At 65.3% G+C, this 57,671-nt stretch carries 49 protein-coding genes and 1 tRNA gene (2 of these 50 running past the window's edge); 34 read left to right on the top strand and 16 right to left on the bottom strand.

The window, feature by feature from the left end; genetic code table 11:
* Window positions 1-430, top strand: the 3' end of a protein-coding gene (locus AC07NK_RS04195; RefSeq protein WP_495169300.1) for a NupC/NupG family nucleoside CNT transporter. Its footprint begins 839 nt before the window's first position; only the last 430 of its 1,269 coding nucleotides appear in the window; the start codon falls outside the window, past its left edge; its stop codon occupies window positions 428-430.
* Window positions 427-975 carry an STM3941 family protein gene (locus AC07NK_RS04200; protein ID WP_495169301.1) on the top strand — a complete coding sequence of 183 codons (549 nt, stop codon included), beginning with the start codon at window positions 427-429 and terminating at the stop codon, window positions 973-975. Before AC07NK_RS04195 ends, AC07NK_RS04200 begins: the two co-directional genes overlap by 4 nt.
* On the opposite strand, the gene AC07NK_RS04205 is transcribed toward AC07NK_RS04200, so the two are convergent.
* Window positions 942-1,811, bottom strand: coding sequence for a 3-hydroxybutyryl-CoA dehydrogenase (locus AC07NK_RS04205; RefSeq protein ID WP_495169302.1), 870 nt, complete (start codon window positions 1,809-1,811; stop codon window positions 942-944). The genes AC07NK_RS04200 and AC07NK_RS04205 overlap by 34 nt on opposite strands.
* Window positions 1,812-1,882: 71 nt before the next feature.
* On the opposite strand from AC07NK_RS04205, the gene AC07NK_RS04210 reads away from it, so the two are divergent.
* Entirely contained in the window at window positions 1,883-2,929 is a 1,047-nt protein-coding gene (locus AC07NK_RS04210; RefSeq protein WP_495169303.1) for a DUF1176 domain-containing protein, read from the top strand.
* 3 nt (window positions 2,930-2,932) lie between these two features.
* On the opposite strand, the gene AC07NK_RS04215 is transcribed toward AC07NK_RS04210, so the two are convergent.
* Together AC07NK_RS04215 and AC07NK_RS04220 are read right to left on the bottom strand one after the other, a co-directional pair.
* On the bottom strand, window positions 2,933-3,763 hold the full coding sequence (locus AC07NK_RS04215) for a glutaminyl-peptide cyclotransferase (protein ID WP_495169304.1): 831 nt from the start codon (window positions 3,761-3,763) through the stop codon (window positions 2,933-2,935).
* Between the two features lie 13 nt (window positions 3,764-3,776).
* A complete protein-coding gene (locus AC07NK_RS04220; protein ID WP_495169305.1) occupies window positions 3,777-4,607 on the bottom strand; it encodes a cold-shock protein in 831 nt (276 codons plus the stop codon).
* 207 nt (window positions 4,608-4,814) lie between these two features.
* On the opposite strand from AC07NK_RS04220, the gene AC07NK_RS04225 reads away from it, so the two are divergent.
* The 6 genes from AC07NK_RS04225 to rpoN all read left to right on the top strand — a co-directional run bounded on the left by AC07NK_RS04225 (window position 4,815) and on the right by rpoN (window position 9,910).
* The gene (locus AC07NK_RS04225; protein WP_495169306.1) at window positions 4,815-5,609 is read left to right on the top strand and encodes a TerC family protein; all 795 of its coding nucleotides are present in this window, start codon (window positions 4,815-4,817) and stop codon (window positions 5,607-5,609) included.
* A 42-nt stretch (window positions 5,610-5,651) separates the two neighbouring features.
* A complete protein-coding gene (locus tag AC07NK_RS04230; protein WP_495169307.1) occupies window positions 5,652-6,272 on the top strand; it encodes a ribonuclease D in 621 nt (206 codons plus the stop codon).
* 8 nt (window positions 6,273-6,280) lie between these two features.
* Complete coding sequence (gene lptC / locus AC07NK_RS04235; protein ID WP_495169308.1) at window positions 6,281-6,922, top strand: LPS export ABC transporter periplasmic protein LptC; 642 nt, start codon at window positions 6,281-6,283, stop codon at window positions 6,920-6,922.
* A gap of 2 nt (window positions 6,923-6,924) precedes the next feature.
* On the top strand, window positions 6,925-7,470 hold the full coding sequence (locus AC07NK_RS04240) for an LptA/OstA family protein (RefSeq protein ID WP_495169309.1): 546 nt from the start codon (window positions 6,925-6,927) through the stop codon (window positions 7,468-7,470).
* Window positions 7,471-7,597: 127 nt separating this feature from the next.
* Window positions 7,598-8,374 (top strand): LPS export ABC transporter ATP-binding protein, encoded by a 777-nt coding sequence (gene lptB / locus AC07NK_RS04245; RefSeq protein WP_495169310.1) that lies wholly within the window; start codon window positions 7,598-7,600, stop codon window positions 8,372-8,374.
* A 27-nt stretch (window positions 8,375-8,401) separates the two neighbouring features.
* Window positions 8,402-9,910: an RNA polymerase factor sigma-54 gene (gene rpoN, locus AC07NK_RS04250; RefSeq protein ID WP_495169311.1), complete on the top strand. Its 1,509-nt coding sequence runs from the start codon at window positions 8,402-8,404 to the stop codon at window positions 9,908-9,910.
* 18 nt (window positions 9,911-9,928) lie between these two features.
* Here rpoN and AC07NK_RS04255 read toward each other — a convergent pair whose 3' ends face one another.
* Window positions 9,929-10,855, bottom strand: a complete 927-nt coding sequence (locus AC07NK_RS04255; RefSeq protein WP_495169312.1) for a M28 family peptidase — start codon at window positions 10,853-10,855, stop codon at window positions 9,929-9,931.
* 112 nt (window positions 10,856-10,967) lie between these two features.
* Here AC07NK_RS04255 and dapB point away from each other — a divergent pair, with 112 nt between their 5' ends.
* The 3 genes from dapB (at window position 10,968) to AC07NK_RS04270 (ending at window position 12,475) form a co-directional block, all read left to right on the top strand.
* The gene (gene dapB, locus AC07NK_RS04260; RefSeq protein ID WP_495169313.1) at window positions 10,968-11,696 is read left to right on the top strand and encodes a 4-hydroxy-tetrahydrodipicolinate reductase; all 729 of its coding nucleotides are present in this window, start codon (window positions 10,968-10,970) and stop codon (window positions 11,694-11,696) included.
* Window positions 11,693-12,355, top strand: a complete 663-nt coding sequence (gene nth, locus AC07NK_RS04265) for an endonuclease III (RefSeq protein WP_495169314.1) — start codon at window positions 11,693-11,695, stop codon at window positions 12,353-12,355. The genes dapB and nth overlap by 4 nt, the downstream gene beginning before the upstream one ends.
* A gap of 43 nt (window positions 12,356-12,398) precedes the next feature.
* Window positions 12,399-12,475 (top strand) — tRNA-Arg (locus AC07NK_RS04270).
* Window positions 12,476-12,914: 439 nt separating this feature from the next.
* Here the strand turns inward: AC07NK_RS04270 and AC07NK_RS04275 are convergent.
* Genes AC07NK_RS04275 through AC07NK_RS04285 form a run of 3 tightly spaced genes read right to left on the bottom strand, consistent with a single transcriptional unit; the run spans window position 12,915 to window position 15,556 of the window.
* Complete coding sequence (locus AC07NK_RS04275; RefSeq protein WP_495169315.1) at window positions 12,915-13,586, bottom strand: HAD-IA family hydrolase; 672 nt, start codon at window positions 13,584-13,586, stop codon at window positions 12,915-12,917.
* 9 nt (window positions 13,587-13,595) lie between these two features.
* A complete protein-coding gene (locus AC07NK_RS04280; protein ID WP_495169316.1) occupies window positions 13,596-14,762 on the bottom strand; it encodes an MFS transporter in 1,167 nt (388 codons plus the stop codon).
* The gene (locus tag AC07NK_RS04285) at window positions 14,759-15,556 is read right to left on the bottom strand and encodes a DeoR/GlpR family DNA-binding transcription regulator (RefSeq protein ID WP_495169317.1); all 798 of its coding nucleotides are present in this window, start codon (window positions 15,554-15,556) and stop codon (window positions 14,759-14,761) included. The genes AC07NK_RS04280 and AC07NK_RS04285 overlap by 4 nt, the downstream gene beginning before the upstream one ends.
* Window positions 15,557-16,213: 657 nt before the next feature.
* On the opposite strand from AC07NK_RS04285, the gene AC07NK_RS04290 reads away from it, so the two are divergent.
* The 3 genes from AC07NK_RS04290 to tdh all read left to right on the top strand — a co-directional run bounded on the left by AC07NK_RS04290 (window position 16,214) and on the right by tdh (window position 19,129).
* Window positions 16,214-16,777, top strand: coding sequence for a helix-turn-helix domain-containing protein (locus tag AC07NK_RS04290; protein WP_495169318.1), 564 nt, complete (start codon window positions 16,214-16,216; stop codon window positions 16,775-16,777).
* Between the two features lie 70 nt (window positions 16,778-16,847).
* Window positions 16,848-18,053 (top strand): glycine C-acetyltransferase, encoded by a 1,206-nt coding sequence (kbl, locus tag AC07NK_RS04295; RefSeq protein WP_495169319.1) that lies wholly within the window; start codon window positions 16,848-16,850, stop codon window positions 18,051-18,053.
* The gene (tdh, locus tag AC07NK_RS04300) at window positions 18,050-19,129 is read left to right on the top strand and encodes an L-threonine 3-dehydrogenase (RefSeq protein ID WP_495169320.1); all 1,080 of its coding nucleotides are present in this window, start codon (window positions 18,050-18,052) and stop codon (window positions 19,127-19,129) included. Before kbl ends, tdh begins: the two co-directional genes overlap by 4 nt.
* Before the next feature lie 115 nt (window positions 19,130-19,244).
* On the opposite strand, the gene AC07NK_RS04305 is transcribed toward tdh, so the two are convergent.
* Both AC07NK_RS04305 and AC07NK_RS04310 read right to left on the bottom strand, forming a co-directional pair.
* Window positions 19,245-20,261: a heme-binding protein gene (locus AC07NK_RS04305; protein ID WP_495169321.1), complete on the bottom strand. Its 1,017-nt coding sequence runs from the start codon at window positions 20,259-20,261 to the stop codon at window positions 19,245-19,247.
* 38 nt (window positions 20,262-20,299) lie between these two features.
* On the bottom strand, window positions 20,300-22,216 hold the full coding sequence (locus AC07NK_RS04310; protein ID WP_495169322.1) for a flavin monoamine oxidase family protein: 1,917 nt from the start codon (window positions 22,214-22,216) through the stop codon (window positions 20,300-20,302).
* Between the two features lie 807 nt (window positions 22,217-23,023).
* Here AC07NK_RS04310 and AC07NK_RS04315 point away from each other — a divergent pair.
* The 5 genes from AC07NK_RS04315 to aspA all read left to right on the top strand — a co-directional run bounded on the left by AC07NK_RS04315 (window position 23,024) and on the right by aspA (window position 31,630).
* Window positions 23,024-23,560, top strand: a complete 537-nt coding sequence (locus AC07NK_RS04315) for an RNA polymerase sigma factor (protein WP_495169323.1) — start codon at window positions 23,024-23,026, stop codon at window positions 23,558-23,560.
* Between the two features lie 5 nt (window positions 23,561-23,565).
* Entirely contained in the window at window positions 23,566-24,498 is a 933-nt protein-coding gene (locus AC07NK_RS04320) for a FecR family protein (protein WP_495169633.1), read from the top strand.
* 100 nt (window positions 24,499-24,598) lie between these two features.
* Window positions 24,599-28,000, top strand: coding sequence for a TonB-dependent receptor domain-containing protein (locus AC07NK_RS04325; protein ID WP_495169324.1), 3,402 nt, complete (start codon window positions 24,599-24,601; stop codon window positions 27,998-28,000).
* A gap of 148 nt (window positions 28,001-28,148) precedes the next feature.
* Window positions 28,149-30,200: a S9 family peptidase gene (locus AC07NK_RS04330; protein WP_495169325.1), complete on the top strand. Its 2,052-nt coding sequence runs from the start codon at window positions 28,149-28,151 to the stop codon at window positions 30,198-30,200.
* An 11-nt stretch (window positions 30,201-30,211) separates the two neighbouring features.
* Window positions 30,212-31,630: an aspartate ammonia-lyase gene (gene aspA / locus AC07NK_RS04335; RefSeq protein ID WP_495169326.1), complete on the top strand. Its 1,419-nt coding sequence runs from the start codon at window positions 30,212-30,214 to the stop codon at window positions 31,628-31,630.
* Window positions 31,631-31,639: 9 nt separating this feature from the next.
* Here the strand turns inward: aspA and AC07NK_RS04340 are convergent, their stop codons facing one another.
* Window positions 31,640-32,095 (bottom strand): DUF2721 domain-containing protein, encoded by a 456-nt coding sequence (locus tag AC07NK_RS04340; RefSeq protein WP_495169327.1) that lies wholly within the window; start codon window positions 32,093-32,095, stop codon window positions 31,640-31,642.
* Window positions 32,096-32,176: 81 nt separating this feature from the next.
* Here AC07NK_RS04340 and AC07NK_RS04345 point away from each other — a divergent pair, with 81 nt between their 5' ends.
* Window positions 32,177-33,268 carry a GNAT family N-acetyltransferase gene (locus tag AC07NK_RS04345; protein WP_495169328.1) on the top strand — a complete coding sequence of 364 codons (1,092 nt, stop codon included), beginning with the start codon at window positions 32,177-32,179 and terminating at the stop codon, window positions 33,266-33,268.
* Window positions 33,269-33,468: 200 nt separating this feature from the next.
* Here the strand turns inward: AC07NK_RS04345 and AC07NK_RS04350 are convergent, their stop codons facing one another.
* The 6 genes from AC07NK_RS04350 to AC07NK_RS04375 form a co-directional block, all read right to left on the bottom strand.
* Complete coding sequence (locus tag AC07NK_RS04350; RefSeq protein WP_495169329.1) at window positions 33,469-35,043, bottom strand: DUF5060 domain-containing protein; 1,575 nt, start codon at window positions 35,041-35,043, stop codon at window positions 33,469-33,471.
* The gene (locus tag AC07NK_RS04355) at window positions 35,040-36,290 is read right to left on the bottom strand and encodes an MFS transporter (protein WP_495169330.1); all 1,251 of its coding nucleotides are present in this window, start codon (window positions 36,288-36,290) and stop codon (window positions 35,040-35,042) included. The genes AC07NK_RS04350 and AC07NK_RS04355 overlap by 4 nt, the downstream gene beginning before the upstream one ends.
* A gap of 118 nt (window positions 36,291-36,408) precedes the next feature.
* A complete protein-coding gene (locus AC07NK_RS04360) occupies window positions 36,409-39,447 on the bottom strand; it encodes a TonB-dependent receptor plug domain-containing protein (protein ID WP_495169331.1) in 3,039 nt (1,012 codons plus the stop codon).
* Between the two features lie 93 nt (window positions 39,448-39,540).
* Entirely contained in the window at window positions 39,541-41,031 is a 1,491-nt protein-coding gene (locus tag AC07NK_RS04365; RefSeq protein ID WP_495169332.1) for an FGGY-family carbohydrate kinase, read from the bottom strand.
* Complete coding sequence (locus AC07NK_RS04370) at window positions 41,031-41,990, bottom strand: transketolase family protein (protein ID WP_495169333.1); 960 nt, start codon at window positions 41,988-41,990, stop codon at window positions 41,031-41,033. The genes AC07NK_RS04365 and AC07NK_RS04370 overlap by 1 nt, the downstream gene beginning before the upstream one ends.
* On the bottom strand, window positions 41,990-42,862 hold the full coding sequence (locus AC07NK_RS04375) for a transketolase (RefSeq protein ID WP_495169334.1): 873 nt from the start codon (window positions 42,860-42,862) through the stop codon (window positions 41,990-41,992). The genes AC07NK_RS04370 and AC07NK_RS04375 overlap by 1 nt, the downstream gene beginning before the upstream one ends.
* Before the next feature lie 271 nt (window positions 42,863-43,133).
* Here AC07NK_RS04375 and AC07NK_RS04380 point away from each other — a divergent pair, with 271 nt between their 5' ends.
* The 13 genes from AC07NK_RS04380 to AC07NK_RS04440 all read left to right on the top strand — a co-directional run.
* Entirely contained in the window at window positions 43,134-43,919 is a 786-nt protein-coding gene (locus AC07NK_RS04380) for a DeoR/GlpR family DNA-binding transcription regulator (protein WP_495169335.1), read from the top strand.
* Window positions 43,920-43,968: 49 nt separating this feature from the next.
* Window positions 43,969-44,949: a sugar phosphate isomerase/epimerase family protein gene (locus AC07NK_RS04385; RefSeq protein ID WP_495169336.1), complete on the top strand. Its 981-nt coding sequence runs from the start codon at window positions 43,969-43,971 to the stop codon at window positions 44,947-44,949.
* A gap of 43 nt (window positions 44,950-44,992) precedes the next feature.
* Window positions 44,993-46,132 carry an FMN-dependent L-lactate dehydrogenase LldD gene (gene lldD, locus AC07NK_RS04390; RefSeq protein WP_495169337.1) on the top strand — a complete coding sequence of 380 codons (1,140 nt, stop codon included), beginning with the start codon at window positions 44,993-44,995 and terminating at the stop codon, window positions 46,130-46,132.
* The gene (gene lra1, locus AC07NK_RS04395; protein ID WP_495169338.1) at window positions 46,129-46,893 is read left to right on the top strand and encodes an L-rhamnose 1-dehydrogenase Lra1; all 765 of its coding nucleotides are present in this window, start codon (window positions 46,129-46,131) and stop codon (window positions 46,891-46,893) included. Before lldD ends, lra1 begins: the two co-directional genes overlap by 4 nt.
* 19 nt (window positions 46,894-46,912) lie before the next feature.
* Complete coding sequence (locus tag AC07NK_RS04400; protein WP_495169339.1) at window positions 46,913-48,394, top strand: FAD-linked oxidase C-terminal domain-containing protein; 1,482 nt, start codon at window positions 46,913-46,915, stop codon at window positions 48,392-48,394.
* A 148-nt stretch (window positions 48,395-48,542) separates the two neighbouring features.
* A complete protein-coding gene (gene glcE, locus AC07NK_RS04405) occupies window positions 48,543-49,652 on the top strand; it encodes a glycolate oxidase subunit GlcE (RefSeq protein ID WP_495169340.1) in 1,110 nt (369 codons plus the stop codon).
* A 2-nt stretch (window positions 49,653-49,654) separates the two neighbouring features.
* On the top strand, window positions 49,655-50,944 hold the full coding sequence (gene glcF, locus AC07NK_RS04410; protein WP_495169341.1) for a glycolate oxidase subunit GlcF: 1,290 nt from the start codon (window positions 49,655-49,657) through the stop codon (window positions 50,942-50,944).
* A 96-nt stretch (window positions 50,945-51,040) separates the two neighbouring features.
* A complete protein-coding gene (locus AC07NK_RS04415) occupies window positions 51,041-52,420 on the top strand; it encodes a glycoside hydrolase family 140 protein (protein ID WP_495169342.1) in 1,380 nt (459 codons plus the stop codon).
* Window positions 52,417-53,625 carry an L-rhamnonate dehydratase gene (rhmD, locus tag AC07NK_RS04420; protein ID WP_495169343.1) on the top strand — a complete coding sequence of 403 codons (1,209 nt, stop codon included), beginning with the start codon at window positions 52,417-52,419 and terminating at the stop codon, window positions 53,623-53,625. Before AC07NK_RS04415 ends, rhmD begins: the two co-directional genes overlap by 4 nt.
* Window positions 53,626-53,648: 23 nt before the next feature.
* Window positions 53,649-54,503 (top strand): fumarylacetoacetate hydrolase family protein, encoded by an 855-nt coding sequence (locus AC07NK_RS04425; protein WP_495169344.1) that lies wholly within the window; start codon window positions 53,649-53,651, stop codon window positions 54,501-54,503.
* Entirely contained in the window at window positions 54,488-55,231 is a 744-nt protein-coding gene (locus tag AC07NK_RS04430) for an SDR family NAD(P)-dependent oxidoreductase (protein ID WP_495169345.1), read from the top strand. The genes AC07NK_RS04425 and AC07NK_RS04430 overlap by 16 nt, the downstream gene beginning before the upstream one ends.
* Window position 55,232: 1 nt before the next feature.
* A complete protein-coding gene (locus tag AC07NK_RS04435; RefSeq protein ID WP_495169346.1) occupies window positions 55,233-56,144 on the top strand; it encodes an amidohydrolase family protein in 912 nt (303 codons plus the stop codon).
* Window positions 56,144-57,671 carry the start of an alpha-L-rhamnosidase gene (locus tag AC07NK_RS04440; RefSeq protein ID WP_495169347.1) on the top strand. The gene runs 1,538 nt beyond the window's last position, so the window shows 1,528 of its 3,066 coding nt (coding positions 1-1,528); it begins with the start codon at window positions 56,144-56,146; its stop codon lies beyond the right edge, outside the window. Before AC07NK_RS04435 ends, AC07NK_RS04440 begins: the two co-directional genes overlap by 1 nt.

A 57,671-nucleotide genomic window follows, 5' to 3' on the forward strand; every position in this document is an offset into this window, starting at 1 on the left:
CTTCGTCGCGCTGGTCGCACTCGCCAACGGCCTGCTCGGCGTGGTCGGCGGGTGGTTCGGCTATGGCGACCTCACCTTCCAGGGCGCGATCGGTACCGTCTTCGCGCCGGTGATGTTCCTGATCGGCATCCCCTGGGCCGAGAGCGGCGCGGCGGGCAGCCTGTTCGGCACCAAGATGGTGCTCAACGAATTCGTCGCCTTCCTGAACCTCGGCTCGACTCAGGGGCTGAGCCCGCGCAGCGTCGCGATCATTACCTTTGCGCTGTGCGGTTTCGCCAATTTCAGCTCGATCGCGATCCAGATGGCGGCGGCGGGGAGTCTTGCGCCCAATCAGCGGCCGGTGATCGCCAAGCTCGGCATCAAGGCGCTGATCGCGGGCAGCCTGGCCAACCTGATGTCTGCGGCATTGGCGGGTCTGCTGCTGCCGTGAACGAGCGGCTCGTCGCTCATGTATCGAAGGTCAGGATTTTCGGCCTGATCCTGGGCATGATTGCGATTGTGGTGGTGGGGTTTTGGGTCATCGCCAATGCCGAGGAGTTAGCGCATCGGAAGGGGCTCGACAGCCCCGCGCTGTCCTTTCTGATGGGCGGCGGCGCTATTCTGGTGTTCGGTGCATTCACCGTTGTGGGTGTGCGACAGCTATTCCGGGCCGGACCTGTGATCGAAGTGGATTCGCGGGGAATTCTCTGGCGGCGCTGGTCGGATCAGGTGATCCCGTGGAGCGCGATCGTCCGGGTCGAGCAGCAGGCGATCCAGTACAATAAATTTCTTTGCCTGTGGCTCGATGCGCCGGAGCGCTATCGGGGGCGGTCGACGCTCGGCAAGCTGGCGAGCCTGAGCAAATTCTTGGGAGCCGGCGACATCACGCTCAACATGGCGGGCACCGACCAGAGCTTCGACCGGCTGGTCGAAGTGGTCGATGCCCATATGCGTGCCCGCGATCAGCGCGTCGGGACCGGCTCCGTGCCCGAATAGTCGTAGAAGCCGCGCCCGGTTTTGCGGCCGTACCAGCCGGCTTCGACATATTTGACGAGCAGCGGGGCAGGGCGGAACTTGGGATCGCCGGTGCCCTCGAACAGCACCCGCGTGATCTCGAGGCAGGTATCGAGGCCGATGAAGTCGGCGAGCGTGAATGGTCCCATCGGGTGGTTGAGGCCGAGCTGGATCGCGGCGTCGATATCGGGGATCGTCGCCACGCCCTCGCCCAGCGCGAAGCACGCTTCGTTGAGGAACGGCATCAGCACGCGATTGACGATGAAGCCGGGCGCGTCGTTGGCGTGGACGATGCGCTTGTTGAGCGTCTTGCCGTACGCTTCGACCGCGGCCACCGTCGCATCCGAGGTGGCGAGGCCGCGGATCAGCTCGATCAGGCCCATCACCGGCACCGGGTTGAAGAAGTGAACGCCCATGAAGCGCGCGGGATCGGGCGATGCCTGCGCCAGTCGCGTGATCGGGATCGACGAGGTGTTACTGGCGAGGATCGCGGTGTCGGACAGCACCTTGCCGACATTGGCGAAGATCGTGCGCTTGATTTCCTCGCGCTCGGTCGCTGCTTCGATGACGAGATCGCACGGCGCGAACGCATCGGTCCCGCCGACGCATTCGATGTTCGCCAGCGCGGCTTCGGCGGCTTGCGCGGTGATCTTTTCCTTCTCGACCGCCCGCGCGAGCTGCTTGGCGATTCCCGCCTTGCCCTTCTCGGCACGCGCGACGTCCATGTCGGACAGCAGCACGCGATAGCCTGCCTGTGCCGAAACCTGGGCGATGCCCGCCCCCATCTGCCCCGCGCCGATCACGCCAACCGTCTTCATGCAAGTCCTCCGGAATCTGATATGCTGGCGTCCTACCGACTCGTTCGCGAAACGGCTAGAAGGGGGAATCCATGCTGACGATCGCGTTGCTCGCTCTGGCGCAGGCCGCCGCCCCGCAACCCGCCCAGAAACAGGGGCCGATCAAGAGTTTCGGCGCATGGGTCGTCGCGTGCGACAATGCCAGGCGCTGCGAGATGACCTCGATCTGGCCCGATGACAACCAGCCCGAGGAAGGTTCGCCCTACGACCAGATCTCGGTCTCGATCGAGCGCGCGGCGGGGCCGGCGGGCGGCTGGTCGGTCGAGATCCAGCTGCCGGGCAAATCGGGCAGCGATCCGGTGCAGGTCAGCACCGCCGAGGGATTGAGCATCCGGGCGGTGCCAAAGAACGATCTGCTTCGCTTCACCGGGGCGCAGGCCGCGCAGATCGTCGCGGCGATGGTCAACGGCAGCGACCTGCGCGTGGGTTCGGAAGTCGATGTCACTGGCATGGCTTCGCTCAAGGGATCGTCGGCGGCGCTGCGCTTCATCGACGCCGAACAGGGCCGCACAGGTACCGTGACCGCGGCGGTGGCCAGGGGCGCGAAGCCCGCCAGCGCCGTTCCGCTACCGCCAGCGCTCCCGAAGATCGGTTTCGTCCGCCCGGCGGGTGCCGCCGCGGCCTTCACCCCCGCGATGCGCAAGGCGCTCGACAAATCGAGCGAGTGCGGCGCGGTCTATGAGGGCGGTACGGGCGAGTTGCCCGCGGTCGAGATCCACGCGCTTGGCGGCGGCAAGACACTGGCGCTGCTTCCCTGCGGGAGTGGCGCGTATAATTTCTCGACCGAGCCTTATCTCCTCGCTCCGGGTGCGCAGCCGGTGCTCGCGAAGTTCGATTCGCCGCCGGGCATCAGCGAGGCGCAGGACGGTCGTCCGACGCTGGTCAATGCCAGCTTCGACGCGAAGACCGGGCGGCTCGAAAGCTACAACAAGGCGCGCGGGATCGGCGACTGCGGCAGCGCGGAGGCCTATGTCTGGGACGGGTCGATGTTCCGGCTGGTCGAGTCGCGATCGATGCCCGAATGCCGCGGGTCGGTGAACTGGCTCACCACCTGGCGCGCCGAGCCGGTGGCGAAATAGCGGTCAGCTGCCGCCCGGCAGCGCGATCTCGAACAATTTGGGCCACAGCTTGCCGGTGACGTAGAGCTTTCCGGCTTTGGCATCCCAGGCGATGCCGTTGAGCACGGCTTCGCTGTCGCGGACCCCGACCGAGGCGGTCACTTCACGCAGGTCGATCGCGCCCTTGATCACCCCGCTCGCCGGATCGATCCGCACGATCACATTCTGATGCCAGATATTGGCGAGCACCTCACCGCGCACATATTCGAGCTCGTTGAGCTGGCGCACCGGGCGGCCGCGCCAGGTGACGCGGATCCGCCGCTGTTCGGCAAAGGTCCTGGGATCGAGGAAGCGCAACTCGCTGGTGCCGTCGGAGAGGATCAGACTCTTGCCGTCCTGCGTCAGCCCCCAGCCTTCGCCGGCATAGCTGAATTCGCCGAGCTTGCGGAGGGTGTCGCGATCCCAGCGAAATCCCTTGCCGTGCTTCCAGGTGAGGCTGACGATTGTCTTGCCCCAGCCGGTGCTGCCCTCGCCGAAATATTCGGCAGGCAACGGCGCCTCGCGCTTCGCCTTGCCGGTGGCGAGATCGACTTCCCGCACCACCGATTCGCCCTGTTGACCGGTGCTCTCGAACAGCCGGCCGTCGCTGAAGAACAACCCCTGAGTGAACGCCTTGGCGTCGTGCGGATAGGTCGCGATCACCCTCGCCATCTCGATCGGCGGCGCCGGTGTTTCACTCGCCTGCGATGGCGCGGAGGACGCAATCGGCGCAGAAACAAACAGGGCCGCCCCGGCCAGCATGGCCAGGGCGACCCCGATTGTCGCTTCGCGTCCGGCCGCGATCAGCCGGACCATCGCGCGCGTCCGGTTACTGCGACGACGTCAGGTTCACCGCGGCGTACTTGCCGCGGCGATCGACCTCGAGCTCGAACTCGAGCCGGTCGCCCTCGTTGAGCGTCGGCATGCCGGCGCGCTCGACGGCCGAGATGTGCACGAACGCGTCGGGCTGTCCGTCATCGCGCTGAATGAAGCCGAAGCCCTTCATCGCGTTGAAGAACTTGACCACGCCGGTCGCCTTCTCACCCGTGAGCTGACGCTGCGGGCCGCCGGCGCCACCAGCACCGCCGCGCGGGCCATCACGCGGACCGTCACGGTCCCGCGGAGGACCGCGGTCCTCGACCGGGAGCGGTTCGCCCTCGATCTTGAGCTCGGTCGCGCTGATGCGGCCGCCACGGTCGACCAGCGTGAAGCCCAGCGGCTGGCCCTCGGCGAGGCCGGTAAGGCCCGCCTGCTCGACCGCGCTGATGTGCACGAACACGTCTTCACCGCCATCGTCGCGAACGACGAAGCCGAAGCCCTTCTGGCCGTTGAAGAACTTGACCACGCCGGTGCCTTCGCCAACGACCTGCGGGGGCATGCCGCCACCGCCGCCGCCACGACCGCCGAAGCCGCCGCCGCCACCGCCGAAGCCGCCGCCACCACCGCCGCCGAAGCCGCCACCGCCGCCGCGATAGCCACCACCGCCGCCGCCGCCGAAGCCGCCACCGCCGCCGCCGAAGCCGCCACGGTCACCGAAGCCGCCGCCGCCGAAGCCGCCGCGGTCGCCATAGCTGCTGCCGCCTTCATCGCCGCCGAAACCGTCGCGCTTGTCTCTGCCGCGCCCGCCGCGATCCCCGCGGCGCCCTCGATCAAAACTCATTGCCCTGTTCGTCTTCCCGGTCGCCCAACTCTATTTCGAAAGCCATACGCCGGACGAGGACGCAGACATTCCGGCGCTCCAAAGACACGCCCATGGAATCGGGTCATAGCCCAGTACGGCACAGGACGCGAACAAATTCGTCGCGATTATGGTGCTGTTCCAACAGATACTTGCGTATGTGTCGCAGGGGCGGCACAGCGGGGGTCTATGGATATCGCTGCATTGATCGCCGACCCGGCCGCCTGGGCCGCCCTTATCACCCTGATCGTGATGGAGGTGGTGTTGGGAATCGACAACCTCATCTTCATCTCGATTCTGACCAACAAGCTGCCCGAGCACCAGCAGCAGAAGGCGCGCCGAATCGGGATCGGCCTCGCGCTGGTGATGCGAATCCTGCTGCTGTCGATGATCTGGGTCATCGTGTCGCTGACGACGCCGGTGTTCGACCTGGGGCTTCAGGGCGCGACCGGCGCGCATGGCGCGCCGAGTTTTGAGACCGCGTTCTCGTGGCGCGACCTGATCCTGATCGCGGGCGGCCTGTTCCTGCTGTGGAAGGCGACCAAGGAAATCCACCACACGCTCGATCCTGTGCCGAGCGATGACGAGATTCTCGACAAGAAGAAGGTGGTGGGGCTGAATTTCGGTTCGGCGATCTTCCAGATCATCCTGCTCGACATGGTCTTCTCGGTCGATTCGATCCTGACCGCGGTCGGCATGACCGACGAGATCGCGATCATGGTCACTGCGGTTCTGGTCACCGTCGGCGTGATGCTGGTGGCGGCCGATCCGCTCGCGAATTTCATCAAGCACAACCCCACGGTGGTGATGCTCGCGCTCGGCTTCCTGCTGATGATCGGCGCGGTGCTGATCGCCGACGGCTTCGGCGTTCATGTGCCCAAGGGCTATATCTATGCCGCGATGGCCTTCTCCGCGCTGGTCGAATCGCTCAACATGATCGCGCGTCGGTCGAAGTTGAAGCGAGAGGGTAAGCCTCCTGTATAAGCTTGGCATTGAGCGTTCAGGTGTAAACGGCTAGGCGGACGCATGGCCGTTTTCCTGCACGAAGAAGATATTCCCGAAGGGCTGTTCGCCCCCGGCGCCGACATCGCCGTCGATACCGAGACGATGGGGCTGATCACGCCGCGTGATCGGCTCTGCGTCGTCCAGCTTTCCGACGGGGGCGAGGACGAACATCTCGTCCGTTTTGGGCCGGGCAGCGATTATGCCGCGCCCAATTTGCGCGCGCTGCTCGCCGATACGTCGCGCGTGAAACTCTATCATTTCGGGCGTTTCGACCTCGCGGCGATCCGCCATTATCTCGGCGTCACCGCGGCGCCGGTCTATTGCACCAAGATCGCTTCGCGGCTGGTGCGCACCTATACTGACCGGCACGGACTCAAGGATCTGGTGCGTGAACTGCTTGGGCAGGAAATCTCCAAACAGCAGCAATCGTCCGACTGGGGCGGTCCGGTGCTCAGCGACGCGCAGAAGGACTATGCCGCCTCCGATGTGCGCTATCTTCACGCGATGCGCGAGGAGCTCGACCGCCGCCTGGCGCGTGAGGGGCGGACGGCGCTCGCTCAGGCGTGCTTCGACTTCCTTCCCCATCGCGCCGAACTCGACCTCGCCGGCTGGCCTGAGGTCGATATCTTTGCGCATATCTGAGGCAAACCATGTCTGAGATCGCCCTCCAGGAACGCTCGCGCCGCAAGCATTGGGCGCGCCCGGGGGGAAGCCACGACCATATCGTCCGCACCTTGCTGATGATCCTGCCTGCCGGGATCGGTGTGCTCGGCGCCTTTCTGGTGATGGCGCCCCTGTTCATGGGAGGCGACGTGTCGTTCGTGCTCGACAAGAATAAGGTCGACGTTGCGAGCGAGCGGCTGCGCATCCAGTCGGCGCGCTATCGCGGTGCCGATGCCAAGGGGCAGCCCTTCGTTCTGACAGCCGGGTCGGCGGTCCAGAAGAGTTCGGCAGAGCCAATCGTGCAGCTGAACAATCTCGCCGCCGGCATCCGCCTGACCGATGGCCCCGCCGAAGTGCGCGCCGAGCGCGGCCGCTACGACATGGAAACCGAGCGAGTCGCGATCGATGGTCCGATCACGTTTCGCAGCTCCGACGGCTACCAGCTCGACACGCGCGATTCGACGATGGATCTCAAGACCCGGAAACTGACCGGGACCGGCCAGATTGATGGGCGTACCCCGCTCGGCGTGTTCAGCGGCAACAGCATGACCGCCGATCTCGACAAGCGAACCGTCCGGATCGAGGGCAATGCCCGCTTGCGGATCGATCCCAAGCGCGCAAATAGGTGAACATGGCCCGTCCGCTCCTTATCGCGTCGATCGCAGCGATCGCCACCACCGCCGTGATCGGTACCGCGGCGCTGGGGCAGGTTCGCCATGATTCGAACGCGCCAATCGATTTCGCTGCGCAGAGCATCGAACTGCAGGACAAGGCGAATCGCGCGATCCTGTCGGGGGGCGTGAAGATCACCCAGGCCAGCATGACGCTGACCGCGGCGCGCGTGACGGTGAGCTATACCGGCCAGGTCATCGACGGGTCGCCGTCGGTCTCGCGCTTCGACGCCGCGGGCGGGGTCACGGTCACGCGGCCCGATCAGACCGCGCGTGCGCAATATGGCGTGTACGACATCAACAAGCGCACGATCACCATGCTGGGCAATGTCACGCTGACGCAGGGCAGCAACCGGGTGAGCGGCGGACGGCTGACGATGAATCTCGACACGGGTCGCGCATCGATCGACGGCTCGGGCGTCGGCACGACCAAGGCGCCCGACGGCAGTGTGACCCAATCGGGTGGACGCGTTACGGGCCGTTTCACCGTCCCCAAGCGCGATTGATCACCGGCGGGGTTTTACTCCGCCACCTTCCTTCCTAACTTCCCCGAAACTCGCCATGCATAAAACTTGCCAAGTGACTGCGCGGCAAGGAATCGCTAAGCATCGCGTGCGATCAGGATAGGGCGTCATGGCAGATATCGAAACGCTGGAACCGGTAGCCGCAGAAGCGGGCAGCCCGCCGACATCGGGGCTGGCTGTCGTCTCGATCGCCAAATCCTATGACAAGCGCGTTGTGCTGTCCGACGTGTCGCTCTCGGTCGGAAAGGGCGAGGTTGTCGGCCTGCTCGGCCCCAATGGCGCGGGCAAGACGACCTGCTTCTATTCGGTGATGGGGCTGGTGAAACCGGATGCCGGCCGGATCATGCTCGACGGGGTCGATATCACCCCGCTGCCGATGTACCGCCGGGCGATCCTCGGCCTCGGCTATCTGCCCCAGGAAACCTCGATCTTCCGTGGCCTCACCGTCGCCAAGAACATCTCTGCCGTGCTCGAACTGTCGGAGCCGGACAAACACGCCCGTGCCGAGCGTCTCGACAAGCTGCTCGACGAATTCGGCCTGACCCGGCTGCGCGACGCGCCGGCGATGGCGCTGTCGGGCGGTGAGCGCCGCCGCGCGGAGATCGCGCGCGCGCTCGCTGCCGATCCCTCGATCATGCTGCTCGACGAGCCGTTCGCGGGCATCGACCCGATCTCGATCGCCGACATCCGCGATCTGGTGAAGGAACTGAAGACGCGCAACATCGGCGTGCTCATCACCGACCATAACGTTCGCGAGACGCTCGACATCGTCGATCGCGCCTCGATCATCTATGACGGTCGCGTGCTGTTCGCGGGGTCGCCGGCCGATCTGGTCGCTGATGCCAATGTCCGCCGCCTCTATCTCGGCGAGGGGTTCTCGCTGTGATTGCAGGCGCTGCCCTGATCTGATCCCATGAGTCTCGCGCCCCGCCTTGATCTGCGGCAATCCCAATCGCTGGTGATGACGCCGCAGCTTCAGCAAGCGATCAAGCTGCTGGCGTTGTCGAACCTTGAGATCGAAACCTTCATCTCCGAGGAACTCGAGAAGAACCCGCTGCTCGACGCGGGCGGTGGCGATGACGAGCGCGGCGCTCCCGAAGCACCCGAGGCCGAGCCGCTTCCCGAACGCGATGGCCCCGCCGATTCGACCGAACTGCTCGATGGCGGCGCAGCGACCGGCGAGGCCTCGCTCGACGTCGATTTCACCGCCGAGACCTTCCATCACGACAGCGCTGCGGATTCGATCGGCGGCCTCGACGGCGGGCTGGGTCTCGCTGGTACCGGGAGTGGCGGGATGGGGGAGGACGGTCCCGATTTCGACAGCTTCTCCGCGCCCGACCTCAGCCTCGCCGATCATCTGCTCGCGCAGGCGGGGGCGGTGGTGGACGGCGCGGATCTGTTCATTGCCCAGCATCTGATCGACCAGATTGACGAGGCGGGCTACCTCACCGCCTCGCTGCTCGATATCGCCACCCGGCTCGGGGTTCCGCTGGCGCGGGTCGAAGCGGTGCTGGCGCTGATTCAGACGCTCGATCCCACCGGTGTCGGCGCGCGCGACCTTGCCGAATGCCTCGCGCTGCAGGCGAAGGAGGCTGACCGCTATGACCCGTGCATGGCAGCGCTGATCGCGAACCTCGACCTGCTCGCGCGGGGTGAGCTGGCGCGCCTCAAACGCATCTGCGGTGTCGACGACGAGGATATGGCGGACATGATCCGCGAACTGCGCGGCTATGATCCGAAGCCCGGTTGCCGCTTCGGCGGCGAGCCGGTGGCGAGCGTCACGCCCGACATCTTCGTTGCGCCGCGCGGGCAGGCCTGGGCGGTCGAGCTGAACAGCGCGACCTTGCCCCGGGTCCTCGTCAACCGTGCCTATTATGCCGAAGTGTCGTCGGGGCCGCAGGACAAGTCGAGCAAGGCCTGGCTCAGCGATATGCTCGCCAGCGCCAACTGGCTGGTCAAGGCGCTCGACCAGCGTCAGCGCACGATCATCAAGGTGGCGTCGGAGATTGTGAAGCAGCAAGAGGCGTTCTTCCGCCACGGCGTATCGCATCTGCGCCCGCTGACGCTGCGCCAGATCGCCGATGCGATCGAGATGCACGAATCGACCGTCAGCCGGGTGACGAGCAACAAGTATCTCAGCTGCGCGCGTGGGCTGTTCGAGCTCAAATACTTCTTCACCTCGGCGATCCAGTCGGCGGACGGAGGCGACGCGGTGTCGGCGGAAGCGGTCAAGAGCGCGATCCGCGCGCTGATCCAGGCCGAAAACCCCAAGAAGATCCTTTCGGACGATACGCTGGTCGAGATGCTCAACTCCAAGGGCTTCGACATCGCCCGGCGCACCGTCGCCAAATATCGCGAGGCGATGGGCATCGGCAGCTCGGTCCAGCGCCGCCGGCAAAAGGCGCTGGAGGGTGCGGGTTAGTTTCTCTCGGGACTGGCGCTATTTGGTCCGGCCCGCTTCCGCCGCGATCGCATCGAGTTCCCGGTCGAACAGCTGCGCCGCCAGCAGCGCGGTCGCCGCCGAGCGGGCGAAAAAATCCTTCGGGATCGCCGCGAAATCGTCGGTCGGCTTGTGATAGTCCGGATAATCCTCGACCCCGAAATAGGCGAAGGGGATGCCTTTCTGGTGAAAGACGAAATGGTCGGATCCGCCGGTCCAGTCGTCGGTGTCCTTCCACGGCGGGCCGTCATGCCCCAGCTTCAGCGATACCGGCGCCCGCGCGGCGAGCTGCTCGAAGCGGCTGCGAAGGAACGGGGAGTGGTGCGCGCCCGCAAGCCACAGCTCGTTGCGGTCGTTGCGGCTCATCATGTCGAGGTTGAGGTTCATCGCGATGCGCGACAGCGGCACGGCAGGCGCCGCCACGAATGCCTTCGATCCGTAGAAGCCCTGCTCCTCCGCATCCCATAGCGCGAAGACGATGTCGTGGACGGGCCGCTCATGCGCGAAGCGCGCGGCGATCGACAGCAGCACGGCGACGCCTGAGGCATTGTCGTCGGCGCCGTTCAGCACCTTGCCGTCGCGGATGCCGAAATGATCATAGTGCGCACCGATCAGCAGTATTTGGTCGCTCGTCCCGGACCCGCGGATGCGGCCGATCAGGTTGGCGCCCTTCAGCATCCTGCCGTCATGCTCGGCCTCGAACGGCTGCTCATACCCTTCAAGGACCGGTTCGACGCCGATCGCCCGCAGTCGTTCGAGCAGATAGGCGCGCGCCTTGGCCGAACCCGGCGTGCCGACCAGCCGTCCGGCCATAGCGTCGGCGGACAGGATACGGACATCCTCATACAGTTGATGCGGCGGCACCGGTTCGGCAGCGGCAATGGTGAGGCAGGCGGCGCCCGCCAAGGCAAGAAGACGAGCGGTCATCCCTCTGCTTTGCCGCCGGGCATTTCGTCGGCAAGCGAAAAGCGCGCTGGCTATTGGTTGGGCGGCCAAATCCTTTGTTGCAGTCCACGCCGTCCCCGGCCAAGCAACAGCTATGAGTAGCATCGGTATCTATGGCAGCCTCGGCCGGATGGGCGTGGCGATCCGCGACATTCTGGCGGAGCAGGGCGTCAAGTTCGCGGGCGGCGCCGATGCGGCCGACGATCCCGCCACGCTCGCTGCGGCGGCTGATGCGCTTGTCGATTTCTCGACCCCCAATGCACTTGAGTCGCATCTCGCGGCGGCGCGTGCGGCGGGTACGCCGATCGTGATCGGAACCACCGGCCTCACCGCGCAGCACCACGCGCTGATCGACGATGCAGCGCGCGACATCGCGGTGCTCCAGACCGGCAATACCTCGCTCGGTGTTGTGCTGCTGGCGCGGCTGGTGCGCGAGGCCGCGGCAAGGCTTGGCCCCGACTGGGACATCGAGATTGCGGAGATGCATCACCGCCAGAAGGTCGACGCGCCGTCGGGCACCGCACTGATGCTCGGCGAAGCTGCGGCGGCGGGACGTGAGGTTTCGCTGGGCGAGGTGCGCGTTGCCGATCGTGCCGGCCTCACCGGCGCGCGCGCGGAGGGGACGATCGGCTTCGCCTCGCTGCGTGGTGGCACCGTGATCGGCGATCATATGGTCGTGCTCGCCGGCCTCGGGGAGCGGATCGAGCTTGCGCATCGCGCTGAGGATCGCGCGATCTTTGCGCGCGGTGCGGTCAGGGCGGCGCTGTGGCTCGCGGGCAAGCCCGCCGGGCGCTACACGATGGACGCGGTGCTCGGGCTTTGAAGAAGGCCGACATTTTCCACTTCTTCGAACGGCTGGCGGAAGCCAATCCACATCCCGAGACCGAGCTCGAATCGGTCAACGACTATACGTTGCTCGTTGCTGTCGTGCTGTCCGCACAGGCGACCGACGCCGGGGTCAACAAGGCGACACGGCGACTGTTTGCCGAGGTCGATACGCCGGAAAAGATGGTGGCGCTCGGCGAGGACGGCCTCAAGCAGCACATCAAGACGATCGGGCTGTTCAACGCCAAGGCGAAGAACGTCATCGCACTCAGCGAAGCGCTGATCGCCGGGCATGGCAGCCGGGTCCCTGCCGATCGCGATGCGCTGGAAGCGCTCCCCGGAGTCGGCCGCAAGACTGCGAACGTCGTGCTGAACGTCGCCTTCGGGCAGGAAACCTTCGCGGTCGATACGCATCTCTTCCGCCTCGGCAACCGTACGGGTCTTGCGCCGGGCAAGACCCCGCTTGCGGTTGAGAAGAAGCTGGAGAAGAACGTCCCTCAGCCGTTTCGTCTCCACGCGCATCACTGGCTGATCCTGCACGGTCGCTATGTCTGCAAAGCACGTACGCCTGAATGCTGGCGCTGCAGCGTCGCCGATCTGTGCGTCTACAAGCCCAAGACACCGGCGCCAAAGGGCTGGACGCCAGCCGCGGTTTAGCGCTGGCGCACCGCCTTTTGCTTTGCTAGGCGCTGCTTCCCACGCACCCGTAGCTCAGCTGGATAGAGCGCTGCCCTCCGAAGGCAGAGGCCACAGGTTCGAATCCTGTCGGGTGCGCCAAAAATCAATAACTTAGCTATATTCTCATCGTTTCGTACGGAAATTGTACGGAAAGCATTTTGGGACAATGCAGCCAGAATCAGCGGCTACTGCACGGGCACTGACACGCCAGCATGGGGATCATATGGCAGTTACTGGCGGCGAAGAGGAAGTTTCGAAGCTGGGCCCGAATCTCGGGTCGCCCCGCGTTGTGGCGCTGGTTGGTGACTGGCTGCGCAATACGTTGGCGCCAGGAAGCGGCGAGGCACACTAACGGCTGGCGTTCCGTAATTCACTTGATGGCAGCTACGCGCCCTCATTGCTGCCACAAAGAGCATCACGGAGAGATCCCAAAACCGGTCGTCCGTTCATCGAGCATGGCGCGCGGTCGATATTATGGGATTCCCGACTGCTGGTTTTTGGGTGCCCCGCGCGAAATCAGTCATCCAACAAGCACTGCTCAGAGGGATTGCCACTCCTCGGAGAGTGTCAGATCAAGCGAGACGTCGCCAACGACCAAATCGACAGCGGTATAGCTGAGGAGCGTCAGCAAGGGGCTATCGTGTCCATGGGGGACGGCATTTCGATTGATCGATCGCATCCCTGCGCGCCGCGCCGCTTCGTGGCCGGCGAACGTATCCTCGAAGACAAGGCAGCCTTCCGGCGCGACACCAAGCCGTTTCGCGGCCAGCAGATATCCTTCGGGATCGGGCTTCCCCTTCTCCACGTCGCCCGCCGTGACCAGGATCTCCGGGATCGGAAGACCCGCTGCGACCAGACGACGGGAAGCGAGACTGGGGCCGGCCGAGGTGACCACCGCCCAGCGATTGGCCGGCAGGCGGTCGAGCAAGACCTTCGCCCCCTCTATGGCGATGGTGCCGTCGTCCGCCGCGATCTCCAGCCCCTCGATCCGCGTAGCCGCGGCGCGGGCAATTTCCTCGGTTGCTGCGAAGCGTCGCGCGGTATCCAGCGTTCGCCGGCCTTGCGAATATGCCAATACTGCCTCGGGATCGACTCCCTGCTCGGCCGACCATGCGCGCCAGATGCGTTCGGACGCGGCGGTGGAATCCACCAGCGTGCCGTCCATATCGAACAATAGTGCCTCCGCGGACAAGGTGATGCGATCGACCATCGTTGAAACTCAGCTGGTAGGGGAGGAATTGGCCGTGCCGGCATGGTCGCGCCGCGTCGCGGCTGTGGCGCATATGGGAACGAGCGCCAGCATGATCGTCAGCACCCAGAAGGCGCCGGGCAGACCGATCGCCTGTGCCGCGAAGCCAACCCCCGCCGGGCCCGCCAACACGCCAGCATAGCCAACCGTCGTGACGGCGGCGATGGCGAGACCCGCGGGCATCACGGTCTGTGCCCCCGCCTGTCGAAACAGCACCGGGACGGTGTTGGAGGCGCCCAGACCGATCAGCAGGAAGCCGAGCAAGGCTATGGAGGCGAAGGGAGCTGTGAGCAGGACGACATAGCCGGCAATGGCAAGAAGTCCGCCCCAGAACATGGTGCGCCTGTCACCAAGCCGTGCGACTACGGCATCGCCGGTCAACCGCCCGATGGTCATCGCTATGGCGAAAACGCCATAGCCGATCCCGGCCTGAGCGGTAGGCAACAGGCCGTTGCCGGTCAGGAGAAGCGCACCCCAGTCGAGCATCGCCCCCTCGGTAAGAAAGGTAATTGCCGCGAGCAGCGCAAGCAGGGCAACGATACCGCGCGGCAGGACCAGCAGCGGTGCTTCTTTAGCCTGTGGGGTATCGATCAGCCGGGGCGTCGCGAACAGGATCGCCCCGATCATCAGCGCCGCCGCCGCGATCGTACCCGTCACCGGCGAAACCTGCGCGGAAAGAGCGGCTGTCAGCAGCAACGCGCCGACAAACCCGCCGACACTGAACAGTCCATGGAAACCGGACATGAGCGGTTTCGCGCCACGCTTCTCAACCTCGACCGCATGGACGTTCATGCTGACATCGATCAGGCCGAGAAACCCGCCGAAGAGAATCAGCACTATCGCCATCGCCGGAACGGTCGGTGCAAGGGCGAGGAAGGGCAACAGAACCGCCTGCCCCACACCGCCGATGACGATGATCGGACGCGCGCCAAGCTTCGATATGAACGCGCCGGTGAGTTGCATCGTCAGAACCGAACCGGCGCCGAGACACAGGAGAAGGAGTCCCAGCGATCCCTCGTCGATTTCCAGCCGCGCCTTTGCGAGCGGCACGAGCGGCGCCCAGCAGGCAAGGCCGAAACCGGCTACGAAAAATGCGATGCGGGTTGCCAGCCGCGAGCCGGCTTCTTGTTGCGTCACCGAACGTCCAATTGCCGGTCGGAGCCCGGCCCGGCCCGCAGGATGTTGGCGCCCGCCGAGCGCAGCGTGTCGGCGGCGACATCCGGCGCATCATGTTCGATGATGACGCGATCGATCGCGTTCAGGTCGACGATCCGGTGCGGTGCGTGTTCACCGATTTTCTCGTTCGCCGCGAGGACAAAGGTGCTTCGGCTATGGGCGGCCAGCGCCCGTTTGAACGAGGCGTCCGCACCGTCAAGCGCGCTGACACCACCCTCTGCCGACAATGTACACGCCCCGAGAAAACACAGGTCGATGTTCAATCGGGCGATCGCTTCAAGCGCGGTGCCATCGATCGAGCCGCCGATCACGGGATCGATCGCACCACCCAACATGTGAATGTGAATGTCGCCGCGGGCGACCAGCGCCGCCGCGATTTCGATAGAGCTGGTCGCGACGATCAGGTCGGCGTCCCTGGGAAGCTCCTCTGCGACGATCAGGCCGGTGCTGCCATTGTCCAGGAAGACGAAGCTGCCCGGTTCGACCATCGGCATTGCGGCCCGGGCCAGCGCGCGTTTGCGGTCCATATCGGCTCCGAAACGATGCGATACAGGCGTGGTGCCGGGGCTGAGCGGCAGGGCCCCGCCATAGACGCGCCGGCACAGGCCCGCGGCCGCGAGCGCGCGCAGATCACGCCGGATCGCATCTTCGGAGATGTCGAACTCGCCGGCGAGCGCACCCGCGTTGACGGGCTGGCCCTTGGCGAGACGGGCCGCGATCACGTCGCGACGCGCATGGGGAATATCGTTGGTCACGCATCGGCGCTTAGCACGCCAATTCGTGCATAATCAAGAATGAATCGTGTATAAACACGCGACGAGGCTCTCGCATTCACCCCGTTCTTTCTCGAGAATCGGGGTGCATTCGGTCGGAATAGGTGGACGAAGAAGATCATGCACAAACATGAACATCGCACCATGCCCTATTCGAAGAACCAGTTCCGGCGCTCTATGCTCTCGGCCCGGCTAGCGCGGACGGGGGCGCCGTGGTGACGATCACCCAAACGATCTCTGCGCGCCGCTTTACCCTCGACGACATATCGACCTTTTAGCAACGGGCATTCTTACTATACTTGCTTCCAAACTTTGGGCCGGGAACCGACAGGCAGCTTTTGGACATCGGGCTGCAAAGCGGACATGGCCTATTCCATCGCACTAAGGGCTGCTCCTGGGCCGGCAGCCGACTGGCAGCTTTCAGATCGACAATCTGGGAAAACGGACCGCTTCGAAGCTATCTTGAGCGTCAACGTCGACGCTGCGGCCTGCCGGAAATCCAGACCTGCATTTGCGATCAAGGCAAACGGAGGTTTCTGAAGTCTCCGCGGCTCGGATGGCGACATTTCAGAGGGAATGCGGTAGCGGAAAGGATGTCCATCAGAATTGTGCACACCGTTTGCGCGCCCGAGACCTTCGATGACGTCTGACGGATCGCCGCAAATCGGGCCCTTTATCCAGGCCTTTCGTAAGCGGCAGTCGATGACGCTTGACGATCTGGCGCGGATGTCGAGCGTATCGCGATCGATGTTGTCGCAGATCGAACGGGGTCAGGCGAACCCGACGCTCGCCACGGTCTGGTCGCTGGCCAACGCGCTCAAGGTCGACGTCGCCGAACTGATCGGCGTCACGGCACGCGAAGCGCGCGACCAGATCGAGGTGGCGAGCGAAGCGTTCACGCCCGAAATCCGCACCGATGACGGACTGTGCACGCTCCGCATTCTCAGTCCTGCGAATCACGCCGAGACCCTGGAATGGTATGAGCTGCGGTTCGAACCCGGCGGCAGCCTGGTGTCGCAGCCGCATGCCAAGGGAACGCGCGAGCATCTGACCGCGCTCGAAGGCACATTCGAAGTCGAGGCTGGCACGCAGAAGGTCGCCGTGCCGCAGGGAAGCACCGCACGCTATGCTGCCGATGTGCCGCACCGGATCACCAACAAGGGGAAGCGACGCGCCCGCGCGCTGCTGGTCGTCGCCAGCTAAATTTCCAGTATAGTGGACTCATGGTCCACTATACCGTACAAGCGCTCTCTCAGGATGAGGGAGTGCCGCGATGGCTGTTGGTTTTTACGACCGTATTGAAGCGGAGCTGTCCGCGATCCGTACCGACGGGTTGATGAAGCCCGAACGGGTGTTGACGACGCCGCAGGGCGCAGCCGTCCGCATCGAGGGCGGCCCCCCTTCGATGCTGAATCTCTGTGCGAACAACTATCTCGGCCTTGCCGCCGATCCGCGCGTCGTCGAGGCCGCGATCACGGCCACGCGTACCTGGGGTGCCGGACTCGCGTCGGTGCGCTTCATCTGCGGTACCCAATCCATCCACAAACAGCTCGAAGCCGAGACCGCCGCCTATCTCGGCTATGATGACGCGATCCTGTTCGCGGCCGCGTTCGACGCGAATGGCGGCGTTTTCGAACCCCTGCTGGGCGCCGAGGATGCGATCGTATCCGACACGCTCAACCACGCCTCGATCATCGATGGCGTGCGGCTGTCGAAGGCGAAGCGCTACCGGTACGCGACGTCGGACATCGCCGATCTGGAGCGGGTGCTGACGACCGCCCGCGCGGACGGCGCGCGGACGATCCTGATCGCGACCGACGGTGTCTTTTCGATGGACGGCGCCATCGCGCCGCTGGACGAAATCGCGGCGCTGGCAGAACGGTTCGACGCCTTGCTGCTGGTCGACGATTGCCATGCGACCGGCATCATCGGCGAAAGCGGGCGCGGCTCGGGCGCGTTCCGCGGTGTCGCCGACAAGGTCGATATCCTCACAGGAACCTATGGCAAGGCGCTGGGCGGCGCGATGGGCGGTTTCGTGGCCGCGCGCCAGCCGGTGATCGACCTGCTCCGCCAGCGGGCGCGACCCTATCTGTTTTCCAATGCGCTCGCGCCCGCCATCTGCGGCGCCAGCCTTGCAGCGATCGGGATCGCCGAGTCGGATGAGGGTGATGCGCTGCGCCGGCATCTGGCGGCCAATGCGGCATTGTTCCGTGCCCGCCTGAACCAAGCCGGTTTCGACCTTCTGCCCGGCGAGCATCCGATCATCCCGGTGATGTTGCACGATGCGGCAAAGGCTCAACGCGCCGCCGCCGAGCTGATCGAGGCGGGCGTACTGGTCGCCGGCTTCTCCTTCCCTGTAGTGCCGCACGGCAAGGCCCGCATTCGCACCCAGATGTCGGCTGGCCTGACCTGCGATCAGGTCGAACAGGCCGCGGACATCTTTGTTTCGGTTGGCCGCAAACTGGACCTCATCCCATGAACGCCATCACCGCCACATCGCGACCCCACCTCTCCCGCACCGACGCAACCATGCGTGGCCTGGCCAAGCTGCACGCGCGCGAAGGTATCTGGGCGACCGAGGCGCCGGTGCCGACGCCCGGTCCCGACGAGATTCTGATCCGCGTTCGGCGCACCGCTATCTGCGGCACCGACCTTCACATTTACAATTGGGACGACTGGGCCGCACGGACCATTCCGGTACCGATGATCGTCGGCCACGAATTCTCGGGTGAGATCGTCGAAATCGGAGAGGCCGTCACCCGCCCGCTGCACATCGGGCAACGCGTGTCGGGCGAAGGGCATATCATCGATTTCGACAGCAGCGCGGCGCGCGCGGGGCGCTTCCACCTCGACCCCGGCACGGTCGGCGTCGGCGTCAACCGGCAGGGCGCGTTCGCCGAATATCTGTGTATTCCGGCCTTCAACGTAGTGCCGCTTCCCGACGATGTGTCCGACGATGTCGGCGCATTGCTCGATCCGTTCGGAAACGCGGTCCACACCGCACAGCAGTTCGACCTGATGGGCGAGGATGTGCTGGTGACCGGCGCCGGCCCGATCGGGATCATGGCGGCGGCGGTCGCGCGGCGTGCCGGCGCGCGGTCGGTCGTCATTACCGACATCAACCCCTATCGGCTCGATCTGGCCGCCCGGCTCGCCGACGTGCGGCCGGTCAACACGCTCACAGAGGATCTGCGCGAGGTGATGGCGGCCGAGGGCGTCGACGACGGCTTCGCCGTGGCGCTGGAAATGTCGGGCGCCCCGGTGGCGATCAACCAGGCGATCGGCGTGCTGCGCATGGGCGGCGGCCTGGCGATGCTCGGCATTCCGGGTGGGTCGATGGATGTCGCCTGGTCGGACATCATCCTCAAGGCGCTGACCATTCGCGGCGTCTATGGACGTGAGATGTTCGGCACATGGCAGAAGATGTTCGGCCTGATTCGTGGCGGACTCGACCTGTCGCCGCTCATCACCCATCGCCTTGATGCGAGCGACTTCCAGCAAGGCTTTGACGCAATGCGCGCTGGCAGGGCCGGAAAGGTCATTCTGAGCTGGTAGGGTGAAGGCAGGACGACACAGCCCTCACCCGTCGTTCACCGCCTGCTCCAGGCCCAGCCAGACGTGCCCTGCATCTGACGATATGGTATAATTTACAGGTGATATTTTAGAATGACTATCGTTCGGTCATAAGGATTTGCACCTTGTCTTGTGGTGCATCCTCGACCTTGTGCATCGTATTGATCGAGACATGCGGCCACACGATGCGACCCGGCAACCCGGTCGTACGTGAATCGAAATCGAGCATCACGATCTGGAGATATTGCAGGCGAAGTTTCGGTTTGCCCCGTGCGTCGGTTTCGGCGAGTTCCTGAATCCAGAAGGTCGAGCGCATCGATGAAGCATTGGCGTGCTTGACGACAAAGGGGATGTTCCTGATCCCCCCGGTCTCAACTTCGGTATCGACGTCGAGCGTCGTCGTGCGGAGAATGTCGACGCCCTGATTGGCGGCCTTGAGCAGCTCGGCCGGGTGGACCGGGTCGAACAGACCTTCGAACAGGTTCTCGTGGAAATGCTTGTATGGCGCGAGATACTTGCTTTCCAGATCCTGTTTCACCTTCAGCGGCAAGCCGCTGACGTCGGGGATGACCGGAGGTCCGTCGGTCGGCGGTACGCTCCGCCCAAGCGCAAGAAGCGCGTCGCCATGCGGAACGGTCCCGAGCCGGGCGATATCGAAGCCGTCGGTCACTTGATCGAGCATGTTGAGCCATAGCCCGGGCTCGTGATGGATCGTGTTGCCGGGTGGGCTGGTCGGGCCGAGAACGTTGCTATGCGGAAAGTCCGCGGTCGCGATCTGGTCGGTGACCTGCTCGTAATCCAGCGCCATCAAGGACTGATCGGCCTGTTTTCCCAGTGCGTTCAGCCCGCGGTTGGGGACCCCCTTGTCCACCAGATCGAAGATGAGGGTCTCATTGTACTGGTTCAGCAGCAGGCGATAGTCGAGGATCGAGCCGGGTTCCGACTCGAACGGCACGGCAATCATGTTCCAGCCTCGGCCCTCGAGGCCGCCCTCGTTCTTCCACACGCCAGGCAGTAGGGCGAGCGGGCCGAGAAGCGGATCTCCCGCACGCGCCACCTGGATGACACGGCCGCCGTCTTTCAGGGCCATGAGGCGTTCTTTGCTGATTGCCATCACTGCTTCTCCAATTGTCAGGAACGAGGGGACGGTCGCTAGATGCCTTCGACCAGCAGCCTGGTGTCGGGCAGCTTCTCGAGATGCGGGATTTCAAGGTCGGGCCGCGCCATGCGGGTCAGGGCATTGAGCGCCGCGGCGATCGCGCCTTCCTGCCAACCCGGCAGCGAGGAAAGCTGATCGCCGACGACGAAGAACACCGGGTCGGACAGCTTGCCCTTTACGTCATGGACGCCCGTGCCCTGGCTCAGATTGTTGAAGTGCCGCGCGGCGTCCTGTTCGTTGCCGACAGCCTGCCAATAGGCCCATCCGCCCTTGATATAGGGCATGTTCTGCCACGCGATCGCGAGGCCGTCGCGCAGTCCGTTGCCGAACTTTCTGCCGAATTGCTGCGCGCCCTGACGCGCCAGATCGAGCCGCTCGCCGACGGTCTTCTTGCCCCACTCGTGCGCGGTCAGACCGAAATTATACGCGCCGGTCAGCACGCCTTTACGATCGTGATACGCGGTCGAGGGATACCAGATCTGAACGATGTCGTGCGAGGTCCAGCTAATCCCGCCGAAGATCGGAACGACGCCCTCCTCGCTGTCCGGTGCGACCATCGTCGTGAGCTTCAGGTCGTTCTCATGATCATGGGTGATGAGCCTGCCCTGCCAGAGGGTGCGGTCGGCCTGCCAACCGACCTTGGTGGTCGCGGCGAGAAACTTGTCCTGATACGCGCCCTTGGCATTGACGCGGGGCCGTGCCTGCGCCGCGAAGACCGCATCGAGTCCCTGCTTGAACGGCACCGCGAAGCCGCCTGCCTTTCCTCCGCCCAGCAACTCCCTGGACAACAGCCGCTCCAGGAACGGCATGGCGATGTTCGAGAAACAATAGTCGGCGCGATACTCGACCGTTTCCTTGCTGCCGATCTTGGCGACCTGGACGACGAACTCGCGCGTCTTGGCATCCCAGGCGATCGACGTCACCGGGCTGTTGAGGTGGATCGTCCCGCCCAGTTCCGCCACTTTGCGAGCGAAGGCGCGCTGGACCTGATCCATGCCGCCGACCGGTTGGAAGATCGTCTGTTGCCAGAGGAAGTCGGCCGGCTGGTAGAAGCGCGTCTGTTTCCAATATTCCGACGCCAGCAAGTCCTCGAGCTTGATCGCCTCGGCGATCTCGCCAGCGGCTACGCCGGGCAGAACATCGAAGCCGGCGCGCGAGATCGCATTCTCGAAGCCCTCGGTCCCGGCGGTCGGGGCATAACGGCCATATTGGTCCAGCTCGCCGAACGAGATCATCAGCGACTTGAATTGCTCAACCAGTGCCGCCTGCTGCTTCTCGGGGATCGCGAGGGTGGGGGCATTGAGAAGCTCGGCAGCGTGATCATGCACCAATTGCGCGAGCCAGCCGCGCAGATTGTGGTCGATTTGCCGATAGGTCTGGGGCGAACCTTTCAACGGCCCGGTGCCCATATGGACAAGGTTCGACATCGAATTCATCACATAGATTTCAACCGCGACGCCGAACTCTCTGAGGTAGTTGAGCAGCCTCTTGTGCGCCGACGGGATGCGTCCGGGGCCGGCATTCAGATACGGCTCGGCATCGCCGACCGGCCATTCGAAGCGAACAACCTGCGTCTCGCCCGGCTTCGATCCGAACAGGGCGTCGTCCTGATCCTCGGTCAGCGTATCGCCGGTGCGGAGCGAGAGGCAGCGCCCGCCCGTTCGGTTCTGCGCTTCCAGGATCGTGACTTCCATGCCGGTCTTGTGAAACAGCAGCTCATAGGCCGTCGTCAGTCCGCCCACGCCGGCACCGAGAATCAGCGCGCGCTTGCCCGCGAAGCTGCCCTCCTCCAGTTTGATCGGACCGGGCGTGATCCGCATCTGTTCATTGGTGGCGTCCGCGAGCTCGGCCCATGCGGATGCCTGGGGATGCGATTTGAGATATTCTGCTCGGCTGATCGTGTCAGACATGTAGCTCTTACCCCCGCTATAGGACTGGCTTCGCTGATCGCTTCCAGACTATGCGCGACGGGCGGCTGCCCTAACCTCTGCCAGCCGTCACGATACCGAAAAGCAACTCGACAGTGGCGCCGTTCAAAATCACCGCTGCGCGCCGTTGAATGAACATGCCCATTCGGACTCGAAATCCAAGAAAATTCTTGGTGAATAGCATCCAATGTGAAGTAAAAACTGAGAACCGCGCACTCGAATGAACATAATGTTACCCATTCATTGAGGAAAAGATGTCTGAGATTTCGGCCGTGGTCTGATCTCGCATAGTTTGCAGTCGGATCCTGGCCGCCAGAAACGAGCGTCAGCTAGCCCGCTTCGCTGCCGGCGCATTCCGGATGAGGTCACCGCAACAAGAGAGGGATGAGCCTGTGTGAACATCGGCTATTGAGGTCGCGCATGAGCGAGCTGAATGGCCGGTATGACGGCGCAAACAGGCACGGCGCTCGCACGAATGGCTCCCGCTTCAGGGTGATATGCTTCAGCGGGCTACGCCGTTGACCCCGATCGGGATAGAGGGTGCGCCGTCGCTCAGCGTGTCGAAGGGTCTAAAGCGCTTCCTGCCATGCGACATCGTTCCCGGCGGGCCGGAAGCATGTAACCGGTCGCCAGATTTTTGTCTGATTTCTTTTCGAGGACCGCGAAGGATTTCGGCGGCAGAACGCTCTATACAGTCGAGGCGGCGCGTGGCGTCCGGATTTGGGTAGGGAGCCGGTTCCAACGGCCAAGGGGTTCGAAGTCGAGCGGCGGGTCCGTATCGCGACGTGGGTGGCCAGGCAGGTCATGCCCCACGAGGCCGCCGTGCGCCTGTGGCTCGCGCGGTCGAGGGCGGCGCCCGACGATATCGATGAACTGATCCAGGAAGCCTATTGCCGGCTCGCGATGCTCGACAGCGTCGATCATATCGGCCGGCCCGATGCCTATTTCTTTTCGATCGTGCGCAACCTCTATGTGCGCCGCCTCAAGCGGGCGCGGGTGGTCCCGATCGAAACGATCGCAGCGATCGAAAGTCATTCGGCGGACGATGCGCCGTCGCCCGAACGCGAGGCAGGCGGACGCCTTGAAGTCGAGCGGGTGCTTGGGCTGATCGCGCGCCTGCCGGAGCGTTGCCGGCAGATTGTGCAGATGCGGCGGATTGAGGGGTTGTCGCAGAAGGAGATCGCGGCGCGCCTCGGCGTGACAGAGAAAGTGGTGGAGAAGCAGGTTTGGCAGGGCGTCAAAGCGATCCAGGCATCGTGGCAGGCCGCCGACGCGGAGGCCGAAGCGCGCATGGACCAGATTGAAAAGACGGGGAGGTCAAGGTGACGCAAATGACCCCCGGCATGTCGGACGAGGCGGCGCGCTGGACCGCCCGCATGGATGCGGGCGACTGGTCCGCGCACGATGAGTCAGAGCTTCAGACCTGGCTCGCATCGCATCCGATGCACAGCGGCGCGCTGTTGCAGGCGCAGGCCGCCTGGATTTCGACCGATCTGACGGTCGTCGAAGAGGCGCGCCCGGCGCCGGCCAGAGTCTCGCGCCGCGGGATCGTCACCTTCGGCGGCGGCCTGATCGCGGCCTCGCTCGTCGGCGGTCTGCTCTGGGGAACCAGCTCGCTACACTATGCGACAGGCGTCGGTGAAATCCGGCGCGTCCCGCTTGCGGACGGCTCGGTCGCCGCGATCAACACCGCGAGTAAAATCGAAATCCGGGTCGATGCGAAGCAGCGGAACGTCAAGCTTGAGGCCGGCGAAGCCTGGTTTCAGGTCGCGAAGGACAAGCGGCGACCGTTCGTCGTCGATGCGGGCCGGGTGCGGGTGCGCGCGGTCGGCACCGCCTTCGCGGTGCGCTTGCGCAGCAACGGCGCGCAGGTATTCGTGACCGAAGGCGTGGTCGAGGCATGGGTCGAGGGGGCAGAGGGGCATCGCGTCCGGATCGCCGCCGGCGGCGAGGCGTTCGTTTCGAATGACGCGGCGATCAACATCGCCGCGACGGAGCCGTCAGCGGTGGATCGCTCGCTCGCCTGGCGTGCCGGCAAGATCGACCTCGACGGCAACCGGCTCGACTTCGCGGTCGGCGAATTCAACCGCTACAACGCGCGCAAGCTGATCATTGCCGATCCGGCGCTCGCCGGCGAAGAGTTTGACGGTATCTTCCGCGTCGATGACCCTGAGGGGTTCGCGATCGCGGTGCGCGACAGCCTCGGGGTTCCGGTCGATACCGGGCACCCGGACGGCATTCGGATTGGCAAGCGAGCAAACTAAAGAACAAAAATAGCAACGCCGGCGAAGGATTCTTCCTGACCCGGTCTCTTGGTGATGCGTGAGCGGGCAGCAAGCCCGACACCAGGGGGAGGAAGACAGGATGAGCGTATATTCGCGCAACGCCTTCATGGCGGGGACCGCAATCATCTGCGTGATGGCGACGCCCGCGCAGGCGCAGGAAAAGCGCTTCGACATTCCCGCGCAGTCGGTTCGCTCAGCAATCGTTGCGCTCGGTCGTCAGGCCGACGTCCAGATTATCGCGTCGCGCAGCGTCACCAGCGGCAAGCATGCCAACGCGGTCAAGGGTGCGATGTCGGTCGAACAGGCGCTCGCGCGGATGTTGCAGGGCACCGGTCTGGTGGCACGCCGGTCGAGCGGGCAGACCTTTGTGGTCACACGTGAACCGCGCCAGTCGGCCCCGGCGGAGACGAGCCGGGCCGAGCCGCGCACGGATGACGAGCGCCCCGCGGTTCCCGACGCCGCGTCGCAGGCCTCGGTAGAGCCCCAGGCCGGCGAAGTCATCGTGACCGGCTCGCGCATCCGCCGCCAGTCCTTCGACACGGCTTCGCCCGTAACCGCGCTGGAAGGTGAGGAGATCGCCGAGTCGGGACGGTCGGAATTGAGCGAGGTCATCGCCGAACTGCCTTCGGTCAGCTCGACGCTGAACGATCGCCGCAACAGCGGCGACGTCCAGAATGACGGCGTCAGCTCGGTCCAGCTGCGCAGCCTGAGCGACAACCGCACCTTGGTGCTGGTCGATGGCCGCCGCACCGTGTCGAACAGCGCGAACGGAAACCGCGTCAGCCTCAGCACGATTCCGAACGGGTTTGTGAGCCGCGTCGATATCATCACCGGCGGCACTTCGTCGGTCTACGGATCGGACGCGATCGCCGGGGTGGTCAACATCATCACCGAATCGAAGAAGACCGGCCTGCGCCTTGGCGCGCGCACCGAATTCACCGATGCCGGTGGCGGGCGCGAGCATGAGTTCGAGGGCAGCTTCGGCACCAAATTCGCCGACGGGCGCGGCTATTTCCTGATCAGCGGCTCCTATGACCGGCAGGACCCGATCCGCGCGAACCAGCGCGCCTTCGCGCTGACGCAATGGGAATATGACTGGGATCCCGCGCTCGGCGGCATCAACGAATATGAAACGCTGTACAACGATGCCACCGGCATCCCGACCAGCGGCGATCAGCCGATCGGCACCTTTCCGCCCAACAAACCCGCCGATCTTTCCAGCTCGATCCCCGGCGGTGTCTTCTACGGCTCCAGCAGCGCGCGCGACCGATTCTATCGCGGCGGAGCGCTTGTCCCCCTCGGCCCCGACGTTCAGACCGGCGCGGTCGTCAATGTCGGCACCAGCGACGCCGGCAACACCGGCTATTTCCTCCCCAACCGCGACGGTTTCAGCACGCGCAACGCGCGCTGGATCAGCGGCAAGCGCGAACGCTATCTCGGTGCGGCAAAGGTCGATTTCGAGGTATCGGATAAGACGAGCCTGTTCGCTCAGGTCCAGTATTCCAAGGTCAAGACGCTCAACTTCCGCGAGCCGAGCGCGATCACCGCGGACGACACATTTCCGGTGATCGATCGCGTGACGGGGCGGGGCAGCGAAGTCACACTCGGCCGCATTCCATGCCAGCGCGCGACCGGGACCGGGTCGGGGCCGTGCAATCCCTATGTCCCCGCCGAAATCCGGGCCGACGTCACCACCGGCGCCACCAACCGGGGCGTCTATTTCACCCGTCGTCTGGTCGAGCTTGGGCCGCAGGCGACCTATAACGACCGCGAGACCGTGCGCAGCTGGTTCGGCGCGCGGGGCGACGCGTGGGGCAGCTGGAAGTGGGAAACGAGCTTTGCCTATGGCCAGTTCGTTCAGGATCAGGTGCGTGCGGGCGAGATCAACGGCCTGCGGCTGAGGCAGGCGCTCGACGCGACGACGGTGAACGGCCAGATCGTCTGCCGCGACAGCTCCAACGGCTGTGTCCCGATCAACATCTTTGGCGAGGGATCGATCACGCCCGAGGCCGCGGCGTTCATCAAGGCTGATCTGCATCAGCGTGCGACGCTGAAGCAGCATAGCTTCAGCGGCTTTCTGACCGGCGACCTGTTCGATCTGCCTGCAGGGCCGGTCGGCGCAGCGTTCGGCATCGAATACCGCAAGGACAGCCAGAAGATCGAAGGCGACGATTATTCGCGCTTCGGCGGCACCTCGGGCCCGCCCGTGCCCAATTTCGGCGGATCGATTTCGGTGTTCGAGGGCTATGCCGAGTTCAACGCCCCGCTGGTGAAGGACAAGCCCGGCTTCGAGCTGCTCAGCGTCGACGGCTCGGCGCGTGTCGGCAGCTATGACATCAAGAATGTCGGGAACGTGTTCAGCTTTCGCGGCGGGGTTCAGTACGCGCCGGTCAGAGATATCCGGTTCCGCGTGAGCTACGCACGCGCCCAGCGTGCGCCCGACCTCACCGAACTCTTCTCACCCCCGCGCGGCGACTTCGACGATGTCAGCGACATCTGCGACGGCGTGACCCCGACCACGGCGGGACGGATCGCGACGAACTGCCGGGCCAATCCCGGGATCCAGGCGCTGTTCGCATCGCAGCTGGCAAATGGCGTCCCGCAGCTGTTCGATCAGTCGGGGACCTCGATCTACAGCCCCAATGCCGGCAATCTGGAGCTGAAGGAGGAAACCGCCAACACCTTCACCGTCGGTACGGTGATCACGCCGACTTTCCTGCGCAGGTTCACGCTGTCGGTCGATTATTACGACATCCGGATCAAGGATGCGATCACCGCCTATGGCAACCAGGACATTCTGTCTCAATGCTATGACAGCGATCTGCCGACTTCGGCCAACCCGTTCTGCGGCGATGTTACGCGTAACCCGAACAACGGGCAGCTCTCGGGGGTCACGCAGCGTGAGTTCAACCTCGCCGGATTCAGGACTGCGGGTCTCGATGTCGCTGCCGAATATCGCTTCGATCTGAAGGATATCGGCATCCCCGGGCGGTGGAGCATCCGGTATGACGCGACGCATCTGCTCAAATACGAGACCAGCTTTGTGGGCCTCACCGGTCTGGTCAAGACCGACGAGCGTGGCGAGCTGGTTTCGGGGACGTTCAAATATCGTGCGCGCGGCTCGCTGTCGTGGCGGTCCGATGATCTGACGTTGCGCTGGACCGCCATCTACTACGGCAAAATCTATGACAGCCTGACGCGGCTCAACGAATACCGCAATTTCAAGGCGAGCAATCCCAATGCGGAATATCCGCTGTTCCTGAACATCCCCGCAGTGTGGCAGCACAATGTCTATGCGAGCTACAACCTCAAGATGAGCGGCACGAGCATGCGGCTCTATGGCGGGATCACCAACGTCTTCGACAAGACCAGTCCGCTGTTGCCGGCCGGCGATGTGCTGAGCGGTAGCACCAACAACTATAACCCGACCTATGACGTAGCCGGACGCCGCTTCTATTTCGGCGCCGCGCTGAACTTCTAATGCCCGGCCGGGGCCGTTGCCTGCAGCGGCCCCAAGGGCGATCATCGGGTGGAACCGCAGGGATGCGCGGACGGTTTCGCGCAGCCTGTGGCCGCGCCCAATCTACGGGAATGCAAGGCTCATGACCCTGAACCTCCACCGGCTGGCAATGTCTATCCTGCCTCTGCTCGCGGCATTGCCCGCGGCCGGCCAGACGCCGCCGCCCCGACCGATGACCGCAGTCGATCTGGTCGAGCTGTCGCGCGCGACGGCGCCGCTCCCGTCCCCCGATGGCAGCGTGATCGTCTACAAGACGCGCAGCGCGAACTGGACGCGGAACAAGGCGACGACGCGAACCTGGCGCATATCGGCGTCGGGCCTCGCCGAGCGCGCCCGCGAACTGAAGGGCGAAATCATCTGGGCGCCCGACGGCAAGGCACTGGCGTTTGCGACCAAACCTGACGACGGCAAGTTCGCGCAGATCCACCTCGCGCCATATGGCGGCAAGGTGCGCCAGCTCACCCGGCTGCGCAGCTCTGCGTCCGCGCTGGCATGGTCGAGTGACGGCACGCGCATCTACTTCCTCGCGGACAAGCCGGATGATCCTGCGACCGCCGCGCGGATCAAGGCGAAGGACGATATGTTCGCGTTCGAGACGCCGCGCCGGCGCACGACGCTGAACTATCTCGACATCGCATCGGGACAGGTCGTGACGGTGGTGAGCGGCGACCTCGACGTGCGCGGTTTCAGTATTGCGGGCAAGAGCGGTATGATCCTGCTCCGGCTGGCCCCGACACGCCTGCTCGATGATCAGCCAAGGTCTGAATTGTGGAGTCTGGACCCGGCGACCGGAATCCGGCGGCGGCTGACGAATAACGACTATCGCGAGGGCGATGCCCAACTCGCGCCCGATGGCAAGACCGCGCTGTTCGTCGCCAACGCCTCGGGCGGCAAGTACGCGACGGTCAACGCGCGCCTGTTCACGCTCGACGCGGCGACTGGCGCGATCCGCCAGCTGGGTGAGGGGCGCGGCTGGGCGGTCGAGGATGCGTTGTGGTCGGCGGATGGATCGGAGATCTACTTCACCGCGCAGGATGGCGTCCGTACCAACCTCCACGCCGTCAAGGTCGGAACCGGCGCGATCCGGCCGCTTCAGGCGTGCGACTGCGTTATATCGGCGCCCCGATTGTCCCGCGACGGACGCACATTGGCCTATCTGCGGGCGTCAGCGATGCAGCCCGCGGAAGTGGTTCGGATCGACCCGACCGGCGCGAGCACGCCGGTTCAGGTGACGGCGCTCAACGACGATATCGGCAAGCGCTTCCAGCTGCCGCGGCAGGAGGCGACCGAATGGACCGGGCCGGAGGGGCAGAAGCTCGAGGGTCTCGTCACCTATCCGCTCGGCTACACGCCGGGTCAGCGCTACCCGCTGATCGTCCAGAGCCATGGCGGCCCGCGTTCGGCCGACCAGTTCAACATCTTCGCGTTCAGCCGCTTCCTGCCGCTGCTGGCGTCGCACGGCTTCGTCACGCTCAGCGTCAATTATCGCGGCGGCACCGGCTATGGCGATGCCTTCCTTCAGGGCATGAACGGTGACTATTTCCGCGTCGCCGACCGTGACGTGCTGTCGGGCGTCGACGAGCTGGTCAGGCGCGGCATCGCCGATCCGGCGAAGACCGGGGCGATGGGGTGGAGCGCGGGCGGGCATATGACCGCACGGCTCATCACCGTCACCGATCGGTTCAAGGCAGCGATCGTCGGCGCGGGCGCGGTCGACTGGACCTCGATGTACATGGGCTCGGACACGCGCTGGCAGCGCAAGGAATGGTTCGTCACGCCACCCTATGGCAGCAAGGCGCGCCGCGACCTCTATCTCAATAACTCGCCGCTCGCGTCGATCGATGCCGCGAAGACGCCGACGCTGATCCTGTCGGGCGCCGAGGATAAGCGCGTTCCGCCTGCCCAGTCGGTGATGCTGTTCCGTGCGCTCAAGGATCTCGGGGTTCCGACCGAGCTCTATCTCGCCCCGCGCGAGCCGCACAATTTCAAGGAGCTGCGCCACCAGTTGTTTCAGGTGAACACCAGCATGCGCTGGCTCACCGCGCATGTGACGGGAACCGCCTATATTCCGACGGCGGCCCCCAACGCGGCGGACAAGCCCGCGGACGGCGACGACGACAGCCCCGACGATCCCGCCGAGCCCGAAGAGGCGTCTGAATGAGACCGGCGCCAATGCCCAGCGACGCAACGCGGATCGAACATGACCTGATCGGGGCGATGGAGGTGCCGGCGGACGCTTACTACGGCGTGCACACCGTGCGTGCACTGGCGAACTTCCCGATCTCCGGCGTCCCGATCCACGCCAACCGCAACCTTATCTGCGCCCTCGCCGCGATCAAGGAAGCCGCGGCCATCACCAATATGAAGCTGGGGTTGCTCGACCCGGAACGCGCGGGGGCGATCGCCGCGGCGTGCCAGTCGGTCGGGGCCGGCAGTTTCCACAACCAGTTCGTGGTCGATGCGATTCAGGGCGGGGCGGGTACTTCGACCAACATGAACGCCAATGAGGTGATCGCGAACCTCGCGCTTGAGCTGATGGGGCGCCAGCGCGGCGACTATGCGTTCCTCCACCCCAATGAACACGTCAACATGAGCCAGAGCACCAACGACGTCTATCCGACGGCGATCAAGGTCGCGGCCTATCGCAGCGCCGAGGAGCTGCTGATCGCGATGGCGAATTTGCGCGAGGGTTTCGGACGCAAGGCGGTCGAATTCGCCGATATCATCAAGATGGGGCGAACCCAGCTTCAGGACGCCGTCCCGATGACGCTGGGGCAGGAGTTCGGCACCTATGCGGTGATGATCGGCGAGGACGAGCAACGGCTGGTCGAGGCTTCGGCGCTGATCTGCGAGATAAACCTCGGCGGAACCGCGATCGGCACCGGCATCACCTCGCATCCGCGCTATGCGGAGCTGGTCTGCGATGAACTGGTCCGGATCACCGGCCTGCCGCTGTCGACGTCGCCTGACCTGATCGAGGCGACGCAGGATTGCGGCGCGTTCGTTCAGCTTTCGGGCGTGCTCAAGCGGATCGCGGTCAAGCTGTCGAAGATCTGCAACGACCTGCGCTTGCTGTCGAGCGGACCGCGCGCGGGGCTGAGCGAGATCGGCCTTCCCGCGATGCAGGCGGGTTCGTCGATCATGCCGGGTAAGGTAAACCCGGTGATCCCGGAAGTGGTCAACCAGATCGCGTTCGAGGTGATCGGCAACGATCTGACCATCACCATGGCGGCCGAGGCCGGGCAGCTTCAGCTCAACGCGTTCGAGCCGATCATCGCGCACAGCCTGTTCAAGAGCATCCGCCATCTGCGCAACGGCTGCACCGTGCTCGCCGAGCGTTGCGTGTCGGGGATCACGGCGAACCGCGTGCATCTGGCCGAGAGTGTGAAGAACTCGATCGGTCTGGTGACCGCGCTCAACCCCTATATCGGCTATGAGAATGCAACGATGATCGCGCGCGAGGCGCTGGCGACGGGCAGGGGGGTAGCCGAGCTGGTGCTCGAGCGCGGGCTACTCAGCGCCGAGGCGCTGACGCTTCTTCTCACCCCGGAACGGCTCACCCGGCCGCATGGCGAACCGCTCACCGGCTGAGGTTGGCGCTCAGCCGGGATCGCGCTCGAGCAGTTCTTCGCGAATATGCACCGCCTGAAGCGACAGCCGAACCTCGACCAGAAAGGCGACCAGTCCCGCAGTCAGCAGCAGCATTGAGGCGATGAAGGTCACCGCGACCACGCCGCCGATATCGAGATGCGTCAGCGTCGCGCCGAACATCAGCGCGACGACCAGACAGATCAGGATTGCGCTCGCGACGCACAGCCAGATCGACTTGTTGATCACCGACAGCCGCCGGTCGATCAGCCGCAGTTCCCACACGTGCCGGTCATGCTCGGCGCCTTGCGACACCGGATGGAGCTGCTCGATCTTGCGCGACCGGTCGACCACGCGCGCCATGCGGCCGATCAGCACGTTGAGGATGCCTGCGATACCCGCGAGCAGAAAGACGGGGGCGATCGAGACCTGGATGGTGGCGGCGACGGTCGAGAGCATCGGTGACATCGCAATATCTTATGATCGTGTCGCGCGCTCGCCAAGCGAACTTGCACCCATTGGTAACGCATTCGCGGTATCGCGCGTGCTATGACAAGGCCGATGCCACTCGCCGAGTTCACCCGTCTGCCCCCGCTGCTCACCGTGAGCGTCGGGGATGGTCTGTCCAGCGCGCTCGATCTGGTGGCCGATCATGCCGCGCCGACTCATCGTTTCCTGCGCTACGGATGGTTCGCCGCCGCGCTCGCCGCCTATGGCGGCTCGGCGCGCACGCTTACCGTCGCGCGAGAGGGCGTACCTATACTGGCGGTGCCGCTGGTGCAGAAGGGGCCGGGATTCCTCGGCATGCAGGCGGTGCCCGGCTGCTACTGGCCGTTCCGCAGCTTCCCGGTCGCATCCGACGCCGATACCGAAGCGTTCGAACTGCTGCTCGACAAGCTCGATGCGCGCGCGCTGCGTATCGGCCCCGTCTATGACGGCGATCCCGCGCTCGAGGGGCTGCGCGCGGCGGCGGCGACAAAGGGCTGGGTCGCGCTCGACCGGTTCGTTGCCGAAAGCTTCCTGCTCGACATGACCGGGCTGCGCACCGAAGGCACCTGGCCGCGCAACTCGACGCTGCGCAAGAACCGTTTCCATGAAAAGCATCTCGCCGAGCATGGCGAACTCGACTGGAGCTTCGTCTCCGGCGCCGACTGGAATGCCGACGCATTCGACGCGCTCGCCGCGATCGAACGCAAGAGCTGGATCGCCGCGCGCACCGATGGCGGCGACGCCAAGTTCACCGACGATGGTCATGGCGGCTTCTGGCGGGCTGCCGCCGCCGATCCGGTGATCGCGCAGATGATGTGGGCGGCGTTGCTGCGAATCGACGGTGAGCCCGCGGCCTTCTCGTTCGACATCAACGCCGGCACGCTCAAATATGCCATCGCCAACAGCTATGACCCGCGCGTCGGCAAACATTCGCCGGGGAAATTGCTCTATTATCGCAACCTTGTCCGCGCGCTCGACGACGGCCTGGCGACGGTCGACTGGGGCGCGGGCGACAGCGGCTATAAACGCACCATCGGCGCTGAGGCAGGACCGATGATCCGCGACTGGCTGTTCGTGCGGCCGGGTGCGCCCGGCATGGTCGCGCGGTTGCTCAAGCACTGGTGGCGGCGCAGCGGCAACACGCCCGCCTGACACCGCTTCCTTGCAATGTTGGATTCCGGCTGCCAGCCTCCGGCAGCTCTTTCTCATCGTCGGTAGTCGGGTCTCGCGCACGCGTGGCAGTGTGACCTTTGGGACCTTCGGGTATCCCGGTACCCGCATAAAAAAGCGGCTGCGACGTGAAACGCCGCAGCCGCAGGTCTAGCCACCCCGAGAGGGGGTCTCGTGAAACCTCAGATTTTGACCAGCCGGATCGCGATATACGGTTTGCCCGGCAGCGCGATGCTCGGGCGCGCGGGGTCATGGACGTCGTAATCGTCCTTCTGCTGCATCCGGAACACACCTTCGACCGGCGTGACCGTCATGTTCCAGGTGTCGATGATGTCGATGCGGAAGCTGTTCTTGGGGTCGCCGCCGCGGCCGGGCAGCGCGACCTTCCATTCGGTCGGCGTCTCGGTCCCGAAATACTTCAGGTAATATTCGTGCGGCTTGCCGCCGAGGTGATAGTTCCACCATGGCTGGATCGCGTCGATGCCCGGGGTGGGGCCTTCCTCCATGATCTTGCGCAGGAAGGCGAGCCGCGGGGCGCTGGTGCCCTTGAGTACGCCGCCCTGGCCGAGCCAGGAGAAATCGGCGTTCTGATTGGGGTCATAGGTCTCGCTATGCCCCACATAGGTGCCGCCGATCAGCCCCCACCAGAAGCGCTCGACCATGGACTGGCCATCGAGATTGCCCCAGCGCTTGGTCGAGTTCCCCTCATAGACCACTTCGTCGAAGATGACGGGCTTGAGCGTCATCGCCCGGTGCAGTTCGGCGCGCAGATCATCGAGCACCGCGGCGCCGTTCTGGACGCTGGCATGGGTGATCCACGGCTTGCGGTGGTCGTAATAGGTGTTGATCTGGTGGATCGACCGCAGCCGGTCGTGCGGGTCGGCGGCGACCAGCACCTCGAACAAATGGTCCCAGTCGGCCATCGACTTGGTCTTCACCGCATCATATTCGTTGGCCATCGACCACCAGACATGGGCGTAGGCGCCCCAGCGCGCGGCGCAGTAGCGGACGAAGCGTTCGTCGTCCGCCCGCTTCATGTCGTTATAGCCGCGCGTCTCGTCATAGGGGTGGAACAGGATGACGTCCGCCTCGATGCCGAGCGCGCCGAGCTTGGCGATGCGGTCCTCGTAGCGGCGGAAATAATCGGGATCGAAACGCGTCGCGTCCCAGTCGCGCGGCCCCTTGCCGGTGCGGATATAGGGGTTGGTCGCGACCGACTCGACGTTGGGTGTGACCAGCATCCGCATCTTGTTGAACGGCGCGGTCTTGAGCGCTTCCAGCGTCTGCGCGCATTTGGCATCGGACTGCAGCGCCCAGCTGTAGCAGGTGGTGCCGATCTGCCGGAACGGCGTGCCGTCGGCATAAGCGAAGTGATAGCCGTCCTGCGTCACCCGCACCGGGCCACGGTTGCCGGCTGAGGGTGCGACACAGTCGAAGCTGCCGCGCTTGTGCGCCATTTCGGTGGCGCTGCTCTCGCTCTCCCAGCTCCACTTGCCGAGCTCGGGCGGGCTGAAGCGGATGCGGTAGACGCCCTTGCCGTCATAGAAGCCGGGAACGCGGACCGTCTTGCCCGCGCCCCTGAACACCGCGGCGATCTGGACATCGTCGAACGGATTGCCGGTCTGCGGTCCTTGGAACACCAGCTCGTGCACACCCCACCGCTCGGTGCGCGCCGCGCCCTGCCCGAAGGCGGGGGTCGCGGCGGCCCCGGCGGCGATCAGGCCGGACTTGAGGACGTTGCGGCGGGACAGCGTCACGCCGCGCGCTCCGCGTCGAGCTGCTCGAGCGACTTGCCCTCGTTGCGCGGCGCCCAGACGAAGCCGATCACGCCGCTGATCGCGAGGAAGCCGACCAGGATCCAGGCGAGGGTGTGGAAGCCGGTCGCCACCAGCGCCGGCACGAAGAAGCTGAACACGCCGAGCACGATGCGCACGATCGCGAACATCAGCCCCTGCGCGGTCGCGCGCAACGCGGTCGGGAACATCTCCGAGCTCCACAGCTGGAAGAAGCTCTGCGCGCCAAAGCCGCCGCCGACCGACATCAGGAAGACGTGGATGATCGCGACCGTGAGCGTCAGCGGGAAGATTGCGAGCAGCGCCATGCCGATCACCTGAGTCACCGCCGAGATGCCGAACAGCAGCCGCTGGTTCACCTTGTCGGCGAGCTTCATGAAGATGAAGAAGATCGACGCCATGCCGAGCAGGAAGCTCAACGTCTGCACCGCGACCGACATCATGTGGGTCTGGCTGCCGACGGTGCTCAGGATATAGGGGAAGAAGAAGCCGTTGGTGCCGGCCCACAGGTTCCAGAACAGATAGGTGCCCGCGAGGAACGCCATCGATCCGATATGCTGGCGCGTGAACAGGTCCTGCCAGCGGCCGCGCTGTGCGGTCTCGCCGCTCTGCTGCGCGTCGACCCAGCGCTGCGATTCCTGCATCTTCGAGCGCAGGAAGGTAAGCGCGATGGCGAGGATCGCGAGGTGCGCGAAGATGATGCGCGCGCCGAGCAACCCGAGGCTGTCGAGCACCAACGCCATCACCAGCACCACGACGGGGCCGAGATACCAGAGCATCTGCGCAACGCCGCTATGCTTGGCGCGCTTCTTGTCGGGCGCCATTTCCGCGATCAGCGACCAGGAGGCGGGGATGTCGGCGCCGACGGCGAGGCCGACGAGGAAGAAGCCGATGATGACCATCAGGGCGTTCATCGAGAACACCAGCCACAACATACCGAACGCGTAGAACAGCATGTCATACTGGTAGATCTTCTTGCGTCCGAGCAGGTCGCACAGCCGCCCGCCGATCAACGCGCCGATGCCCGCGGCGATCGCATTGGGGCCGAAGGCGGCGATCAGCCCGAGCAGGCTGTCGTCGAGCCCATATTCCTTCTTCCACAACGCCAGCGCCACGGCGCCCGCGACGATCGATCCCGCGTCGATGTAATTGGCGAGTCCGGCGAGGATCGTGTTCTTCCAGTCCTCCCGATCGGCAGATGCACTGCTCATATTCTGTGTCTCCAGGGCTAGTGGCTTGACCGTTATGTCGTCGTCGCGGCCTCGACGGTAATCCGAAAACAGAGCGACAGGGGAGGCGCGTGACCTCCCCCGTCCAAGGGGTGCTTCGTCAGAATTTGATGCGGGCACCGGTGTAGAAGCGGCGGCCGATCACGTCGTACACGCCGTTGACGCTGCCGGGCAGGCCGCCCCAGACGGGCGGACGCTCGACATCGAACAGGTTCTTCACGCCGATATAGAATTCGAAATGCTCGAGCCCGGTGTAGCGGACCTGCATGTCGGTGTAGATCTTCGACCCGATCCGGAAATATTTCTCGTCCGGCACCGACCCGTCGGCCAGTCGATAGAGCGTCTGGAAGTTCTCATAGTCGAGCACCTGCGGCGCGATATATTCGGCGCTGACGTTGAAGCCGAACTTGTCGTTGTCCCAACCCAGACCTGCGGTCACCGCGTCGCGCGGCGTGCCGAGTTCGCCCATGGTGTTGTCATAGGGATCGCCGGTCAGCGCGCGGAACCCGTTCTTGAGCAGATGGGTCCATGCCGCCGACAGGCTCGTCGTGCCGCCCGCCACTTCGTGCTTGTAGTTCAGCGTGAAGTCGAGGCCGCGGCTGAACGATCCGCCGCTGTTGACCAGCGCGCGCACCACCTGTTCGACCGAACCGGTGCTGTACGCGCCCGATGCGCCTGCCCGGCGGGTGACGAACTGGCAGAAATCGGCCAGCCCTTCGCGGTAGCATTTGTTGAGCACCGTTGCGGCCGACACGCGGCTGATCGCATTCTCGAGCTTGATGTCGAAGAAGTCGACGCTGAGCGTGAGGTTGCGCAATGCGTGGATCGAACGCGGGTTGATCACCGCACCGATCGTCAGCGTCTTGCCGGTCTCTTCCTGGATGTTCGGGTTATTGGCAGAGATACCGCCAACGCCCGCGAGGTCTGCCTGGGTGAGCGTGAACGATCCGTTCGCGGCGATGTTGGCCGCGATGCCCGGCACCGCGCGGCAGTTGTCGGCCAGCGCGCCGGTCGTGGTCGCGGTGATCCCCTGACACGGATCGGTGATCGAGATGATCCCCGCTTGCTGCGCTGCGAACAGCTCGCCGATATTGGGCGCGCGGGTGGCGTGCGCATAGACGGCACGGAAGCGGATATCCTCGACCGGCGACCATTCGCCACCCACGTTCCAGGCATAGAAGGTACCGACGGTCGAATAGTCCGACATGCGGCCCGCCGCACGCAGCGTCAGATTCTGGAAGAACGGCGTGTCCGACAGGATCGGCACGACGATTTCGCCATAGGCTTCTTTGACGTCGAACTTGCCGGCGGTGTCGGTCATCTGGACATAGCCGTTGCGCGCCGCGTTGGTCAGCGGATCGAAGATGTCGCGGCTTTCCTCCTTGCGGTACTCGGCGCCCACCGCGACCTGAACCGGACCGGCGGGCAGCTGGAACAGCGTGCCGGTCAGATTGGCGGCGGCAACGTGCATCTGCTGCTTGGAATAGCGGCTCATGCTCGTCTTGATGTACTTGATCGCGTCGGCCGAGATCTTCGACGTGCCGTCGGCGTTCAGGCCGAACACGTCGATCGGAACGCAGCCCTGCGCGCGTGCCGATGCGTTGACGCACACCGCTTCGGTACGATTGCCGTTGTTGTTATAGTCATAGACGTCGGGGATCGCCTGCAGCGCCTCGGCGAGGTTGTAGAGGTTCGCCAGCCCGCTCATCGACTGAGTCTGCTTGGTGAAGCCGTACTGGTAATAGGCGTCGAACTTCCAGCTGCTGCCAAGATCGACCGTTCCGCCCAGCACGAGGCGGAAATTGTCGCGCTCGGTCGGGATGGTGCGCGTGCCGCCGTCGAACATCGTCGTGCGCAGCAGGAAGCTAAGATCCTTCGAGCTGATCGCGTCATTGGCGTTACGGTTGGTCGCTGCGGCGAATACCGCGGCGGGCACCAGCGGATTGGCCAGCCGGCGTACGTCCGCCGCGTTGGTCGGGTTGGCGACCATGAACTCGATCGGGAAGAAACCACCATTGCCCGGAAAGGCGCCCAGCGCGCTGTCGGTACGCATCGGGGATGCTTCCATCCGCCCCTTGCTGAGCACGTTGGTGTAGGTAACTTCGGAGAAGACGTTGACGCTGTCGCTGACGTCATAGTTGAGGCGCGCCGCAAAGGTGTAGCGTTCCGACGGCGCGGCGAGGAGCTTGTACTGTTCGCGGTTATAGCCGTCGGTCGCCGCGTTGTACGCGCGGAAGCTGCCATCGGGATTGATGATGCGGTTGGTCTGGCTGCCGATCACGAACACGCCGGCCGCACCGACGTTGGACGGATTGTAGAAGGGCGTGAACAGGTTCTGCGCGGCGGTCAGGTTGGTCGCGCTGTTACCCGCGACGCGCTGCGTGGTGCCAAGGCTGGTGTAATCGTAGCGCGAGAAGTCGCGGCCGTCATTCTCGACCACGCCTTCGTTCACATAGCCGCCATAGACCATGATGTTGCCGCGGCCGTCGGCAAAGTTCGCGCCGTACGTCGCATTGGCGACGAACTGGCGATCGTCGCCGCGTTCGGAAATGCCGCCCTGAACGTTGAGCTGAAGCCCCTCGTACTTCTTCTTGTAGATGAAGTTGACCACGCCCGCGACGGCGTCCGAGCCATAGACGGCGGAGGCACCGCCGGTGAGCACATCGACGCGCTCGATGAACGGGGTCGGGATCATCGACAGGTCGACCTGCGCGGTGCCGGGCACGCCCGCGACCGAGCGGCGCCCATCGATCAGCACCAGCGTGCGGTCGGCGCCAAGGTTGCGCAAATTGACGGTGGCGATGCCGGGGCTGGTGCTTCCGCCATTGGTAGTGCGGCTCTGGCCGGGGATGCCGACGGCGGGGTTCTGCTGCAGCGCTTCCTGCACGTTGACGACGCCGCTATTCTCCAGCGCCTGCGCGGTCACCACCTGAAGCGGGCTGGGCGAGGTCAGCGCGGGCGACGCGATGCGGCTGCCGGTGACGACCACTTCCTGCTCGGCTTCGGCGGTCGGCTGGCTGGCGGGCGCGGCATCCTGCGCATGTGCGGCGGTGGCGGCGAGCAGCGTGAGTGCGCTCGCGCCGGTCAGCAACAGCCCCTGGCGGGCGCCGCGCGACAAATTGGTTCCTGCATCCTTCATTTCCCCACTCCTTCCCTTGTTGTTTGTGAACGGGCCCGGGTTAGGCCCAGTCGTCGGGCGGTGTTCCGCCTCTCTGTCGGTAGTTGCGTGCCCTCAGCCGGGCGGGGCGCGGTTGGCGCGTGCGACCACATCTGCCACCGTCTCGCGCCAGTTGCTGCGGATCGCGGTGCGCTTGTTCGCGCCAAGCTGCGGTTCGAACCGGTCGGCAGCAGCGGGCGCATCGGCGTCGGTGAGGCCGAGCGCGTGCGCGGCCATGCGCGCGACGCCGAGCGCGCTCGCCTCAGCGATTTCGGGCCGGACGATGACGCGGCCGGTGAGATCGGCGAGCAACTGCGCGAGCAGCGCGTTGCGCGCTGCGCCGCCGTCGATCGACAATTCAGGCAGGCCGATGCCGAGATCGGCGGCGATCGCGTCGAGCACGTCGCCGATCTGGAGCGCGATCGCCTCCAGCGTCGCGCGGGCGACATGCGCCGGGCGCGTTCCCAGCGTCATGCCGCTGATCGTGCCGCGCGCACCGCTCTGCCAGTGCGGCGCGCCGAGGCCCGCGAGCGCGGGGACGAAGACCACGCCCTCGCTGCCCTCGACGCTCGCGGCAAGATCGGTCAGCGCCTGCTCGTCGGCAAGGCCAAGCAGCGCGGTCGCGAACGCCGCGGCGTGGCCGGAGACCGAGATATTGCCTTCGATCGCATGCTGCGCGCCACCGTCGGTACGGCTCCACGCGATCGTGCTCGACAGGCCGTGTGACGAGTGCACGCGGCCCGCCGTGGCGGCCATCAGCGAGCTGCCGGTGCCGATCGTCGCCTTGACCCGGCCCGGCGCGTGGATGCCGTGTGCGAACAAGGCGGCATGGCTGTCACCGAGCAGCACCTGCACCGGCGTGCCTGCGGGCAGCGCGGTCAGGCCGGGCGCAACCGCGCCGAAGCCGCTGTCCGAGGCTGCGATACGCGGCAGGATGCCAAGCGGCACGTCGAAGATGCGCGCGAGCTCCGGATCCCAGTCGAGCGTGTCGAGATTGAAGAGTTGGGTGCGCGAGGCGTTGCTGTGATCGGTCGCGTGAACCTGCCCGCCGGTGAGGTTCCACAACAGCCAGCTGTCGATCGTCCCCGCCTTGATCTCGCCCGTCGCTGCACGGTCGCGGGCGCCGGGGATCGAGTCGAGCAGCCATGCGATTTTGGCAGCGGGGAAGAGCGGATCGATGCCAAGACCGCTGCGCGAAACGATCGCGTCCTCAAGCCCGGCGGCGCGCAGCGCGGTGCAGCGCTCTGCCGAGCGCGCGCATTGCCAGATCACCGCGGGCGCGATCGGGCGGCCGGTCTCGGCCTCCCACAGCGCCACCGTCTCGCGCTGGTTGGAGATGGCGAGTGCAGCGATCTGCACATCGGGTGCTGCGGCAACCAGTTCGGCGATCAGCCCGGCGACCGCCTCCCAGATGTCCGATGCCGACTGCTCGGCCCAGCCGGGTTGCGGATAGGTCACCTGCATCGGCCGCGAGCGCGACAGCAGCACCGACCCGTCGGGCGCCACCAGCAGTGCCTTGGTGTTGGTAGTGCCCTGATCGATGGCAAGGATGACCGGGCCGGACATCAGGTGGCCCTTGTTGCCAGCAGCTCACGCGCAGCGGCGGTGATGCCGGTGGCGGACAGGCCGTAGCGCTCCATCAGCCACGCGGCCGAACCGGTCGGCAGGAAGCCGGGGAAGCCCAGCATCCGCATCCGCACCGGATCGTGTTGCGCGCAATATTCGGCGATCGCGCCACCGAGCCCGCCATGCGCCAGCCCTTCTTCGGCAGTGACGATCGCGCCGGTCTGCGCCGCGGCGGCGATCAGATCGGTGTCGAGGGGCGAAACGCTCGCCATGTTGATCACGCGCGCCGCGATACCTTCGGCAGCTAGCGCCTCGGCCGCGGCCAGTGCGTGGTGAACCAGCGTGCCATTGGTGATGATGGCGATGTCGCCCCCTTCGCGCAGCACCTCACCCTTGCCGATGGCGAATGCCGCGCCCGCGGGGCGCTCGAGCGCGGGCACGGGCATACGGCTGATCTTGATATAGACCGGGCCGTCATGCGCGGCGGCGGCCCTGATCGCTTCAGCGGTTTCCCACGGGTCGGCGGGGACGATCACGGTGAGCTTGTCGATCGCGCGCAGCCAGGCGACGTCCTCGATGCTGTGGTGCGTCGCGCCGAGCTCGCCATAGGCGACGCCCGAGGAGATGCCGCACAGCTTCACATTCTGCTGGCTGTATGCGCAGTCGGCCTTGATCTGCTCCATCGCGCGCGCGGTGAGGAAACAGCCCGCGCCGCTGACGAACGGGATCTTGCCGCCATTGGCGAGCCCCGCGCCGACACCGACCATATTCTGCTCGGCGATGCCGACATTGATCAGCCGGTCGGGGAAGCGCTCGCGGAACTTGCCGAGCTTGGACGAGCCGACGGAGTCATTGACCACTGCGAAAATGCGGCTGTCGTTAGCCGCAAGTTCTTCGACGGTGCGGACATAGGCGTCGCGGCAGTCGAACAGACCGGCGGGTGCTGCGGCGGCGGCCATCAGTTCATCTCCGCTTCGAGTTCGGCAATCGCTTGCGCGTATTGCTCGGCATTGGGCACGCCGTGGTGCCAGCCGGCCTGATTCTCCATGAAGCTGACGCCGCGGCCCTTGATCGTGTCGGCGATGATGACGAGCGGTTTCGTGCGCGGCTCGACCGCGCGGTCAAACGTCTCGACCAGCGCTGCATGATCATGGCCGTCGACGCCGGCGACATCCCAGCCGAACGCGCGCCATTTGTCGGCGAGCGGCTCTAGACCGTTGGTGTCCTCGGTCCCCGCGCCCTGCTGGAGCCGGTTGCGGTCGACGATGACGATCAGGTTGCCAAGGCCGCGATGTCCGGCGAACATCGCCGCTTCCCACATGCTGCCTTCCTGCAGTTCGCCGTCGCCGGTGAGCGCGAACACGCGATAGTCAGCCTTGTCGATCTGTCCTGCGACGGCGATGCCGACCGCGACCGGCAGACCATGGCCGAGCGGACCGGTATTGGTCTCGATGCCGGGCAGGTAAGTCCGGTTGGGATGGCCGTTGAGCCGCGACTCGGGCTTGAGATAGGTTTCGAGTTCTTGCTCTTCGAAGAAACCCGCCCCCGCGAGCGCGGTGTAGAGGGCGCCGGTGCAATGCCCCTTGCTCATCACGAAGCGGTCGCGGTCCGGGGCCGCAGGCGATGCGCTTTCGATCCGAAGAATGTCGAAATAAAGCGTGGCAATGATGTCTGCGGACGAAAGGTCGCCACCGGGGTGGCCCTGACCGGCATCGACGATCATCTGGAGCAGGCGGCGGCGCATCCAATTGGCACGCTCACGGACGTGCGCGGCACGGCTTTCCAGCGTGCGCACAGCGGTCTCCCGGCGTTCCAGTCCGACTCTGTTCATACCCTCTCCTGCCCGCCGGATAGCGGATGTTGTAATCGAACGCAATAATAGTCATATTATATGCGATATCGATCGAAGTTTCGAATATCTTCGTTTTCTATCGATATGTGCAAAAATTGACAAGAGCCGAAAGGCTGCGTTAGCTAAGGGAGAGGGCCGGATGGTCCCGAACGGGTGCCAGATCAGGCAGACAGGCAGGAGCGGGGATGTCGGAATTGTCCAGCCGGTGCGGGGCCATTTCCCCCGACGCAGCATGCATCGCGATGCATCCATGAGCGGCGAACGGCGGGCGCGGATGCTTGGCGAGGCGCGGCGGAACAAGATCCTCGAATGGCTTCAGGAAGAGGGCAGCGCGCGCGTGCGCAGCCTGGCCGAAGCGTTCGGCGTGTCCGAAGTCACCGTGCGCCAGGATCTCGAGAAGCTCGAGTCCGACGGGCATATCGTGCGCGAACATGGCGGCGCGTTCCTGAAGTCGGTGACGCAACAGGTGCGCGCGATGGCGCTGCAGCATCATGAGAATATGGACGCCAAGCAGCGCATCGGCCGTGCCGCCGCCGCGCTGGTTGGCGATGGCGAGACGATCATCCTCGATTCGGGATCGACCACGACCGAGGTCGCGGCACAGCTCTCCGGACGGCGCGACATGACCGTCATCACCAACGCGCTCAACATCGCGCTGATGCTCGGCGCCGAGCCGGGCTTCGAAGTCCATATGACCGGCGGCCATTTCAAGGCGCCGACATTGTCGCTCTCGGGTGACCGCAGCGCGGATTATTTCCGCGGGCTGTTCGTCCAGAAGCTGTTCCTCGCGACCGCGGCGATCGATCTCGAGGCGGGTCTCACCTATCCCGCACTGTCCGACATTCCGGTCAAGCGCGCGATGATCGAGGCGGCGGAGAAGGTCATTCTCGTCGCCGATTCGAGCAAGATCGGGCTGCGCTCCTTCACCGCTCTGGGCGGGATCGAGCTGGTGCACCTGTTGGTGACCGATGCGGGCATCCGCGACGAAGACCGCGCCGCGATCGAAGCGGCTGGCGTCGAGGTCCTGATCGCCTGAACTTTTCCGGCGCCCGGCGCCGCACATCCTTGCAACTAGGAATAAGCACGTGAGCAATCAGAAATACGGTGCCGGCATCTGGCATTTCGCGACCTTCGTCGACCGCTATGCCACCGACGGCTATGGCCCCGCCCGTTCGCTGATCGAGATGATCGACATCGCCGGGCAGGTCGACGACCTGTCGGTGGTCGACATCAACTACCCCTTTGTCGACCCCAGCCTGTCGCTCGACACGGTCGAGGAAGCGCTCAGGCGCAACAACCTCTCGGTCATCGGCATCACGCCGGAGATCTACACGCGCCAGTTCGCCAAGGGCGCCTTCACCAACCCCGATCCGGGCATCCGCCGCCTCGCCAACGAGATGTGCAATGATGCCGCGAACGTCGTGCGCCGGTTCGGTGCGGACTATGTGAAACTGTGGCCGGGGCAGGATGGCTGGGACTATCCCTTCCAGGTCGATCATCGCAAGCTGTGGCAGCAGAGCGTCGAGGGCATTGGCGAGCTCGCCAGCCAGAACCCCGACCTCAACTTCGTGATCGAATACAAGCCGCGCGAGCCGCGCTGCCATATGAGCTATGACAGCGTGTCGCGCACTTTGTTGGGGATCGAACGGATGGGCCTGCCCAATGTCGGTATCCTGCTCGACTTCGGCCACGCGCTGTATGGCGGCGAGAGCCCGGCGGATTCGGCGCAGCTCGCGATCGATCACGGCCGCCTGTTCGGCATGGACGTGAACGACAATTTCCGCGGCTGGGACGATGACCTGATGGCCGGGTCGGTCCACCCGATCGAGCTGTTCGAATTCTTCTACACGCTGCGCAAGAACAAATGGGAGGGCGTGTGGCAGCTCGACCAGTTCCCGTTCCGCGAGGATTCGGTCGCGGTCGCCAACGGCGCGATCAGCTTCCTCAAGGGTATCGAGCGCGCGCTCGACAAGCTCGACTTCGAGGCAATGCAGGATGCGCAGGACCGCCACGACGCGGTGACCGCGCTGCGCCTCGCCCGCGAAGCGCTGTTCACCTCCTTCTGATGCTATACCCGTTCGCTCCGCCAGCCGCCGGAAAGGGTGCCGCATGATCATCGCCTCGTCCCATGATTTCGAAAGGGCGGCGAAGCGGCGCGTGCCCCGTTTCCTGTTCGATTATGCCGAGGGCGGTGCCTATGACGAGGTGACGCTGGGCCGCAACGTCAGCGACCTCGCTTCGGTGAAGTTGCGTCAGCGCGTGCTCAAGGACGTCGCCAACGTCGATCTCAGCACGACCCTGTTCGGGCGCGAAATGGCGCTGCCCGTCGCGCTCGGGCCGGTCGGGATCAGCGGCATGTATGCCCGCCGCGGCGAGGTTCAGGCGGCGCGCGCGGCGGCGGCGGCGGGGATCCCCACCTGCCTATCCACCGTGTCGATCTGTCCGCTTGAGGAGGTGGCACAGGCCGCCGACCCCTTCTGGTTCCAGCTCTATGTGATCCGCGACCGCGGCTTCATGCGCGACCTGATCGCGCGCGCGAAGGAGGCGGGCGCCGAGGCAATGGTGTTCACCGTCGACATGCCGATCCCCGGCGCGCGCTACCGCTCGGAGCATTCGGGGATGGCCGGGCCGAACGCGCGGCTGCGCCAGATCCTTCAGGCGATCGGCAAGCCGCGCTGGGCGTGGGACGTCGGGCTGATGGGCCGCCCGCACACGCTCGGCAACCTCGCGCCGGTGCTCGGCAAGGACAGTGGCCTCAGCGATTACATGGGCTGGCTCGGCAAGAATTTCGATCCGTCGATCCAGTGGAAGGACCTCGACTGGATCCGCGCCGAATGGGATCGCCCGCTGATCATCAAGGGCATTCTTGACCCTGAGGATGCGCGCGAGGCGGCGGCGATCGGCGCGAACGGCATCGTTGTCTCCAACCATGGCGGGCGCCAGCTCGACGGCGTGCTCTCCAGCGCCCGCGCGCTGCCGCCGATCGCCGATGCGGTGGGCGGCAAGCTCACCGTGCTCGCCGATGGCGGTATCCGCACCGGGCTCGATGTCGTGCGCATGCTCGCGCTCGGCGCAGACGGCGTGCTGCTCGGCCGCGCCTGGGTCTATGCGCTGGCGGCGCAGGGCGAGGCGGGTGTCGCCAAGCTGCTCGCCCTGATCGCGCGGGAAATGAAGGTCGCGATGACGCTGACCGGGGTCAACCGGATCGGGGCGATCGACCGCTCGATCCTCGCTGAGGATGTGAAATGAAGCTTCTCGAAGGCAAGACGGTATTGGTCACCGGCGGATCGACCGGGATCGGCCGCGCCGCGGCGATCGGCGCTGCACAGCACGGCGCGAACGTCGCGATCAACTATGCGTCCAGCGACGACAAGGCCGCATCCTGCGTCGCCGAGATCGAAGCGCTGGGACAACGCGGCCTCGCGGTAAAGGGCGACGTCGCGCTACCCGAGACCGCGAGTGATTTCGTCAGCAAGGCCGTCGAGGCATTCGGGCGCGTCGACGTGATGGTCTCCAACGCCGGTATCTGCCCGTTCCACGCATTCCTCGACATGCCGGTCGAAACGGTCGACCGCACCTTCCGCGTCAACCTCCACGGCGCCTATTACATGGTGCAGGCGGCGGCGAACCAGATGGTGAAACAGGGCGAAGGCGGCGCGATCGTCGCGGTCTCCTCGATCTCGGCGCTGGTCGGCGGCGAGTTCCAAACCCACTACACCCCGACCAAGGCCGGGGTGCATTCGCTGATGCAGTCGGCCGCGATCGCGCTTGGGCGTCATGGCATCCGCTGCAACTCGGTGCTGCCCGGCACGATCCTGACCGAGATCAACAAGGACGATCTCGCCGATCAGGACAAGCGCGACCGTATGACCGCGCGCATCCCGCTCGGCCGCCTCGGCGAGTCGGAGGATCTGGCCGGGCCGATCGTCTTCCTCGCCTCCGACATGGCGGCCTATGTCACCGGCGCGGCGCTGCTGGTCGACGGCGGCGCGTTCGTGAACCTGCAGTAGGGCCGCCATGTCGCTCGTCATGCCTCCGCCCAATCCCGCGACGCTGGCGCGGCGGGCGGAGATCGTGGCGGCGATGCGCAGGATCGTCCCCGGCGAAGGCGTGATCGACGAGATCGAGGCGCTGCGGCCCTACGAGTCCGACGCGCTTACCGCCTATGCGCAGATCCCGCTGCTGGTGGTGTTGCCCGAGACGGTCGAGCAGGTCGCGGCGGTGCTGCGTTGGTGCCACGCCAACCAGGTGAAGGTCGTGCCGCGTGGCGCTGGCACCTCGCTGTCCGGCGGCGCGCTGCCCCTCGCCGACGGCATCCTGCTCGGCATGGCGAAGTTCAATCGCGTGCTCGATATCGACTATGCCGATCGCGTCGCGGTGGTGCAGCCCGGTGTCACCAACCTCGCCATTACGCGAGCAGTGGAAGACATGGGCTTTTACTACGCTCCCGATCCGTCGAGCCAGATCGCCTGCACGATCGGCGGCAATGTCGCCGAGAATTCGGGCGGGGTGCATTGCCTCAAATACGGCCTCACCACGAACAATGTGCTGGGCGTTGAGTTGGTGACGATCGAGGGCGAGGTCGTGCGCCTCGGCGGGCGCGGGCTCGAGCCGGCGGGGCTCGACCTTCTCGGCGTGATCGTCGGCTCGGAAGGGCTGCTCGGCGTCGTCACCGAAGTCACCGTGCGCATCCTGCCTCGCCCGCAGACCGCGAAGGCGCTGCTGATCGGCTTTCCCAGCGTCGAGAGCGCGGGCCAGTGCGTCGCGGAGGTGATCGCCGCCGGGATCATCCCCGCCGGCATGGAAATGATGGACCGCGCTGCCGTCCACGCGGCCGAAGCCTTTGTCCAGGTCGGCTATCCGCTCGATGTCGACGCATTGCTGATCGTCGAGCTGGACGGCCCGGAGGCCGAATGCGGTCATCTGGGGGGCGAGGTCGAGCGCGTCGCCCGCGCCAATGGCGCGGTGTCGGTCCGCGCCTCAGCCGATGAATCCGAGCGCATCGCCTTCTGGGCCGGGCGCAAGGCGGCGTTCCCGGCGGCGGGGCGGCTCTCACCTGACTATTATTGCATGGACGGCACCATCCCGCGCCGCCGCCTGCCTGAGGTGCTGACGCGGATGAAGGCGATGTCGGCGCAATATGGCCTTGGCGTCATCAACGTCTTTCACGCCGGGGACGGCAATCTCCATCCCCTCATCATGTATGATGCCAACCAGCCCGGTCAGCTCGAACGGGCCGAGGCGTTCGGCGCGGATATCCTCAGGCTCTGCGTCGAGGTCGGCGGCGTGCTGACCGGCGAGCACGGCGTCGGGGTCGAGAAGCGCGACCTCATGTATACGATGTTCTCCAAGGCGGACCTTGCCCAGCAGCAGCGCGTCAAATGCGCGTTCGACCCTGAGCTGCTGCTCAACCCCGGCAAGATGTTCCCGGAGCTGCACCGCTGTGCGGAACTGGGGAAGATGCACGTCCATCGCGGGCAGGTCCCATTCCCCGAACTCCCGCGCTTCTGATGGTCGCCGCCCTCAACCCAACCCCAACCGTCACCCCGGCATTGTGCCGGGGTCCACTTCACCGCGCTTTCTGCGCGCCGTTTCGAGCCACCGCCATCGCCGCACGGTGGGCCCCGGCACAAGGCCGGGGTGACGAAGGTGTGGGGCAATGACGACTCGTCCCACCACCGCCGATGACCTCTGCGCACTCGTCGCCGAGGCCCAGGCCGCCGGCACCAAGCTCCGCCTGCGTGGCGGCGGCACCAAGGACGCGATCGGCGCGCCGTGCGACGCGCAAATCGTCGACATGTGCGGCTTCGCGGGCGTGATCGATTACGACCCGCCCGAGCTGGTGCTGACCGTGGGCGCGGGAACCCCGCTCGCCGAGATCGAGATTTTGGTCGCAAGCGAAGAGCAGATGCTCGCCTTCGACCCATTCGATCACGGCGCGATGCTCGGCAATGATGGTGGCGCGACGATCGGCGGCGTGATCGCGGCGGGCGTGGCGGGGCCCGCGCGGCTGTCGCGCGGCGGCGCGCGCGATCACCTCCTTGGCTTCACCGCGGTGTCCGGTCGCGGCGAACGCTTCGTCGCGGGTGCGAAAGTGGTCAAGAACGTCACCGGCTACGACCTGCCCAAGCTGATGGCGGGCAGCTGGGGGCGGCTTGCCGCATTGACCGAAGTCACGCTCAAGGTCCTGCCTGCCCCGCGCACGCGACTGACGCTCGGCCTGCGCGGACTGGATGCGGCCGGAGCCGTGACGGCGATGGCGCGCGCGATGGGGTCGGCGGCGGAAGTAACCGCGGCGGCGCATCTGCCCGACTGGCAGGGTGGGGCGGTCACTGCGCTGCGGCTCGACGGCTTCGCTGAATCGGTTGCGGCACGCGCGGCGATGCTGCCCGAATTCGAAGCGGTCGAGGACGCCGACGCGCTCTGGCTGGCGGTGCGCGACGCTTCGCCGCTATCGGGGGCGCTGCCGCTCTGGCGACTGATCGTCGCGCCAGGAAAGGCGCCCGGTGCGATCGCCGCGCTGCCCGATGCCGAATGGCTGTTCGACTGGGCCGGTGGCCTGATCTGGCTTGCGAGCGATGCCGACCCGGGGGTGATCCGCACGGCGGCAGCGGCAGCGGGTGGCCACGCGACGCTGATTCGCGCCAGCGAAGCGATGCGCAGCGTCGTTCCGGCGTTGCACCCGCAACCCGCCGCGCTCGCCGGTATCGAGGAACGGGTGCGCCGCGCCTTCGATCCCGATGGCGTGTTCGAGACCGGGCGTTTCTAGCGATGCAGACCCGCTTTACCCCCGATCAGCTCGCCGACCCGGCAATGGCGTCGTCCGAAGGTGTGATCCGCAAATGCGTGCATTGCGGCTTCTGCACCGCGACCTGCCCGACCTATGTGTTGCTCGGCGACGAGCTCGATAGCCCGCGCGGGCGCATCTACCTGATCAAGGACATGCTGGAGAACCAGCGCAAGCCGGGGCCGGAGGCGGTCAAGCATATCGACCGCTGCCTGTCCTGCCTGTCGTGCATGACCACCTGCCCCTCGGGCGTGAACTATATGCACCTGGTCGATCATGCGCGGGCGTACATCCAGCAGAATTACCGGCGACCCTGGCATGAGCGCGCGGTGCGGCGGCTGCTCGCGGCGGTGCTGCCCTATCCGGGGCGGTTCCGTGCGGCGCTGACGCTGGCGAAGCTCGGGCGCCCGTTCGCACCGCTGATCGCCGGGGTGAAGCCACTCGCGGCGATGCTGGCAATGGCGCCGGAGCAGGTGCCTGCTCGAGTGTCAGCCGAGAACGCGACCGTGCCGGGCGCCAAAGGCCGCATCGCCCTGCTTCAGGGCTGCGCCGAACCGGTGCTCAAGCCCGAATATCGCGGCGCCGCGATCCGCCTGCTCAACCGCGCCGGATACGACGTGGTGTTCGCTTCGGGTGAGGGCTGCTGCGGTGCGCTGGTCCATCATATGGGTCGCGAGGCCGATGGGCTCGATGCGGCGCGGCGCAATGTCGATGCGTGGATGCGCGAGATCGATGGGGGCGGGCTGGCGGCGATCGTGGTGACCGCCTCAGGCTGCGGCACGACGATCAAGGACTATGGCTTCATGCTGCGGAACGACCCCGTCTATGCCGGCAAGGCGGCACAGGTCTCGGCGCTGGCGAAGGATATCTCGGAGATGCTCGCCCAAATCGAGCTTCCGCCGGGCGACGGCCGCGGCCTGACCGTCGCCTATCACGCCGCCTGCTCGCTCCAGCATGGGCAAAAGGTAACCGACGCCCCGAAGCGCTTGCTCGCCGCCGCGGGCTACACCGTGCGTACGCCGGCCGAGGCGCATTTGTGCTGCGGGTCGGCGGGCACCTACAACATCCTTCAGCCAGAGATCGCGGGCCAGCTCGGCGCGCGAAAGGCGGCCAATCTCTCGCGGTTGCAGGCCGATGTGATTGCGACTGGAAACGTTGGCTGCGCGATGCAGATCGCCCGGTTCGGCGAAACCCCCGTCGTCCACACGATCGAACTGCTCGACTGGGCGACCGGCGGTCCCGCGCCGGCGATTTTAGCGCATCGAAACGCTTGACCAAATAATACTATTATATTTAAAATAGACCGGGCAACGAGCTCGCGCGTGGACGATGTTCGCCATCTTTGCAGCGCTGAGCCAGGGAGAGTTTGAATGGCTTCGAGATTTCTGTTGGCCGGAATCGCGGCGCTGCTGGCGGCTCCCGCTGCCGCGCAGACGCCGCCGCTCAGCATCTCGGCCAATCACCGCTATCTGGAAGCAGGCGGCAAGCCGTTCTTCTGGCTCGGCGATACCGCGTGGCTGCTGCTGAGCCGGTTGAACCGTGAAGAGACCGAGCACTATCTCGCCACGCGCCAGCGGCAGGGCTTCAACGTGGTGCAGGTGATGGTGTTGCACACCAACAAGATGACCAACCGCTACGACGCGCCCGCTTTGGTCGACGGCGATCCGGGGCGGCCGCGCACCACGCCGGGCAAGGACCCGGCGAAGGCGGGCGAATATGACTATTGGGATCATCTCGACTGGGTGGTCGAGCGCGCCGCGGCGCATGGCATCTATGTCGCGATGGTGCCGGCCTGGGGCGACCTCGCGATGGAGCGGCAGCTCAACGAGAAGAACGTCGAAAGCTACGGCCGTTTCATGGCGGAGCGCTACGGCAAGGCTTCCAACGTGATCTGGCTCAATGGCGGCGACACGCGGTCGGAGATGCGCGCCGCGGTGTGGGACAAGCTCGGTACGACGATCAAGGCGATTGCTCCCAGGCAGCTGATGACGTTCCATCCGATCGGGCGAACGACCTCGTCTTGGCAATGGCATCAGGCGCCGTGGCTGGACTTCAACATGTTCCAGTCCGGCCACCGCAGCTACGCGCAGGAAGGCGCGAACGCGATCGGCGAGGACAATTGGCGCTATGTCGAGCAGGACCTTGCTCGCGTTCCGCCCAAGCCGACGATCGACGGCGAGCCGAGCTACGAGAATATCCCCCACGGCCTGCACGAGCCGAACCAGCCGCGCTGGCAGGCAGCGGATGTGCGACGCTATGCCTGGTGGGGCGTGATGGCAGGGGCGTTCGGCCACACCTATGGCGAGAACCACGTCATGCAGATGTTCGTGGCGGGCTCAAAGGATGCCAATTTCGAACCCAATCAACGCTGGGACACGTCGCTTGCCGCGCCGGGCGCCCCGGGCGCTGACCAGATGCACCACCTGCGCACGCTGATCGAATCGCGTCCGATGCTGGAGCGCGTGCCCGATCAGGCGCTGATCGCCGACAATGGCGTGCGCTACGATCGCGTGCTGGCAAGCCGCGGTAGATCCTATGCCTTCGCTTACACCTATACCGGCCGCCCCTTCACGCTGAAGCTCGGCGCGATCGCCGGAAGCCGGGTCAAGGCGCAATGGTATTCGCCGCGCGACGGCAAGTTCACGCCCGCAGGCGAATTCGCCAATCGCGGCGCGCAAATTTTCGATCCGCCGGGCGAGACCGCGGCGGGCAATGACTGGGTGCTGGTGCTGGATGGTGCCGCACGATGACCAAAGGGAAATTCGTGGGTCTTCCGAAGATCAAATATGTCCGCGCCTACACGGTGCGCGGCGGTGGCGCCGACTATCACGATCAGGGCGCGGGCCACTGGATCGACGATCATATCGCGACGCCGATGTCGAAATATCCGGAATACCGCCAGAGCCGCCAGAGCTTCGGCATCAACGTGCTCGGCACGCTGGTGGTCGAGCTGGAGGCCGAGGACGGCACGATCGGCTTCGCCGTCACGACCGGCGGCGAACCCGCCTGTTTCATCGTCGAGAAACACCTCTCGCGCTTCCTGATCGGGCGCGACCCGTCGGACTATGAGACGATCTGGGACCAGATGTACTTCTCGACCCAATATTATGGGCGCAAGGGGCTGGTGGTGAACGCGATCTCGGGCGTCGACCTCGCGATCTGGGACCTGATCGGCAAGCTGCGTCAGGAGCCGGTCTATCACCTGCTTGGCGGCGCGGTGCGCGACGAGATGCAGTTCTACGCCACCGGCGCGCGGCCCGATCTGGCGAAGGAAATGGGCTTTATTGGCGGCAAGCTGCCGCTCCATCACGGCCCGGCCGAGGGCGAGGAGGGGATGGAGAAGAACATCGCGCTGCTCGCCGACATGCGCGCGAAATGCGGCGACGATTTCTGGCTGATGTACGATTGCTGGATGGCGCTCGACATCGACTACGCCACCAGCCTCGCCCAACGCGCGTGGACCGAGTGCGGCCTGAAATGGATCGAGGAAGCGCTCTCGCCCGACGATTATTGGGGCTATGCGCAGCTCAAGAAGAACGCGCCCGACGGCCTTCTGGTCACGACCGGCGAGCATGAATCGACTCGCTGGGGCTTCAGGATGCTGCTCGAGATGGAGTGCTGCGACATTATTCAGCCCGATGTCGGCTGGTGCGGCGGTGTGACCGAGCTGATCAAGATCGCCGACGACGCCGACAAGAAGGGCGTGCTGATGGTCCCGCACGGATCGTCGGTCTACAGCTATCACTTCGTGGTGACGCGCCACAACTCGCCCTTCGCCGAGTTCCTGATGATGCATCCCGGGCCGACCGAGGTGGTACCGATGTTCGCGCCGCAGCTGCTGGGCGAGCCGGTGCCGGTGAACGGTAAGATCCGCGCGAGCGAACTCGACAAGCCGGGCTTCGGCGTCGAGCTCAACCGCGACATCGCGCTGCATCGCCCCTATCCCAACGACTGAATCGCAAGACTGAAGGAAGACCCATGAAGCTCTGCCGTTATGGCGCCCCCGGCGCCGAGAAGCCCGGCCTGATCGACGCCGATGGCCGCATCCGCGACCTGTCCAACTATGTCGCCGATATCGACGCGCAGACGCTGTCGAAGGAAACGCTGGCAAACCTCGCGGGTGTCGATCCCACGACGCTCAAGCTGGTCGAGGGCGAGGTGCGCTACGGCCCGTGCGTCGCGGGTACGCGCCAGTTCGTCGCGATCGGCCTCAATTATGCGGATCATGCCGCCGAATCGAACCTGCCGATCCCCGAAGAGCCGGTGGTGTTCAACAAATGGGTGAGCTGCATTCAGGGTCCGAACGATCCGGTGACGATCCCCAAGGATTCGAAGAAGACCGACTGGGAAGTCGAACTCGGCATCGTGATCGGCACCGCCGCGCACAACGTGTCGGAGGCCGACGCGCTCAGCCACGTCGCGGGCTATTGCGTGGTCAACGACGTGTCCGAGCGCCACTGGCAGGCCGAACGCGGCATGACCTGGGACAAGGGCAAGGGCTTCCCGACCTTTGGCCCGATCGGCCCGTGGATGGTCACCGCCGACGAGGTGGGTGATCCGCAGAACCTGTCGATGTGGCTGTCGGTCAACGGCAGGAAGGTGCAGGACGGTAATACGAAGACGATGATCTTCACTGTCGCACAGATCGTGTCGTACGTGTCTCAGATCATGACCCTGCTGCCGGGCGACGTCATCACCACCGGTACCCCGCCGGGCGTCGGCCTCGGCCAGAAGCCCGAGCCCTGGTATCTGAAGGCCGGCGACGTCGTTGAGCTGGGCATCGAGAAGCTGGGCGAGCAGCGTCAGGACTTCGTCGCATGGGAAGCCAAGTGAGCGGGCGCTTTGAAGGCCGTGTCGCCGTCATCACGGGGGGCGCCGCGGGCATCGGTCGTGCCGCTGCCGAGCGGATGGCGGCCGAGGGCGCACAGGTCAGCGTGTGGGACATTTCGGACGAGGCGCTGGCAAGCTGCGACTTCGCCGCACACACAGCGAAGGTCGACCAGTCGGATGAGGCGCAGGTGATCGCGGCGGCGGCGGACGTCGCCGCGAAGCTCGGCCGGCTCGACATCCTCGTCGTCTCGGCGGGGATCACGGGGCCGAACACCACGCTCGAGACCTATCCGTCCGACGCGTGGCAGCAGGTGATCGCGATCAACCTCAACGGCACCTTTTTCTGCGACAAGGCGGTGATCCCGCACATGAAGGCGAACGGCTATGGCCGCATCGTCAACATCGCGTCGGTTGCGGGCAAGGAAGGCAATCCCAACGCGTCCGCCTATTCGACGTCGAAGGCGGGGGTGATCGGCCTGACCAAGAGCCTCGGCAAGGAGCTGGCCAGGGACAATATCACCGTCAACGCGGTGACCCCGGCGGCGGTGAAGACCGCGATCTTCGACCAGATGACTCAGGCGCATATCGACTTCATGCTCTCGAAGATCCCGATGGGACGCTTCGGCACGGTCGACGAGAATGCGGCGATGATCTGCTTCCTCGCGAGCGAAGAGGCGAGCTTCTCGACCGGCGCGGTGTTCGACACCTCGGGCGGGCGCGCGACCTACTGACATGAGCAGCCGTCCGCCCCTCGTCGATCCGCACGTCCACCTCTGGGACCTCGGCCATATCCGCTATCCCTGGCTGACCGGTCCGTTCGACACCGACAATCCCAATGGGAGCGTCGAGCCGATCGCGGTGGACTACCCGCTCGACGCCTATCTCGCCGATGCCGGCCAATGGGACGTGCGCGGGATCGTGCATATCGATGCTGGGGCGGAGCCGGCGGACGCGCTCAAGGAAACGCAATGGCTTCAGGCCATGGCGGACACACGCGGCATGCCGAGCGGCATCGTCGCCTTCGCCGCGCTCGACGATCCGCAGGTCGAGACGCTGCTCGCCGCGCATGTCGAGCACGCCAATGTCTGCGGCATCCGCCACATCATCAACTGGCATCCCGATCCGGCGCGCAGCTATTCGCCCGCCGATGTCACCACCACCAGCGCATGGATGCGTGGCTTCGGACTTCTGCGGAAGTTCGATCTCAGTTTCGACCTTCAGGCATATCCCGGCCAGTTCGCGCATCTGGCGGCGCTGATCGCGAAGCACCCCGATATGCAGGTGATCCTCAACCACACCGGCATGGCGATCCCCGGCGACGCGGACGGCTGGGAAACATGGCGACGCGGCATGGCGGCGTTTGCGGCGTTGCCCAATGTCGCGGTCAAGATTTCCGGCATGGGCTTCACCTGGCGGCCATGGAGCGTCGATCAGGCGCGCGGCTATGTGCGTGAGACGATCGAGCTGTTCGGTGCCGATCGCACGATGTTCGCGAGCAACTTCCCGACCGACAAGCTCTTCGGCAGCTTCGACCAGCATTTCGACGCCTATGACGCGATCACCGCCGATTTCTCCGCGGACGAGCGCGCGGCGCTGTTCGGGGGCAACGCCAATCGCATCTATCGCCTTGGACTGGACCTGTGATGCGCGTCACCGATCTTCGCGCCGAATATACCGTCGATCTGCTGGGGACACAGGTCGCGCACCCGCGCCTGTCGTGGCGGATCGAGGATGCGGAGAAGCAGACAAGCTACCGCATCCGCGCCGCGGCGAGCCTGACGGCGCTGGCCGACGGCGAGCTGCTCTGGGACAGCGGCGACGTCGCGAGCGATGCGACGTTCGACATCCCCTATGGCGGACCGGCGCTGGCGGCGACGCAGCGCGTGTGGTGGGCCGTCGAAGCCGATGGCGTCACTTCCGACCCGGCGTGGTTCGAAGCCGGGTTGCTCACGCCCGACGACTGGCGCGGCGAGTGGATCGAGGCGGAGGATGAGAGTGCCGCCGCCGATCGTGCTGCCGGGGTCAGCTGGGTGTGGGGCGATGTCTCGCTCGACGCGCGCCCGCATGCCTTCCGCATCGACTTCGACGCACCCGCCGATCTGGTCCGCGCCGAAGTCCTGATCGCGGGCAAGGACCATCTGCGGGGCGTGTGGATCAACGGCATCAAGTCGCCGCTCGACTGGCATTTCGACTGGGACACCTATCTCCCCTTCTGGGGCACGCTCGCGCCCTATGAGGGTGATGTCAGGCCCGGTCGCAACAGCGTCTGCGCACTGGTCGAGGCGGATACGACCGGCTTTTTTCCGGTCGATGGCGGCGCCTTCGCCGCGCTGATCCGGCTGCATCGCGCGGACGGCAGTGTCGAGCGGATCACCGGCAGCGCCTTCCGTGTGATGCCCGATGCATCCGAAACTTGGACTGACACCGGTTTCGATACGAGCGGCTGGGCATCGGTGGTGCCGAGCACCAGCTGGGCGCAGGGCGATCCGCGGCCGAGCGAGCCGGCGATGCTGTTGCGCACGGGCTTCGAAATTTTCAAGCCGGTGGTTGCCGCGCGGCTCTACGCCACCGCGCTCGGCGCCTATGACGCGCGGATCAACGGGCAGAAGGTGAGCGAGGCGATCCTCGCGCCCGAGATCACCGTGGCGAAGAGCCACATTCTCTACCAGACCCATGATGTCACCGCGCTGATCGCACCGGGGGAGAATGCGCTGGGTGCGGTCGTGGGCGATGGCTTCTACGCCTCGCCGTTCGGCTGGCGGATCGAGCGCTATGGCTTCGGCCCGGCGCCGCGCCGGTTCCGCGCGATGCTGCGGATCGACTATGAAGACGGCACACACGACTGGGTGACGACCGGCCAGGACTGGAAGATCGCGACCTCGCCGATCCTGAAGTCCGAAATCTATGACGGCGAGATTTTCGATGCGGGCAGAATCGTGCCGGGCTGGGCATTGCCTGGGTTCGACGCATCGAGCTGGAGCGTCGTGAAGATCGGTGCTGCGCCCGTAGCTAAACTGGTCGCGCAGACCTCGCCGCTGCTTGAGCGCAACGGCGTGTGCCGCGCGGTCTCGGTCAGCGAGCCGATGCCGGGACGCTTCGTGTTCGACTTCGGTCAGAATTTCTCCGGCTGGCTTCGCATTCGCGCCACCGGTCCGGCGGGGACGACGATCA

Source organism: Sphingomonas sp. GW821-FHT09B04 (assembly GCF_059418285.1).

Coding starts and splice junctions, on each gene's coding strand:
- AC07NK_RS04205 (WP_495169302.1), bottom strand. CDS start 1,811: ATGAAGACGGTTGGCGTGATCGGCGCGGGGCAGATGGGGGCGGGCATC.
- AC07NK_RS04210 (WP_495169303.1), top strand. CDS start 1,883: ATGCTGACGATCGCGTTGCTCGCTCTGGCGCAGGCCGCCGCCCCGCAA.
- AC07NK_RS04215 (WP_495169304.1), bottom strand. CDS start 3,763: ATGGTCCGGCTGATCGCGGCCGGACGCGAAGCGACAATCGGGGTCGCC.
- AC07NK_RS04220 (WP_495169305.1), bottom strand. CDS start 4,607: ATGAGTTTTGATCGAGGGCGCCGCGGGGATCGCGGCGGGCGCGGCAGA.
- AC07NK_RS04225 (WP_495169306.1), top strand. CDS start 4,815: ATGGATATCGCTGCATTGATCGCCGACCCGGCCGCCTGGGCCGCCCTT.
- AC07NK_RS04230 (WP_495169307.1), top strand. CDS start 5,652: ATGGCCGTTTTCCTGCACGAAGAAGATATTCCCGAAGGGCTGTTCGCC.
- lptC (WP_495169308.1), top strand. CDS start 6,281: ATGTCTGAGATCGCCCTCCAGGAACGCTCGCGCCGCAAGCATTGGGCG.
- AC07NK_RS04240 (WP_495169309.1), top strand. CDS start 6,925: ATGGCCCGTCCGCTCCTTATCGCGTCGATCGCAGCGATCGCCACCACC.
- lptB (WP_495169310.1), top strand. CDS start 7,598: ATGGCAGATATCGAAACGCTGGAACCGGTAGCCGCAGAAGCGGGCAGC.
- rpoN (WP_495169311.1), top strand. CDS start 8,402: ATGAGTCTCGCGCCCCGCCTTGATCTGCGGCAATCCCAATCGCTGGTG.
- AC07NK_RS04255 (WP_495169312.1), bottom strand. CDS start 10,855: ATGACCGCTCGTCTTCTTGCCTTGGCGGGCGCCGCCTGCCTCACCATT.
- dapB (WP_495169313.1), top strand. CDS start 10,968: ATGAGTAGCATCGGTATCTATGGCAGCCTCGGCCGGATGGGCGTGGCG.
- AC07NK_RS04275 (WP_495169315.1), bottom strand. CDS start 13,586: ATGGTCGATCGCATCACCTTGTCCGCGGAGGCACTATTGTTCGATATG.
- AC07NK_RS04290 (WP_495169318.1), top strand. CDS start 16,214: ATGACGTCTGACGGATCGCCGCAAATCGGGCCCTTTATCCAGGCCTTT.
- kbl (WP_495169319.1), top strand. CDS start 16,848: ATGGCTGTTGGTTTTTACGACCGTATTGAAGCGGAGCTGTCCGCGATC.
- tdh (WP_495169320.1), top strand. CDS start 18,050: ATGAACGCCATCACCGCCACATCGCGACCCCACCTCTCCCGCACCGAC.
- AC07NK_RS04305 (WP_495169321.1), bottom strand. CDS start 20,261: ATGGCAATCAGCAAAGAACGCCTCATGGCCCTGAAAGACGGCGGCCGT.
- AC07NK_RS04310 (WP_495169322.1), bottom strand. CDS start 22,216: ATGTCTGACACGATCAGCCGAGCAGAATATCTCAAATCGCATCCCCAG.
- AC07NK_RS04320 (WP_495169633.1), top strand. CDS start 23,566: ATGACCCCCGGCATGTCGGACGAGGCGGCGCGCTGGACCGCCCGCATG.
- AC07NK_RS04325 (WP_495169324.1), top strand. CDS start 24,599: ATGAGCGTATATTCGCGCAACGCCTTCATGGCGGGGACCGCAATCATC.
- AC07NK_RS04330 (WP_495169325.1), top strand. CDS start 28,149: ATGTCTATCCTGCCTCTGCTCGCGGCATTGCCCGCGGCCGGCCAGACG.
- aspA (WP_495169326.1), top strand. CDS start 30,212: ATGCCCAGCGACGCAACGCGGATCGAACATGACCTGATCGGGGCGATG.
- AC07NK_RS04340 (WP_495169327.1), bottom strand. CDS start 32,095: ATGTCACCGATGCTCTCGACCGTCGCCGCCACCATCCAGGTCTCGATC.
- AC07NK_RS04345 (WP_495169328.1), top strand. CDS start 32,177: ATGACAAGGCCGATGCCACTCGCCGAGTTCACCCGTCTGCCCCCGCTG.
- AC07NK_RS04355 (WP_495169330.1), bottom strand. CDS start 36,290: ATGAGCAGTGCATCTGCCGATCGGGAGGACTGGAAGAACACGATCCTC.
- AC07NK_RS04360 (WP_495169331.1), bottom strand. CDS start 39,447: ATGAAGGATGCAGGAACCAATTTGTCGCGCGGCGCCCGCCAGGGGCTG.
- AC07NK_RS04365 (WP_495169332.1), bottom strand. CDS start 41,031: ATGTCCGGCCCGGTCATCCTTGCCATCGATCAGGGCACTACCAACACC.
- AC07NK_RS04370 (WP_495169333.1), bottom strand. CDS start 41,990: ATGGCCGCCGCCGCAGCACCCGCCGGTCTGTTCGACTGCCGCGACGCC.
- AC07NK_RS04375 (WP_495169334.1), bottom strand. CDS start 42,862: ATGAACAGAGTCGGACTGGAACGCCGGGAGACCGCTGTGCGCACGCTG.
- AC07NK_RS04380 (WP_495169335.1), top strand. CDS start 43,134: ATGAGCGGCGAACGGCGGGCGCGGATGCTTGGCGAGGCGCGGCGGAAC.
- lldD (WP_495169337.1), top strand. CDS start 44,993: ATGATCATCGCCTCGTCCCATGATTTCGAAAGGGCGGCGAAGCGGCGC.
- lra1 (WP_495169338.1), top strand. CDS start 46,129: ATGAAGCTTCTCGAAGGCAAGACGGTATTGGTCACCGGCGGATCGACC.
- AC07NK_RS04400 (WP_495169339.1), top strand. CDS start 46,913: ATGCCTCCGCCCAATCCCGCGACGCTGGCGCGGCGGGCGGAGATCGTG.
- glcE (WP_495169340.1), top strand. CDS start 48,543: ATGACGACTCGTCCCACCACCGCCGATGACCTCTGCGCACTCGTCGCC.
- glcF (WP_495169341.1), top strand. CDS start 49,655: ATGCAGACCCGCTTTACCCCCGATCAGCTCGCCGACCCGGCAATGGCG.
- AC07NK_RS04415 (WP_495169342.1), top strand. CDS start 51,041: ATGGCTTCGAGATTTCTGTTGGCCGGAATCGCGGCGCTGCTGGCGGCT.
- rhmD (WP_495169343.1), top strand. CDS start 52,417: ATGACCAAAGGGAAATTCGTGGGTCTTCCGAAGATCAAATATGTCCGC.
- AC07NK_RS04425 (WP_495169344.1), top strand. CDS start 53,649: ATGAAGCTCTGCCGTTATGGCGCCCCCGGCGCCGAGAAGCCCGGCCTG.
- AC07NK_RS04430 (WP_495169345.1), top strand. CDS start 54,488: ATGGGAAGCCAAGTGAGCGGGCGCTTTGAAGGCCGTGTCGCCGTCATC.
- AC07NK_RS04435 (WP_495169346.1), top strand. CDS start 55,233: ATGAGCAGCCGTCCGCCCCTCGTCGATCCGCACGTCCACCTCTGGGAC.